Below are 56,349 nucleotides of genomic sequence, written 5' to 3' on the forward strand. Positions count from 1 at the left end.
TCTGCCGCAGCAGTTCGGCGGGCAGCAGTTGCTCCCCGCTCGCGGTGCGGCTGCCGTCGAGGTGGAACCGGGCCCAGCGGAGCTGGTCCGCCACCGAGGAGACCAGGCCGCCGCCCGGGTTGTTGGCGCGGGTGTCCTTCCACTGGCGCACCACGGCCAGGGCGCCGTCCTCGCCGGCGTTGTGCCCCACCGCGAACCGGCGCAGCATCGCGTCGGCCGGGGTGTAGCGGCTCTGCTCCATTCCCACCGGTTCCAGCAGCAGGGTGGCGACGGCCTGTTCGTAGGTCTGGCCGGTGACCTTCTCGATGACCCGGCCGAGCAGGTTGTAGCCCGCCTGGCTGTAGGAGGCCCGGGAGTTGGGCGGCGCGATCAGCTTGAGCCCGGCCAGCCTCTCCACATAGCCGGCCAGGGCGTCGTCCCCGTCCCCGGTGTCGGCGATGATCCTCCAGTCCAGGCCCGCGGTGTGGTTGAGCAGGTTCAGCACCGTGATCTCCGCAGCGACCTGCTCGTCCGCCAGCACCAGTTCGGGGACGTAGCGGCGCACCGGGGCGTCCAGCTCGACCTGACCGGAGGCGACCAGGCGCATCAGCGCGGTCGCGGTGCAGCTCTTGCTGATCGACCCCAGCACGAACAGCGTGCCCGGGTCCACCGGCAGCGGGTTGTCGATGCTGGTCACGCCCTGACAGGCGAAGGCCTCCCGGCCGTCCGCCCACACCCCGACCGCGACACCGGGGATGTCGAACCTGGCGGCCGTCGCCCTGACGACCTCGGACAGCGTTTCGTGTGACATTCCGGTTCCCCTGTTCGCTCGACTTGCACTGCGTTCAAGAAGAACCTAGGGCACGACTTGAACAGCGTGCAAGTACTTTCTTGAACGATGTGCAAGTAGATGGCCCGGTGCCCTACCCTGGGCACATGCCACGCTCCACGCTGACCAGCGAACAGATCGTCGAAGCCGCCGTCGAACTGCTGGACGCCGAGGGCCTGGAGGGCCTGAACATGCGCGCCCTGGGCCGGCGGCTGGGCTCCGCCGCCACCGCGGTGTACTGGCACGTGGGCAGCAAGGACAACCTCGTCGCACTGGCCGCCGACCGGGCCTGGAACGAGGTCCCGCGGCCCGACCCGGCCGAGGTCGGCTGGCGGGCGGCGGCCGCCACCATGGCCACCGAACTGCACGCGATGCTCACCCGGCACTCCTGGCTGGTGCAGGCCTTCGGCTCACTGCCGATGTTCGGCCCCGGCAAGGCCCGCCACGACGACCACATCCTCGCCGTCTACGAGGCGGCCGGCTTCCCCGGAGCCCAGGCCGACCAGGCGGCGGCCACCGTGTTCACCTTCGTCCTCGGCAACGCCCTGGGCACGGCCGCGACGGCCGCGCTCACCAGGAAGCTGGACCGCGACGGCGGGGACGGCGAGCAGGTGCTGAGCGACAGCATGGACCGGGCCGCCGAGGTCGCCAGGCAGTTCCCCCGACTGCGCGTCCGCCTGGACCGGGCCACCGCCGCCGACTACGGCGCGGCCCCGGAGCACACCTTCGAGTTCGGCCTCCACGCCGTCCTCGACGGCCTCGCGGCCCGGTTGGCCGCCCTCTCCTCGTCCTAGCGAAGAACGCACCCGAATTTCTGTTGTCGGAGGGCGCCGTTCCGGTCTCCTGTACGAGGCGTCCGCCTCATACCGCCTCATCGGCGAGGGGACAGGCAGGCCATGGCACGCAGGAAGCATCGAACCCGATCCGCACGGGGATGGTGGCTCGCGCTGACGGCGGCCGTCGTCGCGACGCTGGTCGTCGTCTTCTGGCCGTCCCCGCCGAACGGCGTGGGGACCGCCCAGGTGGCCGACCCGTCCTCGGCGGTCGCCACCGCAGGCAGCGGCGGCGGGGCCAGTGCGTCCCCCGGCCCGTCGGCTTCCCCCTCCCCGTCCCCCAGCGCCACCACGAAGTCCGCGACACCCTCGCCGTCGGCCTCGCACACGGCGACGCGCACGGCCGCTCCCGCGGCCACCACCAGGTCCACGGCGGCGAGCACCGCGACACAGCCCACCCAGGCGGCTCCGGCCGGGCAGCGGTCCATCGCGCTGGTGAACAAGACCCAGCAGACCGTCTGGGTGATCGTCACCAACACCACCGCGGCCTACCCGGGCGGCCTGAAGCTCCAGCCGGGGCAGAGCGCCACCGTCACGGTGGCCAACAACTGGGGCGGGCGGATCTGGGGCCGGACCGGCTGCACCAGCAACGGTGCGGGGACCTGCCTCACCGGCGACTGCACCACGACCTGTTCCGGTCCGACCACCCCGACCACGCTGGGCGAGTTCACCTTCGACGCCTTCGACAACCTGGACTTCTACGACGTCAGCATGGTCGACGGGTCCAACCTGCCGATGTACATCAACATCTCACACACCGTCAGCACGGACCCGATCACCGCTTCCGGCTGCTACAAGGGGACCTGCACCACCCCGATCGTCTGCCCCACCGCCATGCAGGCCGTCAACGGCGGCCAGGTCATCGGCTGCAAGCCGCCCTGCGCCGCCTTCGGCGGTGACACCTACTGCTGCCGCGGAGCCTGGGCCGGCCGGGACAACTGCATACCGGCGAAGTGGCCGGTCGACTACACCCAGGTCTTCAAGAAGGCGGAGCCGTACGCCTACTCCTACGCCTTCGACGACTCCGCCACCATGGCCTGCAAGGGCGCCTGCTACTACCGGGTTACCTTCGGAACCACAGGCTAGGAGCCCAGGCCGACGGACTGCCGCTCGGGCTCGATCACGGCCACGACGCGCTCCTGCTCCCGGGAGTAGGGCGCGCCGATGTACTTCGTCGCGATCCGGTCGACGACTGCCCAGGCCGCATCGCCCTCCAGCCATTCGACGACCCGTCCGCGGATCAGCACCGGCTCGAACGGGTTGTCGGCGGGCGTCAGGGAGATGGCGACCCGCGGGTCGCGGCGCAGGTTGCGCGCCTTGCGGCTGCCCGGACCGGTGAGGATCACGATGTGCTCGCCCTCGGTGCCGATCCAGAGCGGAACCGAGTGCGGGCCACCGTCCGGCAGGACGGTGGCCAGATGGGCGATCGGGGTGCCGTCGAGTACGCGGCGCACGTCGGGGTCGAGCACGGTGTCACTCCTCTCCAGGTCCTTCAAGAGACTTCATGACGATAACGTGCTCATGGTCATGGGACTGGTTCAGCTGGGGTCGGGGGCCGGGTTGTTGCCCTGGCGGGCCAGGAAGTCGAAGTCGCAGCCCTGGTCCGCCTGGGTGATGTGCTCGGAGTAGAGCGCCCCGTAGCCGCGCTCGAAGCGTGGCTCGGGCGGCTGCCAGGCGGCGCGCCGGCGTTCCAGCTCCTCGGCGGCCACCTCCAACTGCAGCAGCCTGGCCGGGACGTCCAGGGTGACCGGGTCGCCGGTGCGGACCAGGGCGAGCGGGCCGCCGGCGTGCGACTCCGGGGCGACGTGCAGCACGCAGGTGCCGTAGCTGGTGCCGGACATCCGCGCGTCGGAGATCCGGACCAGGTCCTTGACCCCGCGCTCCAGCAGGTGGGCCGGGATCGGCAGCATTCCGTACTCGGGCATGCCGGGGCCGCCGAGCGGACCGGCCCCGCGCAGCACCAGCACGCTGTCCTCGGTGATGCCGAGAGCCGGGTCGTCGATGGTGCGCTGGAGTTCCTGGTAGGAGTCGAACACCACGGCGGGGCCGGTGTGGGTGAGCAGTTCCGGCGCCGCCGCCAGGTGCTTGATCACCGCGCCGCCCGGTGCCAGGTTGCCGTGCAGCACCGCCACGCCGCCCTCGCTGGACACCGGGTCCTGCGGGGTGCGGATGACCTGCGGGTCGTGGGTCTCGGCGGCGGCGTAGTAGGAGGAGAAGGGAGCGCCGGTGACCGTGGTCCGGTCCGGGTGCAGCGCCCCCGGGACCTCGGCGAGCTGCCGCAGCAGGGCGGGCAGTCCGCCGGCGTAGTGGAAGTCCTCCATCAGCGCCGCGCCCACCGGCCGGACGTCGGCCAGCACCGGGACCCGCCGGCCGATCTCGTCGAAGTCCTCCAGGGAGAACGGCACGCCCAGCCGTCCGGCCATCGCGACCAGGTGGATCAGGGCGTTGGTCGAGCCGCCCAGGGCCAGCACCGTCGCGGCCGCGTCCTCGAAGGCCTCCCTGGTCATGATCCGGTCCGGGGTCAGCCGCTCCCGCACCAGTTCCACGGCGCGGGCGCCGCTGGCGGAGGCCATCCGGTGGTGGCCGGAGTCGACGGCGGGGATGGAGGAGGATCCCGGCAGGGCCATGCCCAGGGCTTCGGCGGCGGCCGTCATGGTCGAGGCCGTCCCCATGGTCATGCAGTGGCCCGGCGAGCGGGCCAGACCGCACTCGACCTGGGAGAGCTCGCACTCACCGATCCGCCCGGCCCGGTACTCGTCCCAGTAGGCCCACAGGTCGGTGCCGCTGCCCAGGGCCCGGCCCCGGTAGTTGCCGCGCAGCATCGGCCCGGACGGGACCACCAGGGCCGGCAGTCCGGCGCTGGCGGCGCCCATCAGCAGCGCGGGCACGGTCTTGTCGCAGCCGCCCATCAGCACCGCACCGTCCACCGGGTAGGAGCGGAGCAGTTCCTCGGTCTCCATGGCCAGCAGGTTGCGGTAGAGCATGGGGGTGGGCTTCTGGAAGGTCTCGGAGAGGGTGGAGACCGGGAACTCCAGCGGGAACCCGCCGGCCTGCCAGACCCCGCGCTTGACCTGTTCGGCGCGCTCGCGCAGGTGCATGTGGCAGGGGTTGATGTCGGACCAGGTGTTGAGGATCGCGATGACCGGCTTGCCGAGGTGCTCCTCGGGGAGGTAGCCCAGCTGGCGCATCCGGGAGCGGTGGCTGAAGGCGCGGAGCCTGCCGCCGGTGGGGTCCTCGCTGTCGCCGAACCAGGCGGCGGAGCGCAGCACCTGCGGGGCGGCGGCGCCGCGGGTCGTGTCGGTCGTGCCGGTCGTCTCTGCGGGATCGTTCACAGCCAGCCTTCGTTCCGCCACTGGGCTATCAGCTCGGAGATCCGGACCCGCAGGTCCTCGGGCAGGACCCGGGACGGCGGGCGTACCGCCCGGCCGGAGAGGCCCAGCTGCTGCAGGGCCTCCTTGACCACGCTGACGTTGTCGGCGGAGGCGTCGGCGGCGCGCAGCTCCTCGAAGACCCGGGCCGACTCCCACACCCGCATCGCCTTGGTGAAGTCGCCGCCGCGCAGCGCCTCCAGCAGTGCGGCGGACAGCTGCGGTACGACATTGACCAGCCCGGAGGTGAAGCCGGTCGCCCCCACCGCCCAGTAGCCGGGAGTGGAGAGCTCGGCCAGCCCGGCGATCCAGGCGAAGCGGTGCAGTCCGGCGTCGCGGGCCACCGAGGCGAACCGCACCGGGTCCGGGACGGCGTACTTCACCCCGATCACATTGGGGCTGTGGTCGGCGAGTTCGGCGATCTGCCAACCGTCGATCCTCGGGTCCCGGACGTAGAGGACCACGCCCAGCTCGGGCACCGCGTCGGCGATGGCCCGGTGGTACTCGATCCAGCCCTCTGCCGAACGGTAGGGGTGCACCGGCTGGTGCACCATCAGCGAGCCCGCGCCTGCCGACCTCGCGTCCAGGGCGCCGGCGACGGCGCCGGCGATGTCGAGCCCGACGCCGGCCATCACCTCGGCCCTGCCGTCGACGGCGGTGACCGCGGACTCCACGGCGCGGCGGATCTCGGCCTCGGTGAGGGTGTAGAACTCGCCGGTGTTGCCGTTGGGGGTGACCACCTCGACGCCGTGCTCGACCAGACGCCGGATCAGCGCGGCGTGGTTGTCCCAGTCCACCGCGCCGTCCTCCCGGAACGGTGTCACCGGGATGGCGACGACGGTGGACAGTCGGGCGCGCAACGCCTCCAGCGGGGTCGGGGGCAACTGGTTCTCCGTGGTCATCAGATCCCGTCCTCCGGAAAGTTCCGGGCAGCGAAAGCACCGATATGAGCCCGCATCAGATCCCGTACCTGGTCCGCCTCCTGGGAGCGGGCGGCGGCCAGGATCGCCCGGTGTTCGCGTGCCTCCTGCTCCCAGGAGGGCTGCCGGGCCCAGGCCGCGCTGGACAGCAGCGCCGTCTGGTCGCGCAGTTCGTCCAGGGTCCGTACCAGCAGCGGGTTGCCGCAGCTGGCGTACAGCGCCCGGTGGAAGGCACGGTTGGCGAGCGAGCGCTCGGCCGTGTCCGAGGCCTGGTCGGCCAGGTCCAGGGCGCGCCGGGCGATCTCCCAGTCGACCGCGCCGGCGGCGGTGCGGGCTGCGGCGACCGGCTCCAGCAGCAGCCGCATGTCGTAGACGCAGCGGGCGTGCGCCTGGTCGACCTCGCGAACGGCTGCCCCCTTGTAGGGGCTCATGACGACCAGTCCGGAGCCGGCCAGGGTCTTCAGCGCCTCCCGCACCGGCGTCTTGGAGACGCCCAGCTGCTCGGCGAGGTCCGTCTCCACCAATGCCTGCCCGGGCTTCAACTCCCCGATCAGGATGGCGTGCTTGATGGACTCCAGCACGGCCTCGGTGCGCGAGGGCAGGGCCCCGGGGCGGGCCTGTCCGTTCTGGGCAAGGATCTCGGGCACGTCCACTGCTCCCTGCATGAGATCTCATATATGACCTGTCGCAGACACTATGGCTCGGTCCAAGGACAGGTCAAGTAGTTGCGGCGATCTTGGCGCCGTCGGACCCACCAGTCATATATGACTTCTGGTACCGCGCTACCCGCTGTGCGCCTCTCCTTCGCGGTACCAGCCGACCAGGGCCTCGGCGACGGCGAACAGCGTGCCGTCCAGCAGGGCGCTGCCGATCGTGCCGTCGCCGTAGCGTTCGCCCCGGACGAAATGGGTGGCCAGCCGGACGGCGTCGGCCGGTGAGCAGGTCTCCTCCCGGCTCAGCTGCGGCGGCGCGAACGTCATCCAGTGGTAGGCCGGGGTCACCGCCCCGACCGAGTCCAGGGCGGAGCGGATCGAGTCGACCCGCCCGCTGTACACGGGGTAGCCCAACTGCCAGCTGCCGTCCGGCTGTCGGCGGCCCTCCGTCCAGAGGTAGTCGTCGTCCTGCACCTGCCAGTCGCGGACGTTTGCGGCGAGGGTCTCCCAGCCGTCGGTCCGGTCGCGGCGCAGGCCGTCCAGCAGTGCCGCGTCCCCCGGATCGCCCTCGCCGGGGCGGGCCGGGACCGGGGCGGCCGGGTCCCAGCGCAGCAGCCTGCCCATCCGGGCGTACTTGCGGCGCAGCCGGATCCGGGTCGCCGGGTCCAGTTCGGCCAGCCGCCGGGGGTTGCTGTTGTGCTCCAGGTCCGCCTGCTTGATCACCACCGCACCCGGCTCGGCACGCAGCCGCGCCGCGTAGTCGCGCGGGTCCTCCCCCGAGTGCTTGGTCATCGCCAGCACCAGCGCCTTGGTCCGCTCCGACAGCGGCGCCCCGGCCAGCCACTCCCCCGACAGCGCGTCGTCCTCGATCGCGTCGTGCAGCCAGGCGGCGGCGATCTGCTCCGGGTCGCCGCCCCGCTCGCGGACGCCCGCCGCCACCGCGGCCAGGTGCTCCGCGTAGGGACGCCCGGCCTTGTCCACCTGCCCGGCATGGGCGCGCCGCGCGACGGCTTCGACCTGATCCAGGCTCAGATACTCCATCCCCTCACCCTAGGACCTTCCCCGCGCCGCATCAGCGGCTCACGGCGGTCTCCCGCTCCACCCGCGACAGCTTCTCGGGATTGCGCACGCCGTAGAGGCCGGTGATCCGTCCGTTCTCGATCCGGACCGCCAGCACCCCGTCGACCTCCCCGTCGAGCCGGACCAGCAGCGCCGGGCTGCCGTTGAGCTGGATCGGCTCGACGGACCTCCTGCCGTGCGGCCGGTACCAGCCGAGGGTCACCAGGCGGGCCACCTTGCCGGCGCCCACCACCGGGCGCAGCAGGGCCTGCCTGACTCCGCCGCCGTCGCTCAGGGCGACCACGTCCGGCGCGAGGATGTCGAGCAGACGCTGCAGGTCACCGGTCTCGACCGCCTGCCGGAAGGCCTGGACCACGGCCCGGGTCTCGGCCGGGGAGGCGGTGCCGCGGGGTCGGCGCGCGGCCACGTGTGTCCGTGCCCGGTGGGCGATCTGGCGTACGGCGGCAGGGGTCTTGGCCACCGCCTCGGCGATCTCGTCGTAGTCCAGATCGAACACCTCGCGCAGCACGAACACGGCCCGCTCGGTCGGCGCGAGCGTCTCCAGCACCAGCAGCATCGCCATCGAGACGCTCTCCGCGAGCTCGACGTCATCGGCCACATCGGGCGCGGTCAGCAACGGCTCGGGCAGCCACGGGCCGACGTAGGACTCCTTGCGCCGGCCCAGCGCACGCAGCCGGTCCAGCGCCTGCCGGGTGACGATGCGCACCAGGTAGGCACGCCGGTCCCGCACGGTGCCGGGATCGACGCCGACCCAGCGCAGCCAGGTCTCCTGGAGCACGTCCTCGGCGTCGGTGGCCGAGCCGAGCATCTCGTAGGCCACGGTGAACAGCAGGTTGCGGTGGGCCACGAACGCCTGGGTGGCGGAGTCCACCCGGTCCGCGCGACCGAGCGGTTCGGCCGTGTCCGTCGTCGGTTCGCTCTGCTCGTCCATGCCCGGCTCCCGCCTGTTCGCTCTCCCAGCACTGCCACAGGCACGAGACGCCGGTCGCCACCGCTCTGTGACATCCACGGCCGGTGGCCCTGGTCACATGGCAGCCGCTGTCACAGCTCCCGGGTCGCCGACGTCTCATGGTCGCCGGTCGGCACCCCGATCCCGTCGGTCCAACCATCCAACAAGGAGTCAATCGTGGCAGCACACAGTGCAGTTCCCGCAGCGGCGGCGGATCCCAGGCGGTGGCGGGTGCTCGCCGTCATCGCCGTCGCGCAGCTCATGGTCGTGCTCGACCTGACCGTGATGAACCTCGCGCTGCCGTCGGCGCAGAGCGCGCTGAGGTTCAGCACCGCCGACAGGCAGTGGGTCGTGACCGCGTACGCGCTGGCGTTCGGGGGCCTTCTGCTGTTCTGCGGACGGCTGGCCGACCTGGTCGGCCGCAAGGTGACCTTCCTGACCGGCCTCATCGGCTTCGCCGCCGCCTCCGCCGTCGGCGGTGCCGCGGTCGACTTCTCGATGCTGGTGACCGCGCGCGCCGCCCAGGGGGTCTTCGGCGCGCTGCTGGCACCGTCGGCACTGTCGTTGCTGGCCACGACCTTCAAGGACCCGAAGGAGCGGGCCAAGGCGTTCGGCGTCTACGGCGCGGTCGCGGCCGCCGGCGGGGGTCTGGGACTGCTGATCGGCGGTGTGCTGACCTCCTACCTGTCCTGGCGCTGGTGCATGTACGTCAATGTGGTCTTCGCCGCGATCGCGGTCGTCGGGGGCGCGCTACTGGTGGGCCGGCAGGAGCGGACGCCGGGCGGGCGGCTGGACGTCCCGGGTGTGGTGGCGGTGTCCGGCGGGATGTTCTGCCTGGTCTTCGGCTTCTCCAGGGCCGCCTCGCACGGCTGGGGCACCGCTGCGACCTGGGGCTTCCTGGTCGCCGGCGTCGCGCTGCTGATCGTCTTCGCGCTCTGGCAGTCCCGCGCCGCGCAGCCGCTGCTGCCGCCCCGCGTGGTGCTCGACCGCAACCGCGCCGGCGCCTATCTCACCGTGCTGATCCTCGGCGCCGGCGTGTTCGGGGTCTTCCTGTTCCTGGTCTACTACATGCAGGTGACCCTCGGGTACTCGGCGGTCCGCTCCGGCGTCGCCCTGCTGCCGATGGTGGCGCTCAGCGGCGCCACGGCCACCTTGGGCAACACCAGGCTGCTGCCCAGGTTCGGCCCCAGGACGATGGTCCTCGCCGGCATGCTGCTCAACGCGGCCGGCATGGCCTGGCTGACCAGGATCGGTGCGCACACGGGCTACGCCTCGGCGCTGCTCGGACCGATCATGGTGACCGGTGCCGGTATGGGCCTCATCTTCGGCATGGTGGCCGCCACCGGCACCTTCGGCGTGGCACCGCGCGACGCGGGGGTGGCCTCGGCGAGCATCAACACCGGGCAGCAGCTCGGCGGTTCGATCGGCACCGCGCTGCTCAACACCATCGCGGCCGGCGCCACCACCCGCTATCTGACCGCCCATCAGCACGGGCGGCCGACACCGGATCTGGTCCAGGCCGCGGCCGTCCACGGTTACACCGCGGTGTTCTGGTGGTGCGCAGGCATCTTCACGGTCGGCGCCGTCGTCTGCGGCACGCTACTGCGCCCGGGCCCGCTGGCCCGACCCGAGGAGATCGCCGCGCGGGAGCAGTCCCGACCCGCGGCGACCGCGCTGCAGTGACCCGCCGTCATGCCTCACAGACCGGTGGCCCGTTCGTGGCGGGGCTCGTACATGCCCACCTCGCTGCCGCCCGGCAGGCGGAACCTGGTCAGCCGCCCCCAGCGCTCGTCGGTGATCGCCTGGGTGAACTGCACGCCCTTGGCGGTGAGGTCGCTGACGGTCGCCTCGACGTCGTCGCACATCAGGAAGAGCTCCTGGGTCTCCGGGCCGTCGGTGGGATGCACGGCGACCTCGGCCGGTGGGAGCCTGAAGATCAGCCAGTCGTGTCCGGCGTCGACGTGCGGGTACTCCAGCACGTCCCGGAAGAAGGCCCGGTCGGCTTCCGCGTCGCGGCTGTAGACGATGAGGTGCGCACCATTGATCACACGGCCAGGTTAGGCCCGGGGGCCGGTATGGCGGCGTTCCGACGCGAGGGCGGACGGACTCACAGCCCCCGGGCGTCCAGCTCGGCCATCAGGCTGCCGCGGGTCCGGTGCAGCTCACGGATCTCGGCGACCATGCTCTCGCCCTGCTCCGGGGCGCCCATGTCCCGGTACAGGTCGCGCAGACGGACGGTCCGGTCGGCGGCGGCGCGGAAGGACTCGCGGGTCTGCTGCTGGATCTGCTGGTCGATCTCCGCGCGGTAGACCGGGACGGCATCGGCCGGGTGGGTGGCCGCACGCAGCTCGGCCAGGCGGAGCAGCGCCGGGTGCGGGACGGCGTAGCGGTGGGCGGCCGCCCAGGCCCCGTCCAGGTCGCCGTCGGCGAGCAGGAACTCGATCAGCGGGGAGGCGGGGTTCTCCCAGCTGCGGGTGGTGGGGCGGGCGGCCCGCTGGTGGAGTTCGCCCAGGGCCCACTCGCGCTGCCCGGCCGCGTCGGCGGGGGCCGCCGCGGCGGCCAGGGCGAGGTAGGCGTCGTGGTCCGGATGGCGCCGGAACTGCTCGCGGAGCAGCGCGACGGCCTCGGCGCCGCGGCCGACCGCACCGTAGTGCCGGGCCAGGAAGGCCGGCAGCGGTGCGTCCGGCCCGCGGCCGGCCGGGGTCGCCGCCAGGCCCTGCTCCGCCCAGTCGACGGCTTCGGCGATCCGTCCCTCGGCGGCCAGCAGTTCGGCGATGCGCAGATGGCGGCTGGGGTGTCCCAGGTCGGCGGCCAGGACGGCGACTAGGGCGTCGGTGTCGCCCCGGGCCGTGTGCAGGGCTTCGAGGCGGCGGGCCAGGGCGGGACTGCCCGCTGTTCCGGGCTGGTCCCAGAGGACGGTGAGGGTGCTGCTGTAGGCGTCGAGCCCGCGCTCGCCGAGGATCGGCGCGTAGGATCCGATGCCGTACAGGACGTCCTGATCCACCGTCAGGTGCCGCTCGGCCAGCCAGTGGCCGAGCTCCGCCGGGTCGGGGCGGCTCTCCCGGCAGGCGTCCAGGTGCAGTGCGGCGAGGTCCTCGGCCGCGGCGGCCAACTCCCCCGAGGAGTCGTCGGCCCGGACCGCCGCCGCACCGACCTGCTCGACCGCCTGCTGCGCGAGCCGCACCACGAGGGCGGCGTCACCGCTCGGCAGGGTGCTGCGGAGGAGTCCGACCACCGCGCGGACCTGCTCGGCATAGAGCCGGGTGCCCGGGCCGTCGAGTTCGCCGACCGGCCGCAGCGCCGCCTCGACGGCGGCCCCCACCGCCACCGGATCGTCGCCGGCCTCGCGCAGCGCCGTCCTTGCCGCCGCCGACCGCAGCCGCTCCCCCAGTTCCCGATCGTGGTGCGCGGCCTCCAGCAGCAGTGCGACCAGGGCCTCGTGGTCCAGCCCGGCGAGGTACCCGGGCAACGGGTCCCTCGGGTCGGATGCGCCGGCGGGGGCCATGGAGGATCCTCGGTGCTCGGGAGTGGAGTCGGCCCCAGATTACCTTCGGACGCCGGTGGAACTCCTCCTCGGCCGCTCAGCTGCGGTGGGTGACGGCTCCGTCGACCATGGTGAGCCGGATCGGGGCGTCGGCCAGCTCATCCGGGGGCGCGGTGAGCGGGTCCACCGCGAAGGCGGTGAGGTCGGCCCGGTGGCCGCGGGCGATCCGGCCCGCGATGTGGCCCTGACCGGTGGCGTGGGCGGCGTGGCTGGTCATGCCCTCCAGTGCCATCAGCGCGGTGAGCCCCTGGGCGGGCAGCACGGGTTCGCTGTCGGTGCCGGGCAGTCTGCGCAGCTGGGCGGTGGCCAGCACCTGGCGCGGGTCGAAGTGGGCGATCGGCCAGTCCGAACCGAGCACCAGGGTGGCCCCGGTGTCCCGCAGGTCGCGGCAGCACCAGGCCCGGCCCGCGCGTTCCGGGCCGAGCCGCAGGGACCACTGGTCGCTGTGGTCGGCCCTGGTGTAGGCGGTGTGGGTGGGCTGCATGGACGCCGCCACGTCCAGTTCGGCGAAGCGCCGGATCTGCTCGTAGGGCAGCGTCTCGATGTGCTCGATGCGGTGCCGCACCGTGCGGGCCGCGCCGGCCAGGGTGTCCAGTGCGTGCCGTACGCCGGCGTCGCCGATGGCGTGGGTGGCGGTCTGCATCCCGCCCGCGTCCAGGCGGCGGACGGCCCTGGTGTAGTCGGCCGGGTCGTGCCAGAAGGAGTCGGTGCCCTGGCCGTGGCAGTCGGCCCGCTCCAGCCAGGCGGTGCCGCCCTCGACGGTGCCGTCGACGAAGAACTTCACCGCGTCCACGCTCCAGCGCGGTCCGCCGGTGCCGCGCAGCGCCAGCAGGTGCTCGACCTGGGCGTCGATGTCGCCGGGCATGGCCCAGGGGGCGATCCGCAGCCGCAGCGGCAGGTCCTCGATTCCGGCGATCAGTTCCAGCGAGTCGCCCTCGCAGTCCATCACATGACCACCCGTCAGGCCGACGGCGGCCATGGACTGCAGCAGTTCCAGCACCCGGGCCCGGCGCTCGCCCAGGTCGGCCACCGGCATCACCCGGCGGACCAGGCCGATCGCGCCGTCCTCCAGCAGGTGCCCGGTGGGGGTTCCGGACGGGTCGCAGACGATCTCCGAGCGGCTGGCGAAGCTGCGCGGCCCGTCGATCCCGGCGGCCCGCAGCGCGGCGGAGCCGGCCAGCGCCGAGTGGGCGTCGTAGAGCAGCAGCAGGGCGGGGATGCCGTCCAGGACGTCGTCGATCAGGGCGTTGCTGACGGCCGCGCCCTCGAAGGCGTTGTGGTCGAGCCCGTAGCCGGTGATCCACTCGCCGCGGGTGGTGTCGCGGACCGCGCCGGCCAGCGCCGAGCGCAGGTCGGCGATGTTGCGGCAGGCGGACAGGTCCAGGCCGGTGAAGGAGCTCGCCCCCATGACCGGGTGCAGGTGACCGTCGGTCAGGCCCGGTGTGAGCGTGGCACCTTGGAGGTCGTGCACGGTGGTGGCGGCTCCGCGCCAGTCGGCCGCCACCTGTGCGGGGTCGCCGACCGCGACGATGGTTCCGTCCTTGACGGCCACCGCCTGCACCCGGCTCGGGCCGGGCGCGGCCGGGTCCAGGGTGTGCACCAGGGCGCCGGTGAGGATGGAGTCGGCCCCGGCAACGGCGGCGGGGGCGGGGGCGGCGGTGGAGTCAGCTGTGGACAAGTTCTTCCTCTTCCTCGACGACCGGCGGCTCGGCGCCCAGTCGTGCGTACACCTGCGGGCGCTTGGCCCGCAGCCACAGGGCCAGGCCGAGGCCGGCCACGATGACCACCGGCACCAGGCCGACGAGCACCGTGTTGATGCTGCCGGAGGCCCCGGTCAGCAGCGAGATCTTGGAGATCATCAGATAGAGCGCGGTGACCATGCCGATGGCGGCCAGCACCGGCGCGACCACGGTGCGCCAGACGCTCTCGTCGTGGTCGATGCGGCGGAAGTAGACCGGGACCGCGATCGCCACCCCGACCTGGAGCAGCACCAGGCCGATCACACCGGGGGTGTTCACCCAGAACAGCAGCTTCAGGTAGGGGTCCAGACCGGCGACGGCGAAGGCGGTGACCACCACCACGGACATCAGCGTCTGCAGCCCGCCGGCCAGGTGGGGCGAGCCGGTGCGGGGGTGGACCGAGGCGAGCCGGGCCGGGAGCATGCCCTCGTCGGCGATGGCCTTGGTGTAGCGGTTGATGGCGTTGTGGAAGGCCAGCAGCGAGGCGAGGCTACTGCTGAGGATCAGCACGTGCATGGTGTCGGTGGCCCAGGTGCCGACGTAGCTGTCCATCTCGGTGAAGACCAGTCCGGCGGGGTCCTTCGCGGCTGCGGCCTGCACGTAGGAGGAGCCGAAGCCCTGGATGATCGCCCAGGCGACGAAGCTGTAGAACAGGCCGAGGAAGGCCACCGCGATGTAGGTGGCGCGCGGGATGGTGCGGCGGGGGTCGCGCGCCTCGGAGCGGTAGATGGCGGTCGACTCGAAGCCCATGAAGGCGGCGAAGGCGAACACCAGCAGCGAGCTGGTGGAACCGTTGAACACGTTCTTTGGCGCGTAGGAGCGCAGGTCCAGGCCGTGCGCGCCGCCCTTGAGCAGGACGGCGACGGCCAGCAGCACCAGGATGCCGGACTCGGCCAGCATCAGTACGCCCAGCAGCCTGGCGCCGAACTCGATGCTGCGGTAGCCGGCGAACCAGACCAGGGCGACGCCGGTCAGCGCGTAGTAGGGCCAGGGGATGTCCACCCCGAGCATGGACTGAACGGTGCTCTGCGCCGCGCTGCCGAGCAGCCCGTACATGCCGATCTGGACGCCGTTGTAGGACACCAGGGCGAGCACGGCCGCGGCGACCCCGGCCGGACGGCCGAGCCCCTTGGTGATGTAGGCGTAGAACGCCCCGGCGTTGGAGACGTAGCGGGACATCGTGGTGAACCCGACCGCGAAGACCGTGAGCACGATCCCGGCGATCAGGTATGCGGAGGGCGCGCCGATACCGCCGACCAGGATCGCGTAGGGGGCGACCCCGGCCAGGATCATCAGCGGTGCGGCGGCGGAGATCACGAAGAACGCGATGTCACCGGTGCCGAGCGTGCCGCGGCGCAGTTCTGGCTCCATCCGGAAGCCTTCCGTGTGGGGGTTAACCTAAACCGATTAGATTTAGGTTTCCGGCAATATAGCCTCGACAGCGGTCCACGCCAAGTGACCCCCGTCACTCGAGGAGGAGAGGTTCCGATGGCACGACCCCGCAAGGCACTGCTGGACCTGGAGCGGATCGCCGAGGTGGCCCTGGAACTGGTCGACGAGACGGGGGACTTCACCGTCCCGGAGATGGCCCGCCGGCTCGGCGTGCAGACCGCCTCCATCTACCACCACGTCGACGGGCGCTCGGGCATCGTGGAACTGCTGCGCGCCCGGGTCGGCCGGGAGATCGACGCGACCCTGCTCGACGACCGGCCCTGGGAGCCCGCGCTGCGGGCCTTCGCCTACTCCTACCGGGCCGCCTTCGCGGCGCACCCGCATGTGGTGCCGCTGCTGACCGGCGAACCGGTACGCGCACCCGAGGTGCTGGACTGCTACGAGCGGCTGGTGGCACTGATGGAGCGGGCCGGCTTCTCACCGCCGGACATCATGGCCGCGCTCACCGCCTTCGAGAACTTCGTGCTGGGCGCAGCCCTGGACCTGGCCGCCCCCGAGGTGATGTGGGCCATCCCGGCCGACGCGCACGCACCCCGGCTGGCCGCCGCCCTGGCCGCCCAGCCGGCCGGGCCCAGCCGCGCCGACCGGGCCTTCGACTTCGGCGTCACCGTGCTGATCGACGGCTTCGTCCGGATGCTGGCGCAGAACGGGGCCGCCACGGCGGGGTGAGCGGGGACGGCGAACGCGCCCACCGATGGCCGCATGGCGGTGGTCGGCACCGCCGGGGCGGTGGAATGCGAGGGTGGATGTCACGCACGCCCCTCACCGCCGACGACGCCATCGCAACGGCCCGCGTCATCGCCGCGGTGCCGTCACCGCCACCGTGCTCGCGCTGCTCCTGTGGATCTCCGCGGCCGGTGCGGCATTCGCCTGCGACGGGCCGGCCTCGGCCTCGACCGTGGGCGAACGCGACACGGGACAGCAGGTCGTGGCGGCCGCCCTGCACGAGTTGGGGACGCCGTACGCCTGGGGCGGGGGCGGTCCGCAGGGTCCGTCGCTCGGCTTCTGCGACGGGACCAACGGCTACCTGCAGGGCGTGTGCATGGCCGACCACACGGTCGGGTTCGACTGCAGCGGGCTGGCCCTGTTCGCCTGGTACCAGGGCAGCGGCGGCAGGATCCGGCTTCCGCATTACAGCGTGGACCAGCTGGCCACCGACCCCCAGGTGCCCCTGGACCAGCTGATCCCCGGCGACCTGCTGTTCTTCGCCCACCCCGGCGGCCCGGTGCACCACGTGGGCGTCTACATCGGCGGCGGCGCCATGGTCCATGCGGAACACACCGGGACCGTGGTCGCCGTCCTTCCCGACGTCGCCCACGACCCGGTCTGGGGCCCCCAACTCGTCGCCGCCGCACGCCCGGACGCCATGGGCCGGTAATCGGCGAATCACTGCCGATCGGGCGCAGACTGGGAGTTGGCCACCGGGTCCGGACGGAGGTAAACCGCATGGGCGTGATCAGGGGACGCTCGGTCGTGCTGCGCCCCGCGCAGTCGTCGGACCGTCGGCGTTTCCGCGAGATCCTGGCCACCCCGGAGGTCGCCCGCTGGTGGGGCGACCCCGACGAGGAGGCCGCCGAGGCCTGCGCGCCCGGGGAGGACATCCGCAGCTACGCCATCGAGTACGAGGGCGACGTCGTCGGCATCATCCAGTCCTGCGAGGAGCCCACGCCTGCCTACCGCAGCGCCGGTATCGACATCGCCGTCCACCCGGGCTGGCACCGCCGCGGCATCGGCGCCGCCGCCATCCACACCCTGGCCCGCCATCTGCTGGACGTCGACGGCCACCACCGCCTCACCATCGACCCGGCCACCGACAACGAACCTGCCATCCGCCTCTACCGCAGCCTGGGCTTCCGCCCGGTCGGCGTCATGCGCAACTACGAGCGCCACCAGGACGGCAGCTTCCACGACGGCCTGCTGATGGACCTCCTACCGGAGGAACTGCGCATGCCCGGGATGCCCGGGACCTAGTACGGCTCCTGCGGCCAAGCACCCCGGGCCGCCAGGCCGAGGACCAGCGCGGCGATGTTCCAGGCGTCGTCCTCGCCGCGGTGATGGCGCCCCTCCAGCGGGAGTCCGGCGATCTGCAGCGCCTGGGCCATCCCCGGTCGCTTGCGCAGCCCGTGGGCCTCGGTGAAGACCAGCTTGGCGTTGGTGTGCCGACGGCCGAACGGGTACCCGGTGCCGGTGGTACTGCACTGGCGCGTGAACTGGTGCCGGTCGTAGTCGCCCCAACTGGCCCAGGGGCGGGCCCAGGCCTCGTGCTCGGTGGCCAGCAGCCGGCAGGCGTCGGCGAAGGCGACGCCGGTGTCCACCTCGGCCTGGGTGAGCCCGGTCAGCTCGGAGCAGAAGGAACTGACGGTGGATCGGGTCGGCCGCACCAGCACCCGGTGCCGCCCGACACGCTCGCCCCGGGCGAGGTCGACGACGGTCAGGCCGATCTCGATGATCTCGCTCACCGCCCCGGTCGGCGGCTCACCGTCCCAACAGGTCGCCTCCACATCGACGACATTCAGCAGGTGTTGACCACTGTCCATGTCGCAGAGCGTAGGGAGACGACCCCGCACCGGTCATCCGGATTTCCGCCCCGCGGGGTCGGCGAGGAAGTCCACGATCGCTGCCACGAACTCCGGTGCGGAGACAGCCGTCCGATGGTCCCCGGGCAGTACGGCCCGGGTGCCGTGCGGCAGCGCCGCGACCAGATCGTCGGCCGAGACGGCCCGTTCGTCATCGCTGCCGACCGCCACCAGCGTCGGCACCTGGACACCGCCCAACGGCTCCACCGGCGTTGCGACGATCGAGTCCAGCACGTGGATCAGCGCGACCGGATCCTCCCCCCGCGCCAGGAAAGCCTCCGCGGCCCGCGCCTCCCGCGAGCCGGGCTCGTGCGCGCCCGGGTCGGCGAACACCCGCCGGACGAACTCCCCCGCCCCGCCGCCGATGCCGAGCACCTCACGCAGGCCCTGTCCCCCGACCACCGCCCGCCCCGGCGTCGCGCCGCGGACCAGCATCCGGACCACGATACGTGCGCCGAGCGAATAGCCCCCGAGGTCGTAGTCGTCCAGCCCCAGGTGCTCGACGAGGGTCAGACCGTCGTCGGTCAGCACGTCGGGCGGATAGGCGGACGCGTCCTGCGGCTTGGCGCTGCTGCCGTGGCCGCGGAAGTCCGGCAGGATCACGCGGTGCCCCTTCGCCGCGATCGCCGCGGCCTGACCGCCGGCCAGCCAGAGCGCCGCGTCGCCGCTGAAACCGTGCAGCAGCACCAGCGGCCGCCCCTCCCCCACCTCCCGATAGGCAAGGCGCACACCGTCACGACCGGAGAAGAAGGACACCTCGGGACTGGGCATGCAGCCGAGCGTATACCTGGCGTGGCGGGACACCCTGCCCGGTTACGATGCCGGTCATGGGTCGTCAGAAGCAGAACAAGCCACGTCGCGAGCGGTCGATCGGGCCGAGTGCGCTCGCCGATATGCTCGACCTTCCGACGGTCATCTCGCAGGGGCAGACCGGAGTCGTGCTGGACGTGGCGGCGGTCGGCTTCGCCGGGGACGACCTCGCGGACGACGACCGGCCCGCGTACGTCCGGCTCACCGGAGGGTCGGTGAAGCTGCTGCCGGTGGGGCTCCGGCCGTGGGCGCGCGGGGTGGTCACCCGCGATCTCGAACTGCGGGCCGCCGGCGATGCGTCACTGTTCCCGTGCAGGATCGGATTCGGCATCACCGACGGCACGGCCCACGCCGAACTGCTCTGAGGGCCCCGGCCGAGCGTGTTTCAGCCGGTCCCGGCCCCGAGCCGGCGGTCGAACCACTCGCGGCTGCGCCGCAGCAGGTCGAGCTGGTGGTTGCGTTCGTGGATGATGTGGCCCTCGCGCGGATAGGCGACCAGCTGGTGGTCGACCCCGTAGTAGCGCAGCGCACGGTGGAAGAGCACAGCCTGGCCGAAGGGCACATTGGTGTCCTCCTCCCCGTGCACGATCAGGACCGGCGTGCGGATCCGCGAGGCGTACGAGACCGGGCTGAGCCGGTCGTGGCGGTGCGGTCCGGGCCCCTCCCAGCCGGAGCTGCCGCCGAGGGCGCTGTCCTGCAGGCCCCATTCACCGAGTGCGGTCTGCACGCCCCAGTCGCTGATGCCCGCACCCATCAGGGCCGCCTTGAACCTGTCGGTCTGCCCCACCGCCCAGGCGGCCATGAAGCCGCCGTGGCTCCAGCCCGCGATACCGAGCCGCTCGGGGTCCGCCACCCCTTCGGCGACCAGCAGGTCGATCCCGCTGACGATGTCGGTCCACTCGTCCTCGCCGACCGCGCCCACGACCGTGGCGGCGAAGTCGGCGCCGCGGCCTTCGCTGCCGCGCGGGTTGGGCATGAAGACCGCGCACCCGCCCGTCGCCAGCCACTGGCCGCTGATCACCGGGTTGAGCATGAACTCGTCGGCGTACCGGTCGTAGGGGCCGCCGTGCACCAGGGTGACCAGGGGGAACGGACCGTCCGCCCGACTGCGACCGGGCGGCAGGATCAGCAGTCCGTCGAGTGCCAGCCCGTCGGCGGCCTTCCAGGACAGCCGTTCCTGCCTTCCCCAGGTGATCCGGCGCAGCTCCGGCCTGGTGTCGCTGAGCCTGAGCAGCGGACCGGCGGGAGGTCCGGCGTGGATGTCGCGCGGTGCGTAGGCCGTGGTCGCCACCACGGCGACCGTCGCCCCCGAGCGGCTCGCGGTGAGCGACAAGGCCAGGCCGTCCAGTCCGGACAGCCGCTGGAACCGTCGTTCGACGGGGTCGAGCCGGTGGAGCGCGGTGTCGAGTCCGTCGGCGAACAGCGCCAGCGGCGGGCCGTCCGCGATCTGCACCAGGCTGGTCGGGCAGACGGCCATACCGGCCGTCAGATTGCTGTGTGCTGCGGGCGCGACGCCGGCGGCGGGCACGGTGACGTCCAGGACCGAGCGGCCTTCCACCAGGCCGGGCGGGGCGACCGCCAGATAGGCCACATGCCACGCGCCGTCGACGCTCCACCAGGCCGGGGAGCCGGCGTCGGCCCCGACCGCGCCGAGGTCCTGGACTGCGCAGGTCACCGGGTCGACCAGGTGCAGTTCGGCGTTGTAGAGGCCGGGGTCCAGGTCCGGGGAGTTCCAGGTGAGGACCGCAAGAGGCCCGCCGTCCGGCCGCTGTGCCGCGTCCACGACGTGGCGGTGGGCCAGTCCGTCGACCAGGCGCAGTACACCGGTGTCGAGGTCCAGCAGTCGCAGCCGGCTGAGCGGCTCCCGTTCCCCCCACACCCTGGCGTCGTCGCGCTCGGCCTCCCTGCGCTCGTCCTCCTCGGTGGGCTCGTCCTCGGCGGCCACCGCGACGGTACGGCTGTCGGCGAGCGGCCACTGGTCGGATATCGCGCCGCCCCAGGCGGTCAGCGGCTCCCCAGCGGCGCCGGCCTCGCCGCCGTCCAGGCCGATGCGGTGCAGCTTGCCGCCCAGCATGCAGATCAGCGACTGCGAATCCGGTGCCCAGCGCAGCGAGCTGATCGGTGCCGGGTTCGCCTTGATCCGCCTCGGAGCTGAGCTTCCGTCAGCGGCGGCCACCCAGAGCGAACGGATCGGCGGCTCCCCCTTCCTGGTGTTCCTGACCGCGTAGGCGACCAGTCGGCCGTCCGGGGACATCGCAAGCCCCACCGGCATGCCGTAGTCGACAATCTGATCTGCGGTCAACTCGGTTGTTGCATCCGTCATCGGAAGCTCCTCTGTCGCCGGGGCATCGGGGAAGATCGTCACCCGGGCATGCCTATCACGCCAGCGGCGCCGACCGGGCGGGTCTCCGCAGGTTCTCAGCCGCGGACGGCGGACGGCCCGCCCCGGTCCGCCGGTGGCGGTTCGGGACGGGCCGGTGTTCTCAAGCCGGTGTTCTCAAGCCGGTGTTCTCAGGCGGTGCTCTGAGGCCGGGGCTTTCCTGTCACTGCGTCAGCTGACGTTGACCGCCGCGTCGTCGACGACGAAGGAGGTCTGCTTGGTGTAGTCCTCGGCGCCGGTGAACTTCAGGGTGACGCTCTGTCCGGCGTAAGCGGCCAGGCTGTAGCTGTGCTGGGTGTAGCCGGCGGCCGCGTTGGTGTTGGAGAAGGTGGCCAGGGTGCCGAGCACCGTGCCCGAGCTGTTGAGCACCTGGACCTTGAGGGTGTCGTAGGCCGTGCTGCCGGTCTCGGCGGTGTCGATGTGCAGCCAGAAGCTGGCCGTGTACGCGGAGCAGCCGCTCGGCAGGGCCACCGTCTGGGCCAGGGTGTCGGTGGTGGTGGTGCCGTAGCCGTCCAGCCAGGCGGCGTAGCTGCCGGTGTGGGCGGGTTCGGCGGTGCCCTTGTAGACGGTGGTGCCGCCGGCGGTCCAGGGCGAGGCGGTGCCGGTCTCGAATCCGGGGTTGCCGAGCAGCTGCGCGGCGGTGCAGCCGCCACCACCACCGGAGCTGGAGACGGTCCAGGTGAAGCTGACCGAGGAGCTGGGTCCGGTGGAGTCCGTGGCCGTCGCGGTGACCGAGTAGCTGCCGGCGGTCGTGGGCGTGCCGCTGATCAGGCCGGTGGAGGTGTTCAGGCTCAGCCCGGTGGGCAGGCCGGTCGCGCTGTAGGAGAGGGTGCCGCCCGCGGTGTCGCTCGCGGAGAGCTGGAGCGAGGTGGCGGTGCCGACGGTCGCGCTGCTGCTGCCGGGGTTGGTCAGGCTGACCGCGCCGGTGCTGGTGCCGCTGCCGGTGGCGAGCCAGGCGGTGGCGTTGAGGGCGAGCGGGGCGTTGGTGCCGGTGGGGTCGTCCCAGCCGTCGTCGAGGCTGTTGCCGGCCTGGCCTGTGCCGTCGTCGAACGGGGAGCTGTCGCCGATGATGGCGACGCGGCCGGAGCCGAAGGTGCTGGTGACGAAGAAGGCACCGGTGTTACCGCTGTAGCCGGTGCGGTAGAGCAGGCCCTTCACCGAGGAGTTGTCGGCGGGCTTGAGCGTGAAGGTGGTGCCGTTGTAGATGTTGCTGCCGGTCACCGTGCCGAAGCTGCCGTGCAGGATCGGGTTGCTCGCGTCGGTGATGGCCTTCGGGGTGTCCTTGGTGATGTTCAGGAGGTCGACCGAGAAGCCGAAGGGGTCGCTGCTGTCGACCGAGTTGTTGCTCAGCAGGTCGTTGATGATGGCGGGCGAGTCCCAGCCGTCGTTGTTGCGGTCGCTGCCGGTGTGGTCGGAGATCAGGAACAGCCCGCCGCCGGCCTGGACGAACTTCATGATCGCGGTCTTCTCGGCCGCGGTGAAGACCGTGTTGGGCTCGTCGATCACCAGGGTGTCGAAGTTGGACAGGTCCAGGCTGGAGCTGGATCCGTAGCTCAGCGCGCTGGTACTGGTCTTCAGGCTGTACTGGCCGGTCTTCTGCAGGGCCACGCCCCAGGCGGAGAGCGCCCCGGTCCAGTCGGACTCCTTGGTGGGGTTGGCGTTCTGGGCGAGCGGGTCCGGGATGCTGGTGCTGATGATCCAGTCGGCATTGCCCGCGGTCTCGGCGTGCGCGTCGTCGAACAGCACCCGGTGCGTGGTCGTTGCCGCACGGGCCTGGGGCGCCGTGGCCGCAACCCCGGCCAGTCCTGCGGCGAACAGGGTGGCGGCGGCCAGGGCGGCCTTGCCCCGGGCGAAGTGAACAGACGTCATATGCTGTGCCTCCGTTGGCGATTGGGTGTGCAGCAGCTGTGAAACGCGCGTAGACTCGCAGTATCCGCGCGTAGAACGAACGCGGGGAAGGGGTCCCGGGTTACGAACTGTTGACGATTGCATGTCAATATGACCCCAGCGCCTGCGCCGCGCTGCACACCCGGAGCCGACAGCCCCGAGCCGACAGCCATGGCCGGCGGTCCTAACCCGGGTCCTGCGCATGGGCTGCGAGGAAGGGCCGGAGCAGGGCCGCGGTCCGCTGCGGATCCTCCAGCATCGGCGAGTGGCCGAGGCCGGGCAGCAGTTCGACCCCGGCACCCGGAACCGCCGCGTAGTCGGCCGCGGACGACGGCCGCCATCTGCGGTCCTCCTCGCCGAAGACGACCAGCAGCGGCTTGCCCAGGGCCGTCACCCTCGCCGGGACCTGCCCCTGCCGCAGGTACTCTTCGGCGCCGAGCGAGGTGGCCGTGGTTCCGTGCAGCGTCATGCCCCGCACGTCGTCCACGATCTGCTGCGGGGGTTCGAAGCCAGGGCGGCTGAAGCCCGTGCTCAGCGCCTTGCGGATCAGGCCGTCGGTCCGGATCCGCCACAGCAGCGGCCCGATGCCCGGAGTGAGCAGCAGCCGCCCGGCGAACCCGTCGGAGATGAAGGCGTCCAGCCGGGGCCCGGTGTCGATCAGCGCCAACGCTGCCACCAGCTCCGGCCGTTCCTCGGCGAGCGCGGTCACGACCAGGCCGCCGGTGGAGTGCCCGATCCCGACGACCCGCTCGACGCCGAGCCGGTCCAGGACCGCGCCGACCCGGCGTGCGTGCTCGGGGACCTGGTAGCCGGGACCGTCCGGCTTGGCCGACCGACCGTGTCCGAGCAGGTCGATCCGGACGACCCGATGGGCCCCGGCCAGTTCCGGCACGATCGCGTCCCACCAGTGCGAGGACCCGGCGAGTCCGTGCACAAGCACGAGTGCCGTGCCGTTGCGGGGGCCGTCCTGCTGTACGTGGATGTCCCCTCCCTCGACGGGGAGGAGCAGGCTCTCAGTGGTCATGGTCATGGGCCAACCGTGGCGCCCGCCGGTCTCCGGGTATTGAACGAATGTTCCGACCGGACGGGGCATCCTGGGGCTATGAGCATGCAGACCGGTGGCCGTGAGCCGGTGTCCGTCTGGGAGGTGGTGAGCCCGATCCGGCCCCGCCTGCCGGCCGGGGTCGGCATGGCCGGCTTCCGGGACGGCGGCCGGGCCGAGGTCGGCCAGCGGGTGATTCCGCATCCCTCGGTGATGGTGGCGGTGGAGTTCGGTGCGCGCCCGCCGGTCGTGTCCGATGCGGCCGGGCGGCAGCAGCGTGGATCCATGGTGGCCGGGCTCGGGCTGGGGTTCGGTGGGGCGGCGTGGGTGCGCGGCGAGAACGTCGAGTGCCTGCAGCTCCGGCTGTCACCGCTGGTGGCGGGCGCGGTACTGGGCGTTCCCCCGGCCGAGTTGGACGGGGTCGTACCCCTCGATGCCGTGTGGGGCCGGGCGGTGGGACGGATCCGTGAGCAGCTGAGCGAGGCCCCGTCCTGGCAGGTGCGCTTCGCCCTCGTCGAGAAACTCCTCGAACCCGCCCGTGGGGCAAGGACGTTGCTCGACCCCGAGGTGGCCTGGGCCTGGCGCCGGATCGTCGGCGGACGGGGTACGGTCCGGGTCGAGGACCTGGCGGGCGAGGTGGGTTGGAGCCGCAAGCGGCTGTGGTCCCGGTTCCGCTCGCAGATCGGACTGCCGCCCAAGCGCGCCGCGCAACTGGTCCGCTTCGACCGGGCGGTGCACCGCCTGGTCGCGGGCGAGGCTGCGGCCCGGGTCGCGGCGGAGACCGGCTACGCCGACCAGTCCCATCTGCACCGTGACGTCGCGGCCTTCGCCGGGATCACCCCGTCGGCGGTGACCCGCGAGCCGTGGCTGGCCGTCGACGACGTCGCCTGGCCCGACCGTACGGGCTGAACCGGCCCGGCTACCGGGGCAGTTCCAGCGAGACATGCGGGGACAGCGCGCGGAGGAAGTCGGCCGCGTCGAAGATCTCGCCGGCCGAGGCGACACCGACCGTCCTGCTCCGTCCGTCGAGGATCCGCTCCACGGCCTCCACCACCAGCGGCGCGGTGACGGCGTAGATGTCCCGTCCCCTGGCCACGGCCCGCCGTTCACTGTCGCCGGAGCGCACCACCACGTCGACCAGGAAGGTCTGCGCGGACCGTCCGTCCTCGTCGACGGCGCTCGGGGCCGGCGTGTCCGGGGCCGACAGATCCCTGGCCGCCACCTCGGTCATGTAGCAGCGGACCTCCGGGACGTCGAGGTGGCTGGGCACGGTGACCACGTCGGCCATCGAGAACTCGCCGATGACGGCCTGCGGGCCCATCGGCTCGGGGAACGGCCACACCAGCCTCGGAGCTGCGTCCTGGACGTACTCCAACTTCCCCTTGGCGTACCGGACCCGTCGGCCGCCCCGCCGCTCCCGGGAGACCGCGCCCGCCGCCCGGGTCCCCTCGGTGGGGTGCCAGCAGCTCAGCCCGTACGCGATGTGCACCTCGTCGGCCGCCGTCCAGTCCCCCATCGCAGCGGTGGCCAGCAGGTCGCCGAGGCCGCCGTAGAAGGCCATCGCGGGGACCACCGGTACTCCCGCGGCCCGGGCGCCATCCGTGAACTGCGCGAACGTGTCGGCGTTGGCCTCGATCTCGGCCGCCACGTCCAGGTACGGGATCCCGGCGCGCAGGGCCGCCTCGATCACCGGGGCGGCCGTGGTGGCGAAGGGTCCGGCGCAGTTGACCACGGCCGCCGAACCGGCCAGTGCCCGGTCCAGCGAGGCCGGATCGTCGACCGACGCCGGACGCAGCTCCAACCCGGGCCGGGACAGCGCCAGTTCCTTCAACTTCCCCTCGTCACGGCCGGAGAGGGCCGGGACCAGCCCACGCTCCAGCAGCCGGGCCACCACGAAGCGCCCGGTGTGGCCGTACGCGCCGAACACCGTCACTGCCTGCCCTGATCCCATGGGTTCTCCTCGTGCTCAGCCGATCCACCGCGCTCCGTCTCGGATCATCCTGGCCGGAGCGGACGCCCCGGACGAGTGTCCGGAACGCCATGCCCCGTACAATTCCGGACATGACCACTGTCGCGCTGGCCGTCACCGACGGGATGCTGCACTTCGAACTGGCCCTGGCCTGCGAGGTCTTCGGCCCGGCCCCGGCCGCCGTCAGCGGCCCCTGGTACGACCTCGTCCTCTGCGGATCGGCCGCCGTGCAGGTCGGCCGCTTCCGGCTGGAGCCCGACCACGGTCTGGAGCACCTGGCCCGCGCCGACACCGTGATCGTCCCGGGCTGGGCCGACGTCGACCGGGAGCCGCCCGCCGACCTGGTCGACGCGGTGCGCGCGGCCCACGACGCCGGCGCACGCGTGGCCTCGCTGTGCACCGGAGCCTTCGTCCTGGCCGCCGCCGGACTGCTGGACGGGAAGCGCGCGACCACGCACTGGGCGCACACCCGGATCCTCACCGACCGGTACCCGAAGGTGCAGGTGGACCCGGACGTCCTCTACGTGGACAACGGCAGCGTGCTCACCTCCGCCGGCAAGGCCGCCGCCATGGACCTGTGCCTGCACCTAGTGCGCCTGGACCACGGTTCGGCGACCGCCAACACCGTGGCCCGCCGCCTGGTCGTTCCGCCGCACCGGGACGGCGGCCAGGCCCAGTTCGTCACCACCCCGGTGCCCGCCCAGGACAACCACCCGCTGGCCGAACTGCTCCCCTGGGTGGTCGAACGGCTGGACCAGCCGCTGACGGTGGAGGACCTGGCCCGCCGGGCCCGGATGAGCTCACGCAACCTGGGCCGCCACTTCCGGTCGGTGACCGGCACCACCCCGCTGCAGTGGCTGCTGACCCAACGCATCCGCCACGCCCAGGAGTTGCTCGAAACCACGGACACCAGCATCGACGCCGTCGCCGCTGCGGCCGGCATGGGCACCGCCACGACGCTGCGCCGCCACTTCCACCGCACCGTCGGCGTACCTCCGGAGACCTACCGCCGCACCTTCCGTTCCCGCACCCACAGCGCCGGTTGACGACACGTCAGGACGCGTGACGGACCGCCGCCGGGGACCGTGGCGCGGTCCCCGGCGGCGGTCGGCCGGCTCAGCCGTTGTACTTGTGGAGCCAGAGTCCCACCGTGGCGCCGTTGGTGAACACCGCGCAGATGTGGTTGTCGTAGCGGGACGGGTCGTAGCCGTGCTCGTTGAAGTAGTTGTTGCAGTTGTCGAAGGTCCAGAACCAGGTCTGGTACTCCCAGCACGGGTCGGTGTTGCCGTTGTTGGCACAGTCCGGGCCCGGCGACACCCGGGTGCTGGCCGGCAGGGCCGCCCGGACCTGGCCGGTCTGGGCGGCGGACGCGGTGCCGACTCCGACGACGGCGGTGAACGCACTGATGGCGGTCAACACCGCGACGGCGCTGCGCAGGACATGCTTCATCATCTGACTCCTTGACGTACTCGATGGCGGCGCCCTGCTCGGAGGACATGGGACATGCGTGCGGGCGCCACGAGCACACACCGTAGTCGAATGACTACGAAAAGTGCACGAAGTGACACGACGCGATTACGTCCGTCGACCACCTGCCGCCATCGAGCAGTCACTGCGCCGTCACCCCGTCGTCGGCACCGTCCAGCGTTGGCCGGTGCCCGCCGCGCAGGTGGCGATGGTGAGCTGGGTACCGTTGGTGGCGCCCGCGCTGGTGTCCGTCAGGCACAGGCCCGAGACCGGGTTCACCAGTTCGCCGGAGGAGTCGGTCTGCCACTGCTGGGCGGTGGTGCCGTTGCAGGTGTGCAGCTGGACCTTGGTCCCGCTGGTGGTAGCGCCGTTGGTGACGTCCATGCAGTCGGTCAGCACCTGCAGGGTGTGGTCCGGCACCAGGGTCCAGCTCTGCGCCGAGGTGCCGTTGCAGGTGTAGAGCTGGATGGCGGTGCCGTTGGAGGTGCCCGAGCCCTTGTCGTCGACGCACTTGCCCGTCGCCGTCTCAGTGATCGGACCGGTCGGCTCGGCCACCGTGCCGTTGGCGGTGCCGTCGTAGGACGGGGGCGCGTCGGCGGCTGCCGCCGCCCAGGAGGTGACGGCCGAACCGCCCAGGGAGAAGTTCAGCACCGCGCCTGCGGTGGTGTCGGCAGCGGGCAGGTAGGCCTGGTTCCAGGCGCTGCCGTTGACGGTGAGGCTCTGGACGTAGGGGTCGGCGTCGGCGGCCGCCGGGGCGGTGACGGTGATGGTCCTGCCGGTGCTGCCCAGGGCGACCACCGCCTGCGGGAACAGCGGGCTGCCGATGGCCAGGTCGGCCGTGCCCGGGGTCTCCGGGTACAGCCCGAGCGCCGACCACACGTACCAGGAGCTGAGCTCGCCGAGGTCGTCGTTGCCGGGCAGGCCGGCCGGGGTGGCGGCCCACAGCTGGTCCTGGACCGCGCGGACCGTGCTCTGGGCCTTGTACGGCTGCCCCACCCAGTCGTACTCCCAGGGGAGTTCGAGACTGGGCTCATTGCCCATGTTGGACTGGGTGCCGATGACGCTGCCCAGGCCCTGGTAGCCGGAGAGCACGCTGTCCAGGTAGCTCGCCAGGCTCGCCGAACCGCCCTCGGCGGTGGCCAGTCCGGCGATGTTGAACGGGATCATCGGGGTGTAGCTGAAGGCGTCGCCCTCGGCGAAGTCGTTGCTCGCGGTGCTGGTGATGAGCTTGGCGTTGAAGCCGTCCATCCACCTGCCGTTGGAGTGGATCGGCTGGATGTACCCGCTGGAGCTGTTGTAGATGTTCCTCCAGTCCTGGGCCCGGTTGCGGAAACGGGTCGCGGTGGCGCTGTCGCCCAGCGCGGCCGCGAACGTGGACAGGGCGAAGTCGTCGGTGTCGTACTCCAGTTGGGTGGAGGTGGTGGCGTACTCGTGGCAGCAGCCGTAGAGGCTGTTGGTGGGCAGGTAGCCGAAGCTGTCCAGGTAGGTCACGCCGGGGGTGACCGCGGTGTCGGTGGTCTGCTCCGCGACCATGGCGGCCAGCGCGGTCGCCGTGTCGAATCCGGTCGCACCGAAGGCCCGGTAGTCGGCGAGGACCGGCACCGCCGAGTCCCCCACCATGATGTCGGTCTCGCCGGTGGCCATCCCCCACTTGGTCAGCGTGCCGCCCTGGGTGTAGTCGTTGACGATCGACTGCGCCATGTCGGAGGCCGCGCCGGGGTCCAGCAGCGCCGTGAGCTGCGCCTGGGACCGGTAGGTGTCCCAGTTGGAGAAGTCGGTGTACTGCGCCGCGTGTCCGCTGCCCACGGTGTGCACCGCGCCGTCGTAGCCGCGGTACCGCCCGTCCGCGTCGCTGACCACGCTGGGGAAGAGCGAGGCGTGGTACAGCGCCGTGTAGAAGGTGGTCTGCTGCGCGGTGGTCCCACCGCCGATCGTGATCCGGCCCAACGCTCCGGTCCACGCGGTGCGCGCCGCGGCCGCGACGTCGGCGAAGGACTTGCCGGTCACCTCGGCGTCACGGTTGGCCTGCGCCTCGGCCACCGAGGTGTAGGAGACGCCGACCCGGGCCTCGACGGTGGTGCTGCCGGTGCTGGTGTCGAAGGTGAGCGTCTCGCCTCCGGGGCCGGCCGAGGTGGTGCTGTAGGCGGCCGAGGAGGTGATCGGGTGGTCGAAGCTGACCGCGAAGTAGACCGTGAACGGGTCGGTGGCCTCGCAGAAGCCGGTGCTGGTCACCGATCCGGTCACCTCGGTGCTGCTGTTCACGGTGAACGTTGAGGCTGCGTAGGGGATCTGACTGTCGTTCAACTTCAGGATCAGATCGGCCGCGGTGGTGGCCGGGTAGCCGAAGCGGGCCACTCCGGCGTGCGTGGTGGTGGTCAGCGCGGCGCTGGTGCCGTTGCCCAGGGTCACCGCGTAGCTGCCGGGCGAGGCGGTCTCGCCCGAGTGCGAGAAGGAGGCGGTGGTGGATCCCGGGGTGGAGCCGACCGCGCCGGTCGTCGGCAGGAACGGCACGTCCCCGGCGGCGTCGCAGCCCACCCCGGAGACATGGGTGAGGCTGAAGCCGGTGATGCTGGAGTCTGCGTAGTTGTAGCCGCCGCCCTTGGGGCGTGACGAGGTGTCAGGGCTCCACTGCACCATGCCGTGCGGCACGTCGGCGCCGGGGAAGGTGTTCCCGGAGCTGTAGTCGCTGTTGGACGCGGTCCCGACATAGGGGTCGACCAGGGCGGCGGGATCGCTCACCGAGGTGACCGAGGCAGCCAAGGCAGCCGAGGCGGCATGCGCCGTGGCCTCGACCGGGCCGAAGCCGAGCAGGGCCAGCAACGCCGCCCCGACCGTGAGCAGCCGCCCCGGCCTCCGGCGCGGGCGGGACGCGACGGCGTCAGCCACGGGCCAGCACCTCCCCCAGCACACCGTCGCCGGGGGCGTTGAACCAGTCGGTGGAGACGAAGGACGCGCCGTCGGCGGCGAGCAGTGCCACCCGGGCCTGGGCGTCGGCCAGGGTGGGGGCGGAGGAGCTCAGCGCCGGGGTGACGTCGTAGGCGTCGGTCACCACGGCGAGGTAGTGGTTGGTGTTGTACCACTCGGTGTTGCCGTCGCTCACCCAGGTGCCGGCGTCGCCGTCGAAGACCACGAACCAGGGGCGCAGTGTGGTGTCGCTGTAGCGGGTGCGGGGGTCGCCGGTCTGGGCGTTGAGCACGCTGGGGAAGATCTCCGCGCTGGCGATGTTCCCGGCCGCGTAGAGGCTCTTCAGATGGGCGGCCTCGACCACATCGGTCCAGGTGGAGGACGAGTTGAGGCTCTGCTCGACGGTGCCGGGGATGGCCTCAACGATGATCTTGCCGGCCAGTGCGGCGCGGGTGGCCCAGTTGTCGGCCCTGGCTGCCGTGTCGAGGTCGGGGTAGAGACTGCCGTCGGCCTTGGTGAGCAGGTCGGCCGGGGTGTAGACGAGGCTGCCGAGGTGGGCCTTGACGTAGCTGTCCAGCTCCGTCGCATCCAGTCCGGCCGAGGAGTTGAAGCCCTCCTTCAGCTCCAGCTTGACCATGATCGGGCCGTGCGTGGGGTGGGCCTGCATCCAGATCCTGATGTCGTCCAGGCAGCTGTCGAGGTTCTGGTTGCGGTCCCCGGTGTAGAGGTCCGCCGCGGTGCTGGCCTGGACGCAGTTGTTGTTGCTGCCCAGCGGGTTGTCGTGGCTGACGTTCCACTTGTGGGTGATCGGGTTGGCCCAGGCGTCCAGCTCGATCAGCGACGCCCCGGAGTCCAGCGCGTTGGCCAGGTAGGTGTACGGGGTCTTGTCGTTGTAGGTGTTGTGCAGCCCGACCGAGGTCGCTCCGGCCAGGGTCTGCGAGCCGAGGTCGTCGGCGTGGACCGCCGACGACGGCGCAGCCAGGGCCAGGGCCGCCGCGGCGACCGTGACGGCGGCGGGACGGAACCGTCGGCGGATGGACTTTGTGAGCATGTCAACTCCTGATGCGAGGGTGGGTGCTGAGAGGTTCGGCACAGCGGTTGGCACCGCTGTTGGCACATGGTTCGGCACAACACAGCGCAGCGGATGCATCACGGCCGTGCCATGGTGTGGTGCATCCGCTGCGCGAGCAATGGAAAGTACTGACGAGACGTCACCAGTACTCCCCGATGAGGTCAGTGACGGGTGATCCGGACCGAGAGGCCCTGGTGGGTGTAGACCGGGACGGCCCGGTAGCCGGCGGCGTCCACGGTGATCGAGGCGAACTGGCCCTGCAGCGAGCGGGTGTCGATCACCGGCAGGGTGAGGTCACCGCCGCGGAGGGACCCGGTGTCCACGCCGTCCAGGTGGATGCTGAGCACCGCGCCGCGTCCCAGTGCCACCCGGCCGGAGACCTCCAGGGCCGCCGAGCCGCCCCGACGGAGCGTCACCGCCAGGGTCGCGCCGGCCGCCAGGGCCACGCTGCCGCGCACGACGACCCCGCCGCGGTTCGGCTGGAGCCGCAGCGTGCCGCCGTCGACCCGCACGTCCCCGTGGCCGAGGGCCTGGTGCGAGGCGGCCGTGAGCACGCCCGCCGCCACCGTGGTGCCGCCGGTGTAGCTGTTGACGCCGGAGAGGGTGAGCGTGCCGGTGCCCTGCTTGGTGAGGCCGCCGCAGCCGTCGATGTCGTTGCGCCAGGCGTCGGCGGCACTGAATCCGCCGTCGGCGGCGTCCATGGCCACGGTCACGTCGCTCTCGAACGTTCCGTAGCCGTCCGCCGCGGCGAACAGGTTCAGCCGTCCCCACTGCTCGGCGGTGTACTGGTCGTCAGCGTCCGGCAGGGTGTAGCCCGAGGGGAGCGCGGTGCTGCGCAGCACCGCGCGGCACTGGTCGGCGTCCAGGTAGGGCAGCCGGGTCTCCAGCAGCACCTCCGCGCCCTTGGGCACGGTCAGCGGGGTGTCGCGGCCGTGGCGCGGCAGGATGTAGGTGAGCCGGGGGGTGACCGCGGCGGCGTTGGCCTCGCGGTCGGCGTAGGGGTCGGTGTCCACGCCGGCCGCGTGGGCGAAGGCGTAGAGGGTGTCGGCGGTGGTACCGGTCTGCGCCTGGAAGTACGCCGCCGCCTGGGCCCGGGCCGCCGCCTTGAGGGCGGCGTTGGCGGGGTCGGCGAGCGTGGCGGCGGCCAGCGCGGTGGCCAGGGTGCGACCGCCGATGACGTCGACCGGGGAGTGCATCCCCGCGGTGATACGGGTGTTGGCGAGCTTCGAGGCACTCGCCACCAGTTCCTGGAAGCGCTCCGGCACCGCGTAGGCCAGGGCCAGCGAGGCCAGGTGGAAGGCGTTGGTGTGGCCGCTGGGGAAGCCGCCGTCGGTGGCGGGGGTGGTGCTGCGCTGCAGCAGCAGCTGCGGCGCCACCAGCACGTCGGACTTGTAGACCGGGAATCCCCAGGCGTCGACCGTGCCGGTGTCGACGACCGTGCTGTCCTCGGTCATCCGCCAGGGGCGCGGGTACTGGTAGGCGGCCTTACTGGGGTTGCCCGAGGCGTAGTTGCCGCGCAGGGTGTTGACCAGGGTGACCACCAGGCCGAGGTCCGAGGTGGTGGACCCGGCGCCGGTGGCGGATCCGGCCGGGGCGCCGGCCGGGACGCCCTCGTTGATCAGGGTGGCCGGGGTCCCGTCGGGCGCGGAGGTGATGGAGGTGACCGCCTTGGCGCCGGTGCGGTACAGGTCGGCGAGCGGTCCGAGGCCGCCGATCGAGGCGTAGCTCTGGTCCTGCCGGTCGTAGATGAAGGCCTCGCGCGCCTCGGCGTCGGTGCGCGACCCGGTGATCCTGGCGCAGTAGCGCATGTTGGCGCGCAGGATGTCGGCGGCGTCCGCCGCCGGCGCTCCCGTGTTCCAGGCGGTGCCGGTCTTCCAGAGCCGGTCCATCCCGGACAGGGCGCGGACCCCGGCGTTGCCCGTCACGGTCAGGTCGGCGCTGGTGTTGGTGGTGTAGGTGTCGACGAAGGCGAGCGCCTTGACCGGCGTCACCGCCGCTTCCGCCTTCTGCGGGAGCACCAGCCAGCTCAACGCGGTCGGGGCCGCGAACAGGCCGATCGAGGCACCGGTCGCGTTTCTGATGAATCCGCGCCGGTTCACGCTGCTCTGGGTCTTCAAGTCCATCTCCGCCGGTTGAGGGTCCCACTCGCCGTTCCAGGTCGATGGGAGTCTGCGGCAGGAGCGTGAAGCCCGGTGGTACGCACCGGGTGGGACATATGAACAGGCAGACATGTGAACGCTAACAGAACCTGTCCGCGCCCTGTGCGCGCAGCGGCCCGGGGTTGCAGTGGAGGCGTCCGGGTGTGGAGACTGACCCCCTGCCAGCCCGCCCACCTGCACAGAAGGAATCGATCCCCATGGACGCTGACGTCATCGTCGTCGGAGCCGGACTGGCCGGACTCGTCGCCGCACACGAGCTGACCAGTCGGGGCAAGCGGGTCGCCCTGCTGGACCAGGAGAACGCCGCCAACCTCGGCGGCCAGGCGTTCTGGTCCTTCGGCGGGCTGTTCCTGGTCGACTCCCCCGAGCAGCGCCGCCTGGGCGTGAAGGACTCGCTCGAACTGGCCTGGAGCGACTGGCAGGGCAGCGCCGGCTTCGACCGGCTGGACGACGAGGACTCCTGGGCCGTCCGCTGGGCCCGCGCCTACGTGGAGTTCGCCGCCGGGGAGAAGCGCTCCTGGCTGACCGGACACGGCATCAGCTTCCTGCCGACCGTCGGCTGGGCCGAGCGCGGCGATCTGCGCGCCGACGGGCACGGCAACTCCGTCCCGCGCTTCCACGTCGCCTGGGGCACCGGCACCGGGGTGGTCGAGCCGTTCGTCGCCTCGGCGCAGCGGGCCGCCGCGAACGGCCTGCTCACCTTCCACCACCGCCACCAGGTCGACGCACTGCTGGTCACCGACGGCCAGGCCACCGGCGTGCGCGGCACCCTGCTCGCCGATGACGACTCGGCCCGCGGGGTCGCCTCCAACCGGGACGCGGTCGGGGAGTTCGAGCTGAGCGCGCAGGCGGTCATCGTCACCACCGGCGGCATCGGCGGCAACCACGACATCGTCCGCCGCTACTGGCCGGAGCGGATGGGCACCCCGCCGGGCAGCATGGTCACCGGCGTGCCCGCGCACGTCGACGGACGGATGCTCGACATCAGCGCCGAGGCCGGGGTCCGCCTGGTCAACCGGGACCGGATGTGGCACTACACCGAGGGCGTGCAGAACTGGGACCCGATCTGGGCCGGCCACGGCATCCGCATCCTGCCGGGCCCCTCGTCGATGTGGTTCGACGCCCTCGGACGCCGCCTGCCGGACCCCTGCCTGCCCGGCTACGACACCCTCGGCACGCTGCGCCACCTGCGCACCACCGAGTCCATCGCCCAGTACGACCACTCCTGGTTCATCCTCAGCCAGAAGATCATCGAGAAGGAGTTCGCGCTGTCGGGCTCCGAGCAGAACCCCGACATCACCAGCAAGGACCGCCGGGCGTTCCTGCGCTCCCGGGTGCTCGGCAAGGGCGCCCCCGCGCCGGTCGAGGCGTTCAAGCAGCACGGTGCGGACTTCGTCGTCGCCGACACCCTCGACGAGCTGGTGGCGAAGATGAACGCGCTCACCGACGAGCCGCTGCTGAAGGCCGATGCCGTCCGCGCCCAGATCGAGGCCCGCGACCTGCAGATCGCCAACCCCTACAGCAAGGACTCCCAGGTCCAGGGCATCCGCAACTCCCGCCGCTACCTCGGCGACCGGATCGGGCGCACCGCATCCCCGCACCGGATCCTGGACCCCGCCGCCGGACCGCTGATCGGCGTCAAGCTGCACATCCTCACCCGCAAGACCCTCGGCGGCATCCAGACCGACCTGCAGTCCCGGGCGCTGGGCGCGGACGGCGCCCCCATCGACGGCCTGTACGCGGCCGGTGAGGTGGCCGGCTTCGGCGGCGGCGGGGTGCACGGCTACAACGCGCTGGAGGGCACCTTCCTCGGCGGCTGCCTGTTCTCCGGACGCGCCGCCGGACGCGACGCGGCCGACCGGCTCTGACGGAAGGGCTGGCTGACCGGCCGTCAGCCGCCCTTGCCCAGCCTCCGGTTCAGCCCAGCCGCCAGTTCAGCCCAGGTCCCGGCGGCGCAGGCCGGTCAGGCCCGCGCCGCCGAGCGCCACGGTCACCAGCGTCAGCCACAGCAGCGGCTGCAGCGTGACCGTGCCGCCGGGCAGCCGCGGCACATGGGTGAACGGCGTCAGGTCCAGGAGCCACTGACCGGCGCTCAGCAGCGGTCCCAGGTAGGCGATGAACAGCAGCGCACCGAGCACGCCCCAGGCTGCGGCGGTCCATCGGGGCAGCAGTCCGAACAGCGCCAGGGCCGCCCCGGCGAACACCCAGACCGCGGGCAGCTGCACCAGCGCCGCGCCCAGCAGCCGCCAGGTCCAGCCGCCCAGGTCCCCCAGTACCGCGCCGGTGCCCAGCCCCAGGCCGAGGCCCGCGGCCGCCAGCAGCACGGCCGAGCCGAGCAGCGGGTAGACCAGATGGCTCCAGGCCCAGCTGAGCCGGGACACGCCGGTGGCCAGTACCGGTTCGGCCCGGCCGCCGGTCTCCTCGCTACGCAGCCGGAGCACGGTCTGCACCGCGTAGACGGCGGCGACCATGGCGAAGGTGCTGGTCATGGTGGACAGATAGGAGTCGACCGCCCCCTGGGTGCCGCCCATCCGCTCCAGCACCCGCTGCACCGAGCCGCTGCCCTCCAGGAGTTGCCGGATGCCCTGGCTGATGCCGCCGAAGACCAGCCCGGCGGCGAGGAACGCCGCCGTCCAGCCGTACAGGCTGCCGCGCTGCAGCCGCAGACCGAGGGCGTAGGCGCTGCGCAGCGCGGGCGCGCCGACCGGCGGACCGGGGCGCTGCGGGAGCAGCCCGCTGCCCAGGTCGCGCCGCGACGCCAGCAGGTACGCGCCGGCGACCTGGACCAGGAACGCCGCCAGCATCAGCGCGGGCAGCCACCAGGCGGTGTCGGCGTAGGGCCGGACCCGCTCGGCCCAGCCCAGCGGGGAGAGCCACACCAGCCATTCGGGGCCGCTGCTCCCGGCGGCGTCACCGCAGGCACGGAGCAGGAAGGCCAGACCGAGCAGCGCCCCGCCGATGCCGTTGGCCGCCCGCGCGGTGGCGGTGACCTGGGCCGCCAGTGCGGCGGCGCCGGCGAAGACCAGGCCGGTGCCGGCGTAGGCGAGCCCGAAGGCGAAGGAGCCGGCGGCTGCCTCGCCGAAGGCGATCATCAGCAGTGGCACGACCAGCGCCACGGTGACGCAGGCGGCCAGCGCCGTGCCCAGGGCGGCGGCCAGCGGCGCCGCCCGGCCGACCGCCCCCGCGCCGACCAGCTCCATCCGTCCCGACTCCTCCTCGGCCCGGGTGTGACGGGTGACCAGCAGCACGCACAGCAGGCCGATCATCAGGCCCCCGTAGGGCAGGATCCGCCAGGCCGTCAGCGCACCCACGCTGTGGGCGTCGTACACCGGCCCGTAGAGGGCGCGCAGCGACGGGTTGCCGTTGATGCTCTGCGCGAGCCGGTCCCGGGAGGCGTCGTCCGGGTAGAGGCGGCGGATCGAGACCAGGGTGCTGGCCGCCGAGCCGATCAACGCGTAGATCCAGACCGGCAGCATGATCCGGTCCCGGCGCAGGGCCAGCCGCAGCAGCTCGCCGAGACCTGCGGTCATGACCGCACCTGCTCGTAGTGGCGCAGGAACAGCTCCTCCAGCGTGGGCGGACGGCTCGTCAGCGTGCGGATCCCGGCGGCGGACAGGACGCGGATCAGGCCGTCCAGCCGGTCGGTGTCCACCTGGCAGCGCAGCCGGACGGCAGTGCTGTCGCCGGTGCCGCCCTCGCCGGTGCCGCCGTCGCTGGGCCCGAGGTCCAGCCCGTGCAGACCGGGCAGTCGGTCCAATCCCTCCGGGGCGGTGGCCAGTTCGGCCTCCACGGAGGTCCGGGTTAGGTGGCGCAGCTCGGCGAGCGAACCGCTCTCCACCGTGCGCCCGGCCCGGATGATGCTCACCCGGTCGCACAACGCCTCTACCTCGGACAGGATGTGACTGGACAGCAGCACCGTTCGGCCCCGGTCCCGCTCCTCGGCCACGCAGCCCCGGAAGACCTCCTCCATCAGCGGGTCGAGACCGGAGGTGGGCTCGTCCAGGATCAGCAGCTCGGCGTCCGAGGCGAACGCGGCCACCAGGGCCACCTTCTGACGGTTGCCCTTGGAGTAGGCGTTGCCCTTCTTGGTGGGGTCGAGCTCGAAGCGGTCCAGCAGCGCGGCCCGCCGGCCGGCGTCCAGACCGCCGCGGAGCCGTCCCAGCAGATCGATCACCTCGCCGCCGGTGAGGTTGCGCCAGAGCGTCACATCGCCCGGCACGTAGGCGAGTCGGCGGTGCAGCGCGACCGAGTCGCGCCAGGGGTCCCGGTCCAGCATCCGCATGGTGCCGGAGTCGGCGCGGATCAGACCGAGCAGCGCCCGGATGGTCGTGGACTTGCCGGCTCCGTTGGGCCCGAGGAAGCCGTGCACCTCGCCGCGGGCGACCTCCAGCTCCAGGCCGTCCAGCGCGCGGGTCCGCCCGAAGGTCTTGACCAGCCCGGATACGGAGACCGCCGGGGAGATCGACGTTGTCATGGCTCGAAGCTACACCACTTTTACAATTCTGTGAATGTTATGAAACTGCTAATACCGGATACGGTAGGGCCATGGCGAGCGACGAGGCAGACGACCACACCACCATGCTGCGCGGATTCATCGAGCGGTTCGCGGGCGTGCTCAGCGACAGCGGCATCCCGCGGATGCCCTCACGGGTGTTCGCGGCCCTGCTGTCCAGCGACTCGGGCCGGCTGACCTCACTGGAACTCGCCGAACTGCTGGAGATCAGCCCGGCCGCGGTCTCCGGGGCGGTCCGCTATCTGACCCAGGTCGGCCTGGCCACCCGCGAGCGCGACCCCGGTTCGCGCCGGGACCGCTACCGGGTGCTGGCCGACGGATGGCACGAGACCATGCTCCGCCGCGACCAGGTGCTCCTGCGCTGGGAGTCGAGCATGGGCGAAGGGGTCGCCCTGCTCGGCACGGACAGTCCGGCCGGGGAACGACTCAAGGAGTCGATGGCCTTCTTCGCGTTCCTGCGGCGCGAGCTGCCACAACTGCTGGAGCGGTGGCAGCAGGAGCGCACCGAACTGCTTCAGGATCCCAGCAGCGGTTCACGTTTGTGAACCGCTAGCTTCCGTCAGGGTGCACACGACGGAACAGCCGCGCAGAGCCACGACACCTCTGGCAACCACCTTCCCTTCCCCATGTGAACCTTTTGACCTGCATATATCAATTCCGTCTACGGAAAGGATTGTTGGCGGGGCGGTGCGTCCGTACTATCCAGAACTGACGCACCATTGGACTAGACCTAGTTCATGTATATGAACAAGGTCCAGGCAGCGGAAGGAACCCCCACGTGAAAACCCGCTCCAAGATCCTCGCCACGGCGACCGCCATGGGCATAGCCGGCACCATCACCCTGCTGGGCACCAGCGCCAACGCCGCCTCCCCCACGGTCGCGCCCGGCGGCAACTTCAACCTGTCGGTGTGGGAGTTGCAGGAGCCGGTCGGCTCCCCCGGCTCGCCGACCACCATCCCGTCCTCGGAGCTGCAGGGGGCCAACGGCTACCAGGACTCCTACTTCTACACCGACACCCGCGACGGCGCGATGACCTTCTGGGCCCCGGAGAAGGGTGTCACCACCCCCAACTCCAACTACGCCCGCTCCGAGCTGCGCGAGATGAACTCCAACGGCACCGCCGCGGACTGGGCGCTCAGCGGCACCCACAAGCTGAGCGCCACCCTGCGCGTGGTCTCCGTGACGTCGAACGTCTGCGTCGGGCAGATCCACCTGGGCAGCGGCGGCTCGTCCACCAAGCCGCTGGTAGAGCTCTACTACCACTCCAACGGCGACATCGTGGTCGGCACCGAGAACTCCCCCTCCGGCGGCCAGACCACGCACACTGTCGGCAATGTGTCGATCGGCAAGACCTGGAGCTACGTGCTCGGCGTCTCCGGCGGCAACACGATCAATCTGACGGTCAACGGCACCACCACGCACTACGCCATCCCGTCCTCCTTCGACGTCTACAAGCAGTACTTCAAGGCCGGCTCCTACAACCAGTCGTCCTCCAACAGCACCACCAACGGAGCCCGGGTCGCCTTCTACGGCCTGACCGTCTCCCACAGCAGCTGATCCCCCGTCAGCAACGCAGCACACCGCCGCCCGGTCCGACGCATCGACGTCGGGCCGGGCGGTTGCCGTCGGGCGCCGGCCGCCGGGGCCGCCGGGGCGGCGGCTGTGCACGGCGGCGTGCACGGACTGTGCACGACTGTGCCGAAAATGGTCACGCTCCGCTCTTGACCCCGGCCATTGCCAGCCCCAAGCTTCCGTTTGGATCTGTTGCACCTTGTTTGAAAAACAATCAAGGAAACACGCAGACTTACGCGATCCTCTGGCGATGAAAGGACCGTCGTGCAACGACGCACCATGATCAAGGCGGTGGCGGCAGCCGCCGCCGCGACCACGCTCCCGCTGGCGTTCCCCGACGCCGCGCTCGCGGCCACCCGCGCCGCAGCCGCCGGAACAGGGGCGGCGGACGGCAGCGGGTTGCGCATTCGCGGAATGGACATCTCCTCGCTCGCCAAGAGCGAGGCGCTGGGCGGCGTCTACCGCTACCCCGACGGCCGGAGGGGCGACGCGATACGCGTCCTGGCCGGGGCCGGCCTGACCCACGCCCGGTTGAAGGTCTGGGTCAACCCGGCGGACGGCTACAACACCAAGCGCCGCATCCTGCCGATCGCCCGGCGCCTGCACGCGGCCGGCGTGCGGCTGATGGTCGACTTCCACTACTCCGACACCTGGGCCGACCCCAGCAAGCAGTTCAAGCCCGCGGCCTGGGCCGGCTACGACCTCGACGGCCTGAAGCAGGCGGTCCACGACCACACCGCCGACGTCCTGGGTTCACTCGCCGCACAGGGCACCCCGGCCGCCCTGGCCCAGATCGGCAACGAGCTCAACGGCGGGATGCTCTGGCCGGACGGCGACTGGAACCACTGGGAGCAGCTGGCGGCCCTGTTGAAGTCCGGCATCGCCGCGGCCCGCGCCGTCTCGCCGCGCACCCGGATCGTGCTGCACCTGGCCAACGGCGGCGACAACGGCCTGTACCGCTGGTGGTTCGACAACGCGGTGTCCTACGAGGTGCCCTTCGACGTCATCGGCGCCTCCTACTACCCGTACTGGCACGGCCCGTTGACCGGGCTGGCGGCCAACCTGGCCGACGTCTCCGCCCGTTACGACAAGGACGTCCTGGTCGCCGAGACCGGCTATCCGTTCCGCCTGGACAGCAAGGACGCACTCGCCAACATGATCGACTCCGCCGACGAGTTGGTCGAGGGCTTCCCGGCGACCCCGTCCGGCCAGGAGGCCTGGGTACGCACCCTGGCCGACACCGTCGCCGCCGTCCCCGGCGGCCGCGGCCTGGGCTACTTCTACTGGGAGGGCACCTGGACCGCGGTCCCCGGCAACGGCTGGGACGAGACCGACCCCACCTCGGGCAACGCCTGGGAGAACCAGGCGGCGTTCGACTTCGACAACCGCGCCCTGCCGATGCTGCGCGCCTTCCGCGGCGACCGCGGGAACTGACGCCTCGACCGGGCGGTTGCCGGCGCACGGCCGGCAGCCGCCCGTCCCCGTGTCGGCGGGCGGGTCAGGCCGGCGCGGTCGGCCGGGCCTGGAAACCGTGCAGGTAGAGGTCGCGGAGAACGCCCAACTCGGCACCGTGGTGCGCGACCTCGTCCAGGGCGTGCAGCGCGAGCAGCAGGTAGCTCTCGTGGCTGTAGGCGCCGGCGCGCGGACCCATCGGCTGCAGCAGCCCCTCGTCCCCCAGCGCTTCCACCTGGCCGCGGAACCGGGCCCAGTCGCGGCCCATCAACGCGACGCCGTCGGCTGCCGTTCCGGGCCACAGGTGCCGGTCGTCACCCAGCGGTTCGTCACCGAAGAAGCGGCCGTAGCTGCGCAGGCAGTCCGCCCCGATGTGCCAGACCCGCCAGCCGATCGTGGTGAACGGCGCAGGACCGGCCTCGTCCCCGTCTCCGTCTTCGGCCCCGGGCCTCGGATCGGCGCGGAAGCGACCGTCCGCGGCCGGCCTGAGCGTCATGCAGGAGGCCACCGGCTCCCAGAGGTACTCGGCGTCGGTGAGGCCCTCCAGCCGGGCGAGGGTCCGGTCGCGGACCTCGTCCAGGGTCTCCAGCAGATCGCGGGTGACCGGGCCAGGCGGGGTCGTGGACTGCTCCTGGTGCACCGACACGTGGGCCCTCCATCGATCATCGGGTTACGACGACAGATGATCATATGCCCGTCACAGCCCGTCGCGTGGCCTCTTCACCCACGCCCGCCCGACACTCCCCGAGGGGACGCTGCGGCGTGTCGGCTGTCCCGGGGGCGCCCGATCCGGGACAGTTCGACTCGACGGCGGGACGGCCTACGCGCAGGACGGGCAGAGCCCGCGGTAGGTGACCTCGACCTCGGACATGGTGAAGCCGAACCGTTCCTCCTCCGGGAGCGCGGCCAACGGGTCGCCGGTCGGATGGACATCGCGGATGGTGCCGCAACGGGAGCAGACCAGGTGCTGGTGCGGGTGGTGGGCGTTGGGGTCGTAGCGCTTGGCGCGGCCGTCGGTGGAGACCTCTATGACCTCGTCGAGGGTGACCAGCTCGCGCAGGGTGTTGTAGACGGTCGCCCGGGAGATCTCGGGCAGCCGCTGCACGGCCCTGGCGTGCACCTCGTCGGCCGTCAGATGAACGTGGTCGCCGTCGAGGACCTCGGCAACGACACGCCGCTGGGAGGTCATCCTCCAGCCGCGCCCTCGCAGTCGCTCCAGCAGGTCGCTCATATCGGTTTCACCTATTCGGGTTCGACGGGATGCCAGAAGTTTACCAAGGGATGTCCGGGTTCCGATCGGATGTGGGATTGGCGGGCTTCTTGACTTAGACTCTGTCCATCGTAGGATCGGATCCGGCGCTGGCCAAGGGACAAGAGGCCTCCGGTACGCCCCACCTGCAGCTGCTGAGCGCTGTGATCCGCAGACTCGTGAACCGTCCAGTCCGGAAGGAATCCCATGTCCGACAACCATGATGCAATCGTCGTAGACGCGAAGACGGAGGGCGGGGCGGGCGGCTGCCCGGTCGCCCACGGCCGCGCCGCGCACCCGACGCAGGGCGGCGGGAACCGTCAGTGGTGGCCGGACCGGCTCAACCTGAAGATCCTCGCCAAGAACCCCGCCGTGGCCAACCCGCTCGGTGAGGACTTCGACTACGCCGAGGCCTTCAACTCCCTCGACCTCGCCGCCGTGAAGCAGGACATCGCGGCGGTGCTGACGGACTCCCAGGACTGGTGGCCGGCCGACTTCGGCAACTACGGCCCGTTCATGATCCGGATGGCCTGGCACAGCGCGGGCACCTACCGCATCAGCGACGGCCGCGGCGGCGCCGGCGCCGGGCAGCAGCGCTTCGCCCCGCTCAACAGCTGGCCGGACAACGCCAGCCTGGACAAGGCCCGCCGCCTGCTGTGGCCGGTCAAGAAGAAGTACGGCCAGAACATCTCCTGGGCCGACCTGATGATCCTCACCGGCAACGTCGCCCTGGAGTCCATGGGCTTCCAGACCTTCGGCTTCGCCGGCGGCCGTCCCGACGTCTGGGAGCCGGACGAGGACGTCTACTGGGGCCCGGAGACCACCTGGCTCGACGACGAGCGCTACACCGGCGACCGCGAGCTGGAGAACCCGCTGGGCGCGGTCCAGATGGGCCTGATCTACGTCAACCCCGAGGGCCCCAACGGCAACCCGGACCCGCTGGCCGCGGCCCGCGACATCCGTGAGACCTTCCGCCGGATGGCGATGAACGACGAGGAGACCGTCGCCCTGATCGCGGGCGGCCACACCTTCGGCAAGACCCACGGCGCCGGCCCGGCGGACAGCGTCGGCCCCGACCCCGAGGCCGCCCCGCTGGAGCAGCAGGGCCTGGGCTGGAAGAGCAGCTACGGCACCGGCGTCGGCGCCGACGCGATCACCAGCGGCCTCGAGGGCATCTGGACCAACACCCCGGTCACCTGGGACAACAGCTTCTTCGAGATCCTGTTCGGCTACGAGTGGGAGCTCTTCAAGAGCCCCGCGGGCGCCAACCAGTGGCGGCCGAAGGACAACGCCGGCGCGGGCACCGTCCCGGACGCCTTCGACGCGGCCAAGACCCACGCCCCGACGATGCTGACCACCGACCTGTCGCTGCGCGTCGACCCGGCCTACGAGCAGATCTCGCGCCGCTTCCTGGCCGACCCGGCCGCCTTCGCGGACGCCTTCGCCCGCGCCTGGTACAAGCTGACCCACCGCGACATGGGCCCGATCGTGCGCTACCTCGGCCCCGAGGTCCCGTCCGAGGTGCTGCTGTGGCAGGACCCGCTGCCCGCGGTGACCCACGAGCTCGTCGGCGCCGAGGACATCGCCGCCCTCAAGGGCCAGATCCTTGCCTCCGGCCTGTCGGTGTCGGACCTGGTCTCCACCGCCTGGGCCTCGGCCTCCTCCTTCCGCGGCAGCGACAAGCGCGGCGGCGCCAACGGCGCGCGCATCCGCCTGGAGCCGCAGCGCAGCTGGGAGGTCAACGGCCCGGACCAGCTGGCGACCGTGCTGCGCACGCTGGAGGGGATCCAGCAGTCCTTCAACGCCGCCGCGACCGGTGGCAAGCAGATCTCGCTGGCCGATCTGATCGTGCTGGCCGGCGGCGCCGCCGTCGAGCAGGCCGCCAAGACCGCCGGCTTCGACGTCCAGGTCCCGTTCAACGCGGGCCGCGCCGACGCCTCCCAGGACCAGACCGACGTGGAGTCGTTCGCCGCCCTGGAGCCGACCGCCGACGGGTTCCGCAACTACCTCGGCAAGGGCAACCGGCTGCCGGCCGAGTACCTGCTGATCGACCGGGCCAACCTGCTGACCCTGAGCGCCCCGGAGCTGACCGTCCTGGTCGGCGGCCTGCGCGTGCTCGGCGCCAACCACCAGGGCTCCTCGCTCGGCGTCCTCACCAGCACCCCCGGGTCGCTGACCAACGACTTCTTCGTCAACCTGCTCGACCTGGGCACGACCTGGAAGTCCACCTCCGAGGACGCCACCACCTTCGAGGCCCGCGACTCCGCCACCGGCGAGGTCAAGTGGACCGGCAGCCGCGCCGACCTGGTCTTCGGCTCCAACTCCGAGCTGCGCGCCCTCGCCGAGGTCTACGCGAGCGACGACGCCAAGGCGAAGTTCGTCAACGACTTCGTCGCCGCCTGGGCCAAGGTCATGGACCTGGACCGCTTCGACCTGTCCTGACCCCCGGCTGACCCAGCGTCAGCAGAGCACCACCAAAGCCTGACCCCCGATGTCCGGACCGGCCCCCACGGGCCGGCCCGGACATCGCCCTTCTACGGCGCCGGAACCGCGCTGCGACTCACCGGCGCGCGCCGACCAGCACCGCCTGGTGGGGCAGCACGAGGCGGCCGTCGGGTCCGGCGAACTCCGTGCAGAGCACGTCGAACTGACGCTTGATCTCCGCGCGGACCTCCTCGGGCTGGCTCGTCACGATCTGGCCGAGGAAGGCGACACCGGACGCCGGGCCGCTCCACCACACCTCGGGTTCGGCCCGGTGGTCCCAGCGCAGGGTCTCGCCCTCCGCCTCCGCGAACCCGGCGGAGTGGACCAGGTCGACCAGCCCCTGCGGGCTGCGCGGGAAGTCGTCCTCGGCAGCGAGCACGGGCAGGTGGGCAGGCCGCTGCACACCGGCCGCCTCCACCGCCCGACCCAGCAGCGTCTGACCGGGTGCCCCGGGGTTCGTCCAGATCGTCAGCGCCAGCCGCCCGCCCGGCCGGACCACCCGCCGCAGCTCGGCCAGGGTCTCCCCGGGGTGGCCCACATGGTTGAGCACGAAGTTCCCGACCACCGCGTCGAACGTGCCGTCCTCGAAGGGCAGCACCGGCAGCACCGCGAGCCGGACCTCTGCGGCAGGGGCCGCCTTGGCCGCCAGCTCCACCATGCTGGGCTCCGCGTCGACCGCCGTCACCGTCGCCCCGCGGTCGCAGGCCGCCGCGGCGACCGTGCCGGTGCCGGTCCCGACATCCAGCACCCGGACGCCTTCCCGAACCCCGGCAGCGTCCAGCAGGCGCGGCACCGGATGGGCGCACAGCTGGGCGAAACTCCCGGCGAACGCCTCCGCCCGGCCCGCCCAGATCAGCCTCTCGAACGCGTCGAAGGACGTCACCGACACACCATCACCCCTCCCGGTCCAGCCGCGAAGACCGCCTCCACGACCGGTCCGAGGACCCTAGCGCACCCGTGACTACCACCCCCGGCGCGTGTACATCCGCAGGCCTGTGCGCCAGGCCCAGCCGCCGAGGGCCAGCCAGGCGGTCGCGACCAGTGGCGCCGCCAGGGTCAGGGCCGGTCCGTAGGGGACCGAGGCAGCTTTTCCCAGCACCGCGGCGACCGGGTAGAAGGCCACGAAGGCCACCGGCAGCCCGAAGGTGAACGCCGCCCGCAGCACCGCGGGGAACACGTTCAGCGGGTAGTTGCCGAAGGCCCCGATCACCGTGTCCAGCCAGGAGAACAGCGCCTCGGTGCCGGCCCGGCGCAGCACCAGGCCCGCCACGCAGAGCGCGAGCGCCAGCTCCAGGGCCGCTCCGCCGGCCACCGCCAGGACCAGGGATCCGATCCGGGCGAGGGTCCAGTGCAGCCGCAGCATGGACAGGCAGACCCCGAGCGAGGTCGCCGCCACCGTCAGGTCCCCCACCGCGTTCAGCGGGAACCTGCTGGTGCACACCTGGAGGAACACCGGCGCCGGCCGTACCAGGAAGCTGTCGAACCGCCCCTGCCGGATCAGGTACGGGATCTCCCTGACATTGGTGAACCCGAGCACGAACACGGAGTGCGCGAGCAGCCGCACGCTGCTCACCAGCAGCACCTGCGCGACCGTCCAGCCCGCCAGCGGCGGGAACCGGGTGAACACCACCGTCGCGAACAGCAGCACGGTGATCTGGTAGGTGACCCCGTTGACGATCGCCAGCACGAAGTCCCCCTTGTTGGCGAGGCGTTCGCGCAGTCCGGCCCGACCGGTCACCCGGGCGATCCGGGCGGCGCGGCGCAGCCGTGCAGCGGTCTCCCTCATCCGCCCAGCACCACCAGACGGCGTCCGGCACGGTGCCAGCCGACCGCCGCGACCACCGCGAGCACCGCGCACCAGCCGGCCTGCCAGGCCAGTGCCGACACCGCGTCAGCCGGCGGGATCCGTCCGGCGTACAGCGAGATCGGCGTCGACACCCCGGCCGCGAACGGCAACCGCATGGTCAGCCCGGCCAGCCAGCCGGGCAGGAACCACAGCGGCACCAACGCTCCGGAGAGCAGTGCCTGCACGAACTCGTAGAACCGGGTGACCCCGTCGGTGGAGACGGTCCAGAAGGCGATCACGTCGATCAGAACGGTCAGGTAGTAGAGCACCACCAGCCCGAGCGTGAAGCTGACCGCCGACACCGCGGCCACCGCCACCGAGGCGGGCGGCTGGACCAGCCCCAGGCCCAGCCCGAGCGCGAGCCCGCCGAGCACCCAGGCCGACGAGTACAGCGCCTCGCCCACGCCGTACCAGGCGCGGTACCGGCGTGCGCTCACCGGGCGGAGGAACCAGTAGGCGATCGAGCCGTCCAGGATCCGGGTCTTGACGGACTCTCCGGTGGCACCGCGCATCGCGCGGGCGGTGGTGGCGAGGGTGGCCAGCGTGGAGTACGTGACCGCCTGCCGGACGTCGAGTCCGGCCACGGTGGCGGTGTGCGCGTACAGCGCCCGCCACAGCTGGGAGTAGAGCAGGACCTGGGTGGCCACGACGAAACCGGTGGTCGCCATCCGCGCGCCGCGCATGCGTTCGGCCAGCGGCGCGATCCGGGCCACCCGGTAGGCGCGGGCGGTCACGGCGGGGTGGGTGCGGACGGACGCGCGGCGGGACTCGCGGCCGGACTCGCGGCCGGTCGCTGCGCGTTCAGCGCGCGGTGGTCGCCCGCGTAGATCGAGCGCAGTACGTCCTCCAGCCGGACGCCCTCGAAGTCGATCGCCCTGACCTCGTCGGCGGCGAGCACTCGGGCCGCGAATCGCGCCTGGCTCACTCCCGGCTCCAGCGCGTAGGTGGCCCGGGCACCGTCCAGTTCCAGCAGTCGGACGCCCGGCATCCGGACCTCCGGGGCGGCACGGCCGCCGGCCAGTTCGACCACCACGGTGCGCCGGCCACCGCCGATCCCGGTCAGGTCGGCGAGGGTGCCGTCGAAGAGGGTCCGGCCGCGGTCGATCAGGACGATCCGGGGACAGAGGGCCTCGACGTCGGCCACGTCGTGGGTGGTCAGCACGATCGCGTGGTCACCGGTGCCGGCGAGGTCCGCGAGCATCGCCCGGACCTGGTCCTTCACCAGGATGTCCAGGCCGATCGTCGGCTCGTCCAGGAACAGCAGCACCGGCCGGTGCAGCACCGCCGCGGCCAGGTCGCAGCGCACCCGCTGGCCCAGCGAGAGGTGGCGCGCCTGGGTGTCCCAGAAGGCGGACAGGCCCAGGAAGTCGTCGAGTTCGCGCATCCGCCGGGTGTAGGTCGCCGCCGGCAGGCCGTACATGTCGCGCAGGATCTCGAACGAGTCGCGGGCCCGCAGGTCCCACCACAGCTGGGTGCGCTGGCCGAAGGTCACCCCGATGTTGCGGGCGTTCCGCACCTGGTCCCGGTTCGGGTCGAGGCCCAGCACCCGCACCTCCCCCGCGTCCGGCACCATCAACCCCGTCATCACCCGGATCAGCGTCGACTTCCCGGCGCCGTTCTGGCCGAGCAGCCCGACGAACTCGCCGGTCCCGATCTCCAGGTCCACCCGGTCCAGGGCCACCGTCTCCCGTGGCCCCTCCGTGCGCCTGCGGAACAGCGGCCCGCGCGAGCGGAAGCGCTTGCTCACCCCGCGCACCTCAATCGCCGGCATGCCGGGACCTTCCCGCACCGCCGGACCGGACGGTCACGACCGGTTCCCGCCGTAGCGCGCTCCCAGGCACAGCGCCGTGATCAGCGGCTCCACCATCAGCTCACCGGCCCGCTCGAACTGGCCGACCGGCAGGAACCGCCGCACCCCGCCGGGGAACATCGTCGCCAGGGCCCGGGCCGCGACCGGCCGGCGGGCCGCGGCCGGGATGCGGTCGGCGGACAGCCCGAGGTCGGCCGCGACCATGCCCAGCGCACACGCGGTGAGCCACCACTGCGTGATCAGCAGCTCGCTGACGATCTCGCGCACCGCAGCCGGCACGGCAGCCGCGCAGGTCGCCCGCAGTTCGGCCGCGGTGAGCCCGCGTTCGGCCAGGATCGGCGCGGTCCACTCCTTGCGGTACCGGTCGCCGTCGCGCACCCGGATGCAGGAGAGCCCCTCCCACCAGGAGAACTGCGGCACCATCGGCAGCGCCTCGACCGCGGGTCCGGTCCAGTCGGCGGGCGGGTCGCCGTCGGCCGGCAGGCAGACGCAGCGGCGCGCTCCCATGTGGTCGTTGCCGGTCAGGCTGGGCGCTTCGAGGTGGTCGGCCAGGTTCGGCACCGAGACGTAGCAGCCGACGCCGAGTTCGCGCAGGTAGTCGTCGAGGGCCACGTCGTCGGGGGTGGTCCGGTCCGCCTTCAGCCGGGCGTACTCGTCGAAGCCGCGGGCGACGGAGGCGGGCAGCATCAGCGCGGGCGCGGGGACGTACTCGTCCACGGCGCGTGCCCAGGAGGCACCGGTGAGCGCCGCGATCCGGACCATGTGCGCGGTGCGGGACCCCCACTCGGTGAAGAACGCCAGCCCGTCGTCGGGCCTCGCCTGCGCCGCCTGCGCGATCCGGGCGGCGAATCCGGTGCAGGGGACCACGTCGTCCTGCAGCACGAGGTGGTGGGTGGCGCCCGGGGCGACCGCACTCCAGGCCCGGCGGGCCGTGCGCAGCGCGCTCGGCGGTCCGTCCGGCTCCGGGTCGAACACCACCTCGGGTGCCAGTGCGGCGAGATCTGCCTGGAGCCGACGGGCAGCCGGCCCGCGGCTCGGATGTGCCATCACGGCGACCGATAAGCGAATCTGCGGCACGGATTTCGCCTTCCCTGGAATTGCATTCTCAGTCGACGCAAGCGAACCGCAGGCTCCACACGCTGTCAATATAGCCGCCGTCCGATGCATCGACCCCGGCCGAACATAGCCGGACAAGGCAGAACAACAGAACATAAATGACAGTTCGAACCAAGCCTTGTGCCGGCACCGGGACTCCGATCTACTGATGAAGTATCAGGATTACCGCACGGAAGGCACAGGCATATGCCCAACATAGCTGTGGCGGGTATCGGAAACTGCAGTTCCGCCCTGGTCCAGGCACTGTACGGGGTCAGCAGCGGCACGATCGTGCACACCGACCTCGTTCCCGGCCTCGATTCCGTACCGGTGCGCGACCTCCGGATAACCGCCGCGTTCGATGTCGATGCCAGAAAGGTAGGAATACCACTGGAAAAGGCGGTCTTCGTCGAACCGAACTGCACCACGCACTATGTCGACATCCCCGACCAGCTGCCCGTGGTCACCGCCGGCCCGCTCGCGGACGGCGTCCGGGGCCCGCTCTCCGGCGTCGTCCAGGTCCACGACCTCGCCCATCGGGCGACGGCGGCGGACGTCGCGGCCGAACTCAGGAACTCCGCCGTCGACGTGCTCGTGGTCTTCCTGCCCACCGGCGCCCAGGAGGCAGCCGAACTGTACGCCGAGGCCGCACTCGCGGCGGGCTGTTCGCTGGTCAATTGCACACCCGCACTGCTGGGACGGTCGCCGAAATGGCGGGAGCGATTCCAGAACCGGGGGACCACGCTGCTGGGCGACGACATGAAGAGCCATATCGGGTCGACCACCGTGCACCAGGCGCTGCTCAGCGCCTTGAAAACGCAGGGCGTCACGGTGAACTCCACCTACCAGCTGAACATTGGCGGCAACACCGATTTCCTCAACCTCCGGGACACCGGTCGCTCCGCAGCCAAGCGGGTGACGAAAGCAACCGCGCTGCGCGAACTCGTCTCTCCGGAAACAGCCATGGATCTCGGGCCCAGCGACCACATCGCGCAGCTCAAGGACAGAAAGGTCGGCTACATCAGGATCGAAGGGAACGGTTACCTGGGGATGCCATTCTCGATGGAGGTCCGGCTGGAAGTCGAGGACAGTCCGAACTCGGCGGCCATCGCCATCGACGCGGTCCGGACGGCCGCGATCCTGCAGTCCGGCGTCGCGCTCGACCTGCCGGCCGTGCTCCCGTCCTTGTTCAAGGCTCCCGGACTGCCCGACCGCTGACCGCTGATCCCTGATCGCCGATCCCTGGTCGCCGGACCCGATCAACCGTGTGGCGAGGTCCGGCTCGGAGTTGGCAGGATGTCAGCCAATGACCCCACCTCCTCCTTCCCTTCCGCCTCCCCTTCCGGCTCTCCCCGAGGCCCTTCCGGCCGACTCCGTCGCCACCTCCCGCGACGCCCTGAACGGCCTGGCCGTCGGTGACGCCTTCGGCGCCCAGTTCTTCGTCCCCGAGAACCTGCCGGCCCTGCGCGAGCACCGGCTGCCGCCCGGCGAGTGGCCCTGGACCGACGACACCGAGATGGCCTGCTCCGTCCACCGCGCCGTCCTGGAGCACCGCACGGTCGACCAGGACGGCCTGGCCCGCTCGTTCGCCGAGCACCATGACTTCGACCGGGGTTACGGCGCGGCGATGAACCGCACGCTGCGGCTGATCCGGCAGGAGGGCAGCGACTGGCGCACCCTGGCCACCGGGCTGTTCGACGGCCAGGGCTCCTGGGGCAACGGCGCCGCGATGCGGGTGGCCCCGCTCGGTGCCCGCTACCCGGACGAGCCGGCTCGGGCGGCCCGGCAGGCGGCGCTGTCGGCAGAGGTGACCCACACCCACCCCGAGGCCGGCGCCGGCGCGGTCGCGGTGGCCGTTGCGGCCGCCCGGGCCGCCCATGCCCGGACCGAGCCGCTCACCGGCACGCAGCTGCTGGACACCGTCCTGCAGCACACGCCGCCCAGCCGGGTCCGCGAGGCCGCCATCGAGGCCCGCGCCCTGCTGGACCAGCCCCACGCCGAGCTCGCCGCCCACCGGCTGGGCAACGGGCGGCAGGTCAGCGCCGTGGACACGGTCCCGTTCACGCTGTGGTGCGCGGCCCGGCACCTGACCAACTATCAGGCCGCGCTGTGGGCCTGCGCATCGGTCGGCGGGGACGTCGACACCACCTGCGCGATCGTCGGCGGCGTCGTCGCCGCCCGGGTCGGCACCGAGGGCATCCCGCCGGAATGGCGCGACCAGGTCGAGACGCTGCCGGCCTGGTACTTCGGCCACCCGGGCAGCTGGGACACCGTGCACACCACCGCCATCGCCGACCGGCACGCCTGCCCCTGCTGCGGGCACCTGGTGCACGACGAACCCAGCGGCTCCTACGAGATCTGCCCGCTGTGCTTCTGGGAGGACGACCCGACCCAACTGCGCCACCCCGCCACCGCCCTGGGTGCCAACCGCCTGCCGCTGGTCGAGGCCCGGCGCAATGTGCAGCGGTTCGGCGCCTGCGACCGGCGCAGCCTGCGCTTCACCCGCCGCCCCCTGGCGGACGAACCGCTGGACCCGCACTGGCATCCGATCAGCTGATCGCGGCATCTCCGCTGCACAGATCAGGACAGACAGGGTTAAAACCATATAAAGAGAGCAATAATTATTTCCTCTTCAAGTTTTTTGGGAGGAAGTGAGTCGCATGTCTGACCTTGGGCATCGCGCCCCCGACATCACCGGCCATCCGGACGCCGCGGAGATGCGGGAGCGGTACGCGCAGGTGTTGGAGGGCACCAGGGCCGTCGCCGTCGACGGACTGATGCTGCTGACGGGGTTGTACGCCGCCATATCGCCGTGGGTGGTGCACTTCCACGGCAGCAACGCCGAACTGTCGGCGAACAACCTGATCATCGGCATCGCCCTGGCCGTGTTCGGACTGGGGCTCGCCACGATGGGTGAGCGGATCTTCCGGCTCGGCTGGACCTGCACGGCGCTCGGCGTGTGGATGATCATCTCGCCCTGGGTGGTCACCGTCGGCCACAGCCCGACCCGGGGCATGATCTGGAACAACGTGCTGATCGGCGCGATCGCCTGCGCCCTGGGACTCGCCGTCTCCGGGATGATGATGCTCGGCGCCCGACGCGGCACCGGGAAGTAACACCCCCGCCCCTGCCGCCACGACCTGCGACCCCCGCCCCGAGGCGCCGGCCGCAGGCCGCTGTGTGCGCGGAGCCCGCCGATAGGCTTGGGCCCGAGAGCACGACGCGCGCGAGCACCAAGGTGGACCCAGTGGCCAGTATCCAGCCGCAGCCGGCCGTCGACCGGAGCCGGCTGCTTTCACTGTTGCCCGCACTGGCAGGCGGAGAAGCGGTGTTCCTCCCCGCAGATCCGCCCAGGGCCGGACGGGTGGCGTTCTGGACGCCCGGAGGCGACCCGCCCGACCTGGGCGGCGGGTCCGCGGAGCTGACCGTGGTACGCCCTCACGGCTCGTCCGTACGCCGGACCACGGTGACCGCGGCACTGCTGACGGTCGATCAGGCACTGCCGCTGCTGACCCGCTGCCGAGCGCCGGGTGCCTCCCCGGGCACAGCGTTCTGGGGTGCTGCGGCGCTGTTCGGGCTGAGTCTGCTGGCCCGCGGCCGGATCCTGCCCGGGGTGTCGCCCGACGGCTTCGACGCCTGGCGCGCGGGACCCTTGGACATTGAGGAACATGAGCGTCTGGGCGCCTTGGCCGCAGCGATGCCGCCGGAGGCCAGGGCCGTCCCGGTGCCCGGCCTGACGCCGCTCGCGCTCCCCGCCGCGGCGTCTCTGCTGCGCGCCTTCCTGGACGCCATGGCCGACTCACTCACCCGCCCACCGGCAGCAGCCCAGATCTCCGAGGGGCCAGCCTTCGCGGTCGGCGAACCGCAACCTGTACCCGAGCAGCGGGTCTGGGCGGCCGAGGTCGCCGCGGGCCGGGACGCCGGCCTGGCGGTGTCACTACGTCTGGAACTGGGCCACGACGACGCTCTGCGGGCCGTGGTCCAGCTGCGGAGCCTGGCCGACCCCACCGTGCTCACCGACGCCGCCGACCTGTGGTCGGGACGGGCCGCCTCCCCCGAACTCTTCGGCGCGCGGGCCAGGGTCGACACCCTGCTGACCCTGCGCCGAGCCGCCCGCGCCTGGACCCCGGCCGGACGGCTGCTGGAGTCGGCCGCCCCGACCGGGCTCGACCTGTCCGACGGGGAGGCCGAGGAACTGCTGGGCGAGGCCGCCGACGGCCTCGCAGCCGCAGGGGTCGCCGTGCACTGGCCCAAGGAGCTGGTGCGCGAACTGACCGCGGACGGCATCCTGGAACCGGCACGCCGCAGGGGAACCCAGTCCGCAGCCGAGACCTTCCTGTCCTCCGGCGCGTTGATGGACTTCCGCTGGCGGGTGGCGCTGGGCGGTCGGCAACTGACCGAGGAGGAGCTCGAACGGCTGGTCGCCACGCACCGCCCGATCGTGCGGCTGCGCGACCAGTGGGTGGTCGTGGACCCCGAACTCGTCCGCCGACTGCGACGTGCCAGGCAGGCCGGAGCCCCGAAGCTGAACGCGATCGACGCCCTCGGCGCCGCCCTCACCGGCAGCATCGACGTGGACGGGCAGCAGGTGGCAGTCAGCGCGAGCGGGGCCCTGGAGGGACTGCGCTCGCTGATCTCCGACCCCGAGGCCGCAGGGCCGACCGGGAAATCCGCCCGGGCTCCCCAGGCCCTGACCGCGACCCTGCGCGACTACCAGCTGCGCGGGGTGAACTGGCTGGACCGGATGGTCTCGCTGGGCCTCGGCGGCTGCCTGGCCGACGACATGGGCCTGGGCAAGACCATCACCCTGATCGCACTGCACCTGCGCCGCCAGGAGCACCGGGCCACCGCAGGCCCGACCCTGGTGGTCTGCCCCGCCTCACTGCTCGGCAACTGGGAACGTGAGATCGAACGCTTCGCCCCCACGGCCCCGGTCCGCCGTTTCCACGGCCCAGGACGGGACTTGGACGGCCTGGGCCGGGGAGCCGCCGGCGGATTCGTACTCACCACGTACGGGACCATGCGCCGCGACACCGGCCGGCTGGCCGAGCAGCCCTGGGGTCTGCTGGTCGCCGACGAGGCCCAGCACGTCAAGAACCCGCACGCGCTCACCGCCCAGACCCTGCGCACCATCCCCTCCCAGGGCCGGATCGCGCTCACCGGCACCCCGGTCGAGAACAACCTGACCGAACTGTGGTCACTGCTCGACTGGACCACCCCCGGCCTGCTCGGCACCCTCACCTCCTTCCGCAACCGCTACGCCAGGGCCGTCGAGGGCGACCGGGACGAACAGGCCGCCGCCCGGCTGGCCGCGCTGGTCCGACCCTTCCTGCTGCGCAGACGCAAGTCCGACCCCGGCATCGCCCCCGAACTGCCGCCCAAGACCGAGACCGACCAGCCGGTGTCCCTGACCAAGGAGCAGGTCTCGCTCTACGAGTCGCTGGTCCGCGAACTCATGGCCGAGATCGAGGAGAAGCAGGGCATCGCCCGGCGCGGACTGGTGATGAAGCTGCTCACCGGACTCAAACAGGTCTGCAACCACCCGGCTCAATTCCTCAAGGAGCCTGCGAACGCGAAACTCCCGGGCCGCTCCGGCAAGTTGGAACTGCTGGACGAGCTCCTGGACTCGATCCTGGCGGAGCAGGGGTCCGCCCTGGTGTTCACCCAGTACGTGGCCATGGGCCGGCTGATCGAGCGTCATCTGGCCGACCGCGGCACGGAGACCCTGTTCCTGCACGGCGCCACCCCGGTCAAACGCCGCCAGGAGATGGTCGACGCCTTCCAGGCCGGCGAGCGCAAGGTGTTCCTGCTGTCCCTCAAGGCCGCCGGAACCGGCCTGAACCTGACCCGGGCCGGGCATGTCATCCACTACGACCGCTGGTGGAACCCCGCCGTGGAGGACCAGGCCACCGACCGCGCCTACCGGATCGGCCAGACCCAGCCGGTCCAGGTGCACCGCATGATCGCCGAGGGCACCGTGGAGGACCGCATCGCCGCGATGCTGAGGCAGAAGCGGGAGCTCGCAGACTCGGTGCTGACCGCTGGCGAGGCCGCTTTCAGCGAACTGAGCAACAGCGAACTCGCCGAACTGGTCGCCCTTCGGAAGACCGGGCGATGAGGTGATGACCGGTCAACCCCGCAACCGGGCGGAGATCGCCCGCACCTTCGAGGCGCTGCCGCCCACTCGCAACAGCCGCGCGCCGTTCGCGGAGTCCTGGTGGGGCCGTGAGTGGGTGCGCGCCCTGGAGGCCTCCTCGCTCGACTACGGCCGCCTGCAGCGCGGCCGCACCTACGCGCGCAGCGGCGCCGTCGGCGCGGTCACCGTCGGCCCAGGGTCCGCCGCCGCCCACGTCCAGGGCAGCCGCCGCACCCCTTATCGTTCCTCGGTCACCGTCGAGCAGTTGACTGGCCGTCAGTGGGACCGACTACTCGACATGATCGCCGACCGGGCCGCCAACATCGCCGCCCTGCTGGACGGCGACATGCCAGCGACTCTCGCCGAGGACGCTGAGGCGGCCGGCGTGCCGCTGCTGCCGGGCCCCGGCGACCTCGACCCCGCTTGCAGCTGCCCCGACTGGGGCTTCCCCTGCAAACACGCCGCCGCCCTGTGCTACCAACTGGCCCGGCTGCTCGACCGCGACCCCTTCGTCCTCCTGCTGCTCCGCGGTCGCGGCGAGCGGGAGCTGATGGACGAGCTGAGCCGCCGCAACACCGC

The 56,349-nt window shown here is 71.9% G+C and carries 50 protein-coding genes and 1 pseudogene (2 of these 51 only partly in view); 19 read left to right on the forward strand and 32 right to left on the reverse strand.

Going from position 1 to position 56,349, the window contains the following annotated elements; genetic code table 11:
• On the reverse strand, positions 1-790 hold the 5' portion of the coding sequence (locus ABUW04_RS15475) for a serine hydrolase domain-containing protein (RefSeq protein WP_380565184.1). 596 nt of this gene lie to the left of the window's left edge; only the first 790 of its 1,386 coding nucleotides appear in the window; its start codon is at positions 788-790; the stop codon falls past the left edge of the window.
• Between the two features lie 125 nt (positions 791-915).
• Here ABUW04_RS15475 and ABUW04_RS15480 point away from each other — a divergent pair, with 125 nt between their 5' ends.
• Positions 916-1,602, forward strand: coding sequence for a TetR/AcrR family transcriptional regulator C-terminal domain-containing protein (locus tag ABUW04_RS15480; RefSeq protein ID WP_380565185.1), 687 nt, complete (start codon positions 916-918; stop codon positions 1,600-1,602).
• A gap of 77 nt (positions 1,603-1,679) precedes the next feature.
• Here the strand turns inward: ABUW04_RS15480 and ABUW04_RS15485 are convergent, their stop codons facing one another.
• Positions 1,680-2,084, reverse strand: a complete 405-nt coding sequence (locus ABUW04_RS15485) for a hypothetical protein (protein ID WP_380565187.1) — start codon at positions 2,082-2,084, stop codon at positions 1,680-1,682.
• Between ABUW04_RS15485 and ABUW04_RS15490 the strand changes: the two genes are divergently transcribed.
• A complete protein-coding gene (locus tag ABUW04_RS15490) occupies positions 2,077-2,727 on the forward strand; it encodes a thaumatin family protein (protein ID WP_380565189.1) in 651 nt (216 codons plus the stop codon). The two genes, ABUW04_RS15485 and ABUW04_RS15490, sit on opposite strands and share 8 nt — an antisense overlap.
• Here ABUW04_RS15490 and ABUW04_RS15495 read toward each other — a convergent pair.
• The 7 genes and pseudogenes from ABUW04_RS15495 to ABUW04_RS15525 all read right to left on the reverse strand — a co-directional run bounded on the left by ABUW04_RS15495 (position 2,724) and on the right by ABUW04_RS15525 (position 8,593).
• Positions 2,724-3,110 carry a PPOX class F420-dependent oxidoreductase gene (locus tag ABUW04_RS15495; RefSeq protein WP_030259439.1) on the reverse strand — a complete coding sequence of 129 codons (387 nt, stop codon included), beginning with the start codon at positions 3,108-3,110 and terminating at the stop codon, positions 2,724-2,726. The genes ABUW04_RS15490 and ABUW04_RS15495 overlap by 4 nt on opposite strands.
• 69 nt (positions 3,111-3,179) lie before the next feature.
• Positions 3,180-4,910 (reverse strand): L-arabinonate dehydratase, encoded by a 1,731-nt coding sequence (gene araD, locus ABUW04_RS15500; protein WP_380565639.1) that lies wholly within the window; start codon positions 4,908-4,910, stop codon positions 3,180-3,182.
• Between the two features lie 59 nt (positions 4,911-4,969).
• Positions 4,970-5,911 (reverse strand): dihydrodipicolinate synthase family protein, encoded by a 942-nt coding sequence (locus tag ABUW04_RS15505; protein ID WP_380565191.1) that lies wholly within the window; start codon positions 5,909-5,911, stop codon positions 4,970-4,972.
• Positions 5,911-6,576 (reverse strand): GntR family transcriptional regulator, encoded by a 666-nt coding sequence (locus ABUW04_RS15510; protein ID WP_380565193.1) that lies wholly within the window; start codon positions 6,574-6,576, stop codon positions 5,911-5,913. Before ABUW04_RS15510 ends, ABUW04_RS15505 begins: the two co-directional genes overlap by 1 nt.
• Positions 6,577-6,711: 135 nt before the next feature.
• On the reverse strand, positions 6,712-7,206 hold the full coding sequence (locus tag ABUW04_RS15515) for a DUF6508 domain-containing protein (RefSeq protein WP_380565640.1): 495 nt from the start codon (positions 7,204-7,206) through the stop codon (positions 6,712-6,714).
• Positions 7,192-7,623 (reverse strand): annotated as a pseudogene (locus ABUW04_RS15520) (HD domain-containing protein); the annotation flags it as partial. The gene ABUW04_RS15515 and the pseudogene ABUW04_RS15520, both read right to left, overlap by 15 nt.
• Positions 7,624-7,654: 31 nt before the next feature.
• On the reverse strand, positions 7,655-8,593 hold the full coding sequence (locus ABUW04_RS15525) for an RNA polymerase sigma-70 factor (RefSeq protein ID WP_380565195.1): 939 nt from the start codon (positions 8,591-8,593) through the stop codon (positions 7,655-7,657).
• Between the two features lie 195 nt (positions 8,594-8,788).
• Between ABUW04_RS15525 and ABUW04_RS15530 the strand changes: the two genes are divergently transcribed.
• A complete protein-coding gene (locus ABUW04_RS15530) occupies positions 8,789-10,294 on the forward strand; it encodes an MFS transporter (protein ID WP_380565197.1) in 1,506 nt (501 codons plus the stop codon).
• A gap of 14 nt (positions 10,295-10,308) precedes the next feature.
• On the opposite strand, the gene ABUW04_RS15535 is transcribed toward ABUW04_RS15530, so the two are convergent.
• The 4 genes from ABUW04_RS15535 to ABUW04_RS15550 all read right to left on the reverse strand — a co-directional run bounded on the left by ABUW04_RS15535 (position 10,309) and on the right by ABUW04_RS15550 (position 15,265).
• A complete protein-coding gene (locus ABUW04_RS15535; RefSeq protein WP_380565198.1) occupies positions 10,309-10,659 on the reverse strand; it encodes a VOC family protein in 351 nt (116 codons plus the stop codon).
• Between the two features lie 59 nt (positions 10,660-10,718).
• A complete protein-coding gene (locus ABUW04_RS15540) occupies positions 10,719-12,116 on the reverse strand; it encodes a hypothetical protein (RefSeq protein ID WP_380565200.1) in 1,398 nt (465 codons plus the stop codon).
• Between the two features lie 76 nt (positions 12,117-12,192).
• Positions 12,193-13,833 (reverse strand): amidohydrolase, encoded by a 1,641-nt coding sequence (locus ABUW04_RS15545; protein ID WP_380565202.1) that lies wholly within the window; start codon positions 13,831-13,833, stop codon positions 12,193-12,195.
• Positions 13,820-15,265 (reverse strand): APC family permease, encoded by a 1,446-nt coding sequence (locus ABUW04_RS15550; protein ID WP_051725987.1) that lies wholly within the window; start codon positions 15,263-15,265, stop codon positions 13,820-13,822. The genes ABUW04_RS15545 and ABUW04_RS15550 overlap by 14 nt, the downstream gene beginning before the upstream one ends.
• Positions 15,266-15,382: 117 nt before the next feature.
• On the opposite strand from ABUW04_RS15550, the gene ABUW04_RS15555 reads away from it, so the two are divergent.
• The 3 genes from ABUW04_RS15555 (at position 15,383) to ABUW04_RS15565 (ending at position 17,317) form a co-directional block, all read left to right on the forward strand.
• A complete protein-coding gene (locus ABUW04_RS15555; protein WP_380565204.1) occupies positions 15,383-16,015 on the forward strand; it encodes a TetR/AcrR family transcriptional regulator C-terminal domain-containing protein in 633 nt (210 codons plus the stop codon).
• 73 nt (positions 16,016-16,088) lie between these two features.
• Positions 16,089-16,724 carry a C40 family peptidase gene (locus tag ABUW04_RS15560; RefSeq protein ID WP_380565206.1) on the forward strand — a complete coding sequence of 212 codons (636 nt, stop codon included), beginning with the start codon at positions 16,089-16,091 and terminating at the stop codon, positions 16,722-16,724.
• Between the two features lie 68 nt (positions 16,725-16,792).
• The gene (locus ABUW04_RS15565) at positions 16,793-17,317 is read left to right on the forward strand and encodes a GNAT family N-acetyltransferase (RefSeq protein ID WP_380565208.1); all 525 of its coding nucleotides are present in this window, start codon (positions 16,793-16,795) and stop codon (positions 17,315-17,317) included.
• Here ABUW04_RS15565 and ABUW04_RS15570 read toward each other — a convergent pair.
• Entirely contained in the window at positions 17,314-17,883 is a 570-nt protein-coding gene (locus ABUW04_RS15570) for an exonuclease domain-containing protein (protein ID WP_380565210.1), read from the reverse strand. The genes ABUW04_RS15565 and ABUW04_RS15570 overlap by 4 nt on opposite strands.
• A 33-nt stretch (positions 17,884-17,916) precedes the next feature.
• On the reverse strand, positions 17,917-18,693 hold the full coding sequence (locus tag ABUW04_RS15575) for an alpha/beta fold hydrolase (RefSeq protein ID WP_380565212.1): 777 nt from the start codon (positions 18,691-18,693) through the stop codon (positions 17,917-17,919).
• Positions 18,694-18,749: 56 nt separating this feature from the next.
• Between ABUW04_RS15575 and ABUW04_RS15580 the strand changes: the two genes are divergently transcribed.
• Positions 18,750-19,097 (forward strand): hypothetical protein, encoded by a 348-nt coding sequence (locus ABUW04_RS15580; RefSeq protein ID WP_380565215.1) that lies wholly within the window; start codon positions 18,750-18,752, stop codon positions 19,095-19,097.
• A gap of 20 nt (positions 19,098-19,117) precedes the next feature.
• Here the strand turns inward: ABUW04_RS15580 and ABUW04_RS15585 are convergent, their stop codons facing one another.
• The 3 genes from ABUW04_RS15585 to ABUW04_RS15595 form a co-directional block, all read right to left on the reverse strand.
• Positions 19,118-21,055 carry a S9 family peptidase gene (locus ABUW04_RS15585; protein ID WP_380565217.1) on the reverse strand — a complete coding sequence of 646 codons (1,938 nt, stop codon included), beginning with the start codon at positions 21,053-21,055 and terminating at the stop codon, positions 19,118-19,120.
• Between the two features lie 228 nt (positions 21,056-21,283).
• A complete protein-coding gene (locus ABUW04_RS15590) occupies positions 21,284-22,981 on the reverse strand; it encodes a putative Ig domain-containing protein (RefSeq protein WP_380565219.1) in 1,698 nt (565 codons plus the stop codon).
• A gap of 202 nt (positions 22,982-23,183) precedes the next feature.
• Entirely contained in the window at positions 23,184-24,029 is an 846-nt protein-coding gene (locus ABUW04_RS15595) for an alpha/beta fold hydrolase (protein WP_380565221.1), read from the reverse strand.
• Positions 24,030-24,101: 72 nt separating this feature from the next.
• On the opposite strand from ABUW04_RS15595, the gene ABUW04_RS15600 reads away from it, so the two are divergent.
• Positions 24,102-24,950, forward strand: coding sequence for an AraC family transcriptional regulator (locus ABUW04_RS15600; protein WP_380565223.1), 849 nt, complete (start codon positions 24,102-24,104; stop codon positions 24,948-24,950).
• A 10-nt stretch (positions 24,951-24,960) separates the two neighbouring features.
• Here the strand turns inward: ABUW04_RS15600 and ABUW04_RS15605 are convergent, their stop codons facing one another.
• Positions 24,961-25,992, reverse strand: coding sequence for a saccharopine dehydrogenase family protein (locus tag ABUW04_RS15605; protein ID WP_380565225.1), 1,032 nt, complete (start codon positions 25,990-25,992; stop codon positions 24,961-24,963).
• Between the two features lie 110 nt (positions 25,993-26,102).
• Between ABUW04_RS15605 and ABUW04_RS15610 the strand changes: the two genes are divergently transcribed.
• Positions 26,103-27,056 carry a helix-turn-helix domain-containing protein gene (locus tag ABUW04_RS15610; protein ID WP_380565227.1) on the forward strand — a complete coding sequence of 318 codons (954 nt, stop codon included), beginning with the start codon at positions 26,103-26,105 and terminating at the stop codon, positions 27,054-27,056.
• Positions 27,057-27,126: 70 nt separating this feature from the next.
• On the opposite strand, the gene ABUW04_RS15615 is transcribed toward ABUW04_RS15610, so the two are convergent.
• The 4 genes from ABUW04_RS15615 to ABUW04_RS15630 form a co-directional block, all read right to left on the reverse strand.
• Positions 27,127-27,462, reverse strand: coding sequence for a hypothetical protein (locus tag ABUW04_RS15615; protein ID WP_030259367.1), 336 nt, complete (start codon positions 27,460-27,462; stop codon positions 27,127-27,129).
• A 168-nt stretch (positions 27,463-27,630) separates the two neighbouring features.
• The gene (locus ABUW04_RS15620) at positions 27,631-30,363 is read right to left on the reverse strand and encodes a lectin (protein ID WP_380565229.1); all 2,733 of its coding nucleotides are present in this window, start codon (positions 30,361-30,363) and stop codon (positions 27,631-27,633) included.
• On the reverse strand, positions 30,356-31,432 hold the full coding sequence (locus ABUW04_RS15625) for a hypothetical protein (protein WP_380565231.1): 1,077 nt from the start codon (positions 31,430-31,432) through the stop codon (positions 30,356-30,358). The genes ABUW04_RS15620 and ABUW04_RS15625 overlap by 8 nt, the downstream gene beginning before the upstream one ends.
• A gap of 182 nt (positions 31,433-31,614) precedes the next feature.
• Complete coding sequence (locus ABUW04_RS15630; RefSeq protein WP_380565233.1) at positions 31,615-33,576, reverse strand: phosphatase PAP2 family protein; 1,962 nt, start codon at positions 33,574-33,576, stop codon at positions 31,615-31,617.
• 233 nt (positions 33,577-33,809) lie between these two features.
• Here ABUW04_RS15630 and ABUW04_RS15635 point away from each other — a divergent pair, with 233 nt between their 5' ends.
• Positions 33,810-35,480 (forward strand): FAD-binding dehydrogenase, encoded by a 1,671-nt coding sequence (locus ABUW04_RS15635; protein WP_380565235.1) that lies wholly within the window; start codon positions 33,810-33,812, stop codon positions 35,478-35,480.
• A 66-nt stretch (positions 35,481-35,546) separates the two neighbouring features.
• Here the strand turns inward: ABUW04_RS15635 and ABUW04_RS15640 are convergent, their stop codons facing one another.
• Both ABUW04_RS15640 and ABUW04_RS15645 read right to left on the reverse strand, forming a co-directional pair.
• Positions 35,547-37,142, reverse strand: coding sequence for an ABC transporter permease (locus tag ABUW04_RS15640; RefSeq protein ID WP_380565237.1), 1,596 nt, complete (start codon positions 37,140-37,142; stop codon positions 35,547-35,549).
• The gene (locus ABUW04_RS15645; protein ID WP_380565239.1) at positions 37,139-38,086 is read right to left on the reverse strand and encodes an ABC transporter ATP-binding protein; all 948 of its coding nucleotides are present in this window, start codon (positions 38,084-38,086) and stop codon (positions 37,139-37,141) included. Before ABUW04_RS15645 ends, ABUW04_RS15640 begins: the two co-directional genes overlap by 4 nt.
• A 71-nt stretch (positions 38,087-38,157) precedes the next feature.
• Between ABUW04_RS15645 and ABUW04_RS15650 the strand changes: the two genes are divergently transcribed.
• From ABUW04_RS15650 to ABUW04_RS15660, 3 genes are all read left to right on the forward strand, one after another.
• On the forward strand, positions 38,158-38,670 hold the full coding sequence (locus ABUW04_RS15650; protein ID WP_380565241.1) for a GbsR/MarR family transcriptional regulator: 513 nt from the start codon (positions 38,158-38,160) through the stop codon (positions 38,668-38,670).
• Positions 38,671-38,942: 272 nt separating this feature from the next.
• Positions 38,943-39,683 carry a polysaccharide lyase family 7 protein gene (locus ABUW04_RS15655; RefSeq protein WP_380565641.1) on the forward strand — a complete coding sequence of 247 codons (741 nt, stop codon included), beginning with the start codon at positions 38,943-38,945 and terminating at the stop codon, positions 39,681-39,683.
• A gap of 279 nt (positions 39,684-39,962) precedes the next feature.
• On the forward strand, positions 39,963-41,132 hold the full coding sequence (locus ABUW04_RS15660; RefSeq protein ID WP_380565243.1) for a glycoside hydrolase family 53 protein: 1,170 nt from the start codon (positions 39,963-39,965) through the stop codon (positions 41,130-41,132).
• 64 nt (positions 41,133-41,196) lie between these two features.
• Here ABUW04_RS15660 and ABUW04_RS15665 read toward each other — a convergent pair whose 3' ends face one another.
• Both ABUW04_RS15665 and ABUW04_RS15670 read right to left on the reverse strand, forming a co-directional pair.
• Entirely contained in the window at positions 41,197-41,796 is a 600-nt protein-coding gene (locus tag ABUW04_RS15665; RefSeq protein WP_380565245.1) for a DinB family protein, read from the reverse strand.
• A 174-nt stretch (positions 41,797-41,970) separates the two neighbouring features.
• On the reverse strand, positions 41,971-42,381 hold the full coding sequence (locus tag ABUW04_RS15670; protein ID WP_030259339.1) for a Fur family transcriptional regulator: 411 nt from the start codon (positions 42,379-42,381) through the stop codon (positions 41,971-41,973).
• Between the two features lie 225 nt (positions 42,382-42,606).
• On the opposite strand from ABUW04_RS15670, the gene katG reads away from it, so the two are divergent.
• Complete coding sequence (gene katG / locus ABUW04_RS15675; protein WP_380565247.1) at positions 42,607-44,841, forward strand: catalase/peroxidase HPI; 2,235 nt, start codon at positions 42,607-42,609, stop codon at positions 44,839-44,841.
• Between the two features lie 118 nt (positions 44,842-44,959).
• Here the strand turns inward: katG and ABUW04_RS15680 are convergent, their stop codons facing one another.
• From ABUW04_RS15680 to ABUW04_RS15700, 5 genes are all read right to left on the reverse strand, one after another.
• Positions 44,960-45,766: a class I SAM-dependent methyltransferase gene (locus ABUW04_RS15680; RefSeq protein WP_380565249.1), complete on the reverse strand. Its 807-nt coding sequence runs from the start codon at positions 45,764-45,766 to the stop codon at positions 44,960-44,962.
• 78 nt (positions 45,767-45,844) lie between these two features.
• The gene (locus ABUW04_RS15685) at positions 45,845-46,669 is read right to left on the reverse strand and encodes an ABC transporter permease (protein ID WP_380565251.1); all 825 of its coding nucleotides are present in this window, start codon (positions 46,667-46,669) and stop codon (positions 45,845-45,847) included.
• Positions 46,666-47,463: an ABC transporter permease gene (locus ABUW04_RS15690; RefSeq protein ID WP_380565253.1), complete on the reverse strand. Its 798-nt coding sequence runs from the start codon at positions 47,461-47,463 to the stop codon at positions 46,666-46,668. Before ABUW04_RS15690 ends, ABUW04_RS15685 begins: the two co-directional genes overlap by 4 nt.
• Positions 47,460-48,500, reverse strand: coding sequence for an ABC transporter ATP-binding protein (locus ABUW04_RS15695; protein WP_380565255.1), 1,041 nt, complete (start codon positions 48,498-48,500; stop codon positions 47,460-47,462). Before ABUW04_RS15695 ends, ABUW04_RS15690 begins: the two co-directional genes overlap by 4 nt.
• A 33-nt stretch (positions 48,501-48,533) precedes the next feature.
• The gene (locus ABUW04_RS15700; RefSeq protein ID WP_380565257.1) at positions 48,534-49,586 is read right to left on the reverse strand and encodes a hypothetical protein; all 1,053 of its coding nucleotides are present in this window, start codon (positions 49,584-49,586) and stop codon (positions 48,534-48,536) included.
• 339 nt (positions 49,587-49,925) lie between these two features.
• Between ABUW04_RS15700 and ABUW04_RS15705 the strand changes: the two genes are divergently transcribed.
• From ABUW04_RS15705 to ABUW04_RS15725, 5 genes are all read left to right on the forward strand, one after another.
• Entirely contained in the window at positions 49,926-50,852 is a 927-nt protein-coding gene (locus ABUW04_RS15705; protein ID WP_380565259.1) for an inositol-3-phosphate synthase, read from the forward strand.
• 88 nt (positions 50,853-50,940) lie between these two features.
• Positions 50,941-52,191, forward strand: a complete 1,251-nt coding sequence (locus tag ABUW04_RS15710) for an ADP-ribosylglycohydrolase family protein (protein WP_380565261.1) — start codon at positions 50,941-50,943, stop codon at positions 52,189-52,191.
• 103 nt (positions 52,192-52,294) lie between these two features.
• Entirely contained in the window at positions 52,295-52,750 is a 456-nt protein-coding gene (locus ABUW04_RS15715; protein WP_380565262.1) for an SPW repeat protein, read from the forward strand.
• 212 nt (positions 52,751-52,962) lie between these two features.
• Positions 52,963-55,752, forward strand: coding sequence for a DEAD/DEAH box helicase (locus ABUW04_RS15720; protein WP_380565264.1), 2,790 nt, complete (start codon positions 52,963-52,965; stop codon positions 55,750-55,752).
• Positions 55,753-55,756: 4 nt separating this feature from the next.
• Positions 55,757-56,349 carry the 5' end (the start) of an SWIM zinc finger family protein gene (locus tag ABUW04_RS15725; protein WP_380565266.1) on the forward strand. The gene runs 763 nt beyond the window's last position, so only the first 593 of its 1,356 coding nucleotides appear in the window; it begins with the start codon at positions 55,757-55,759; the stop codon falls past the right edge of the window.

This window comes from Streptacidiphilus jeojiensis (assembly GCF_042510965.1).
Taxonomy (GTDB): Bacteria; Actinomycetota; Actinomycetes; order Streptomycetales; family Streptomycetaceae; genus Streptacidiphilus; species Streptacidiphilus jeojiensis.

What these genes read in the sequence shown, in the direction of transcription:
- ABUW04_RS15480 (WP_380565185.1), top strand. Translation starts at nt 916, where the DNA reads ATGCCACGCTCCACGCTGACCAGCGAACAGATCGTCGAAGCCGCCGTC.
- ABUW04_RS15505 (WP_380565191.1), bottom strand. Translation starts at nt 5,911, where the DNA reads ATGACCACGGAGAACCAGTTGCCCCCGACCCCGCTGGAGGCGTTGCGC.
- ABUW04_RS15515 (WP_380565640.1), bottom strand. Translation starts at nt 7,206, where the DNA reads ATGGGCAGGCTGCTGCGCTGGGACCCGGCCGCCCCGGTCCCGGCCCGC.
- ABUW04_RS15525 (WP_380565195.1), bottom strand. Translation starts at nt 8,593, where the DNA reads ATGGACGAGCAGAGCGAACCGACGACGGACACGGCCGAACCGCTCGGT.
- ABUW04_RS15540 (WP_380565200.1), bottom strand. Translation starts at nt 12,116, where the DNA reads ATGGCCCCCGCCGGCGCATCCGACCCGAGGGACCCGTTGCCCGGGTAC.
- ABUW04_RS15550 (WP_051725987.1), bottom strand. Translation starts at nt 15,265, where the DNA reads ATGGAGCCAGAACTGCGCCGCGGCACGCTCGGCACCGGTGACATCGCG.
- ABUW04_RS15555 (WP_380565204.1), top strand. Translation starts at nt 15,383, where the DNA reads ATGGCACGACCCCGCAAGGCACTGCTGGACCTGGAGCGGATCGCCGAG.
- ABUW04_RS15565 (WP_380565208.1), top strand. Translation starts at nt 16,793, where the DNA reads ATGGGCGTGATCAGGGGACGCTCGGTCGTGCTGCGCCCCGCGCAGTCG.
- ABUW04_RS15570 (WP_380565210.1), bottom strand. Translation starts at nt 17,883, where the DNA reads ATGGACAGTGGTCAACACCTGCTGAATGTCGTCGATGTGGAGGCGACC.
- ABUW04_RS15575 (WP_380565212.1), bottom strand. Translation starts at nt 18,693, where the DNA reads ATGCCCAGTCCCGAGGTGTCCTTCTTCTCCGGTCGTGACGGTGTGCGC.
- ABUW04_RS15580 (WP_380565215.1), top strand. Translation starts at nt 18,750, where the DNA reads ATGGGTCGTCAGAAGCAGAACAAGCCACGTCGCGAGCGGTCGATCGGG.
- ABUW04_RS15585 (WP_380565217.1), bottom strand. Translation starts at nt 21,055, where the DNA reads ATGACGGATGCAACAACCGAGTTGACCGCAGATCAGATTGTCGACTAC.
- ABUW04_RS15590 (WP_380565219.1), bottom strand. Translation starts at nt 22,981, where the DNA reads ATGACGTCTGTTCACTTCGCCCGGGGCAAGGCCGCCCTGGCCGCCGCC.
- ABUW04_RS15595 (WP_380565221.1), bottom strand. Translation starts at nt 24,029, where the DNA reads ATGACCATGACCACTGAGAGCCTGCTCCTCCCCGTCGAGGGAGGGGAC.
- ABUW04_RS15600 (WP_380565223.1), top strand. Translation starts at nt 24,102, where the DNA reads ATGAGCATGCAGACCGGTGGCCGTGAGCCGGTGTCCGTCTGGGAGGTG.
- ABUW04_RS15605 (WP_380565225.1), bottom strand. Translation starts at nt 25,992, where the DNA reads ATGGGATCAGGGCAGGCAGTGACGGTGTTCGGCGCGTACGGCCACACC.
- ABUW04_RS15610 (WP_380565227.1), top strand. Translation starts at nt 26,103, where the DNA reads ATGACCACTGTCGCGCTGGCCGTCACCGACGGGATGCTGCACTTCGAA.
- ABUW04_RS15615 (WP_030259367.1), bottom strand. Translation starts at nt 27,462, where the DNA reads ATGATGAAGCATGTCCTGCGCAGCGCCGTCGCGGTGTTGACCGCCATC.
- ABUW04_RS15625 (WP_380565231.1), bottom strand. Translation starts at nt 31,432, where the DNA reads ATGCTCACAAAGTCCATCCGCCGACGGTTCCGTCCCGCCGCCGTCACG.
- ABUW04_RS15630 (WP_380565233.1), bottom strand. Translation starts at nt 33,576, where the DNA reads ATGGACTTGAAGACCCAGAGCAGCGTGAACCGGCGCGGATTCATCAGA.
- ABUW04_RS15635 (WP_380565235.1), top strand. Translation starts at nt 33,810, where the DNA reads ATGGACGCTGACGTCATCGTCGTCGGAGCCGGACTGGCCGGACTCGTC.
- ABUW04_RS15640 (WP_380565237.1), bottom strand. Translation starts at nt 37,142, where the DNA reads ATGACCGCAGGTCTCGGCGAGCTGCTGCGGCTGGCCCTGCGCCGGGAC.
- ABUW04_RS15645 (WP_380565239.1), bottom strand. Translation starts at nt 38,086, where the DNA reads ATGACAACGTCGATCTCCCCGGCGGTCTCCGTATCCGGGCTGGTCAAG.
- ABUW04_RS15650 (WP_380565241.1), top strand. Translation starts at nt 38,158, where the DNA reads ATGGCGAGCGACGAGGCAGACGACCACACCACCATGCTGCGCGGATTC.
- ABUW04_RS15655 (WP_380565641.1), top strand. Translation starts at nt 38,943, where the DNA reads ATGGGCATAGCCGGCACCATCACCCTGCTGGGCACCAGCGCCAACGCC.
- ABUW04_RS15670 (WP_030259339.1), bottom strand. Translation starts at nt 42,381, where the DNA reads ATGAGCGACCTGCTGGAGCGACTGCGAGGGCGCGGCTGGAGGATGACC.
- katG (WP_380565247.1), top strand. Translation starts at nt 42,607, where the DNA reads ATGTCCGACAACCATGATGCAATCGTCGTAGACGCGAAGACGGAGGGC.
- ABUW04_RS15685 (WP_380565251.1), bottom strand. Translation starts at nt 46,669, where the DNA reads ATGAGGGAGACCGCTGCACGGCTGCGCCGCGCCGCCCGGATCGCCCGG.
- ABUW04_RS15695 (WP_380565255.1), bottom strand. Translation starts at nt 48,500, where the DNA reads ATGCCGGCGATTGAGGTGCGCGGGGTGAGCAAGCGCTTCCGCTCGCGC.
- ABUW04_RS15700 (WP_380565257.1), bottom strand. Translation starts at nt 49,586, where the DNA reads ATGGCACATCCGAGCCGCGGGCCGGCTGCCCGTCGGCTCCAGGCAGAT.
- ABUW04_RS15710 (WP_380565261.1), top strand. Translation starts at nt 50,941, where the DNA reads ATGACCCCACCTCCTCCTTCCCTTCCGCCTCCCCTTCCGGCTCTCCCC.
- ABUW04_RS15715 (WP_380565262.1), top strand. Translation starts at nt 52,295, where the DNA reads ATGTCTGACCTTGGGCATCGCGCCCCCGACATCACCGGCCATCCGGAC.